The organism is Microbacterium sp. 1.5R, assembly GCF_001889265.1.
In the GTDB taxonomy this organism is placed as follows: Bacteria; Actinomycetota; Actinomycetes; order Actinomycetales; family Microbacteriaceae; genus Microbacterium.
In genome coordinates, this window is record NZ_CP018151.1 from 1,478,867 (window position 1) to 1,535,177 (window position 56,311).

At 67.6% G+C, this 56,311-nt stretch carries 53 protein-coding genes (2 of these 53 cut by a window edge); 35 read left to right on the forward strand and 18 right to left on the reverse strand.

The window, feature by feature from the left end; genetic code table 11:
- A protein-coding gene (locus tag BMW26_RS06885) for a proline--tRNA ligase (RefSeq protein WP_056278438.1) crosses the window boundary here: on the forward strand, positions 1-1,443 show its 3' portion. It extends 315 nt beyond the left edge of the window; only the last 1,443 of its 1,758 coding nucleotides appear in the window; its start codon lies off the left edge, out of view; it ends in the stop codon at positions 1,441-1,443.
- Positions 1,444-1,509: 66 nt separating this feature from the next.
- On the opposite strand, the gene BMW26_RS06890 is transcribed toward BMW26_RS06885, so the two are convergent.
- Positions 1,510-2,013: a pyridoxamine 5'-phosphate oxidase family protein gene (locus tag BMW26_RS06890; RefSeq protein ID WP_053095784.1), complete on the reverse strand. Its 504-nt coding sequence runs from the start codon at positions 2,011-2,013 to the stop codon at positions 1,510-1,512.
- Between the two features lie 117 nt (positions 2,014-2,130).
- On the opposite strand from BMW26_RS06890, the gene BMW26_RS06895 reads away from it, so the two are divergent.
- Positions 2,131-3,171, forward strand: a complete 1,041-nt coding sequence (locus BMW26_RS06895; protein ID WP_053095785.1) for a TIGR00730 family Rossman fold protein — start codon at positions 2,131-2,133, stop codon at positions 3,169-3,171.
- Here the strand turns inward: BMW26_RS06895 and BMW26_RS06900 are convergent.
- Positions 3,140-4,495 carry a flavin monoamine oxidase family protein gene (locus BMW26_RS06900; protein ID WP_072592263.1) on the reverse strand — a complete coding sequence of 452 codons (1,356 nt, stop codon included), beginning with the start codon at positions 4,493-4,495 and terminating at the stop codon, positions 3,140-3,142. The genes BMW26_RS06895 and BMW26_RS06900 overlap by 32 nt on opposite strands.
- Positions 4,496-4,626: 131 nt before the next feature.
- On the opposite strand from BMW26_RS06900, the gene nusA reads away from it, so the two are divergent.
- The 5 genes from nusA (at position 4,627) to BMW26_RS17895 (ending at position 11,566) form a co-directional block, all read left to right on the forward strand.
- Positions 4,627-5,610 carry a transcription termination factor NusA gene (gene nusA / locus BMW26_RS06905; RefSeq protein ID WP_053095786.1) on the forward strand — a complete coding sequence of 328 codons (984 nt, stop codon included), beginning with the start codon at positions 4,627-4,629 and terminating at the stop codon, positions 5,608-5,610.
- Between the two features lie 59 nt (positions 5,611-5,669).
- Positions 5,670-5,924, forward strand: coding sequence for a YlxR family protein (locus BMW26_RS06910; RefSeq protein ID WP_072591126.1), 255 nt, complete (start codon positions 5,670-5,672; stop codon positions 5,922-5,924).
- Positions 5,925-6,019: 95 nt separating this feature from the next.
- Positions 6,020-8,797: a translation initiation factor IF-2 gene (gene infB / locus BMW26_RS06915; RefSeq protein ID WP_072591127.1), complete on the forward strand. Its 2,778-nt coding sequence runs from the start codon at positions 6,020-6,022 to the stop codon at positions 8,795-8,797.
- 71 nt (positions 8,798-8,868) lie between these two features.
- The gene (gene rbfA / locus BMW26_RS06920) at positions 8,869-9,303 is read left to right on the forward strand and encodes a 30S ribosome-binding factor RbfA (protein WP_053095788.1); all 435 of its coding nucleotides are present in this window, start codon (positions 8,869-8,871) and stop codon (positions 9,301-9,303) included.
- 64 nt (positions 9,304-9,367) lie between these two features.
- Positions 9,368-11,566, forward strand: a complete 2,199-nt coding sequence (locus tag BMW26_RS17895; protein WP_072591128.1) for a helix-turn-helix transcriptional regulator — start codon at positions 9,368-9,370, stop codon at positions 11,564-11,566.
- Between the two features lie 9 nt (positions 11,567-11,575).
- On the opposite strand, the gene BMW26_RS06930 is transcribed toward BMW26_RS17895, so the two are convergent.
- Positions 11,576-12,475 carry an A/G-specific adenine glycosylase gene (locus tag BMW26_RS06930; protein WP_072591129.1) on the reverse strand — a complete coding sequence of 300 codons (900 nt, stop codon included), beginning with the start codon at positions 12,473-12,475 and terminating at the stop codon, positions 11,576-11,578.
- 104 nt (positions 12,476-12,579) lie between these two features.
- On the opposite strand from BMW26_RS06930, the gene truB reads away from it, so the two are divergent.
- The 6 genes from truB to BMW26_RS06960 all read left to right on the forward strand — a co-directional run bounded on the left by truB (position 12,580) and on the right by BMW26_RS06960 (position 18,893).
- Positions 12,580-13,473 (forward strand): tRNA pseudouridine(55) synthase TruB, encoded by an 894-nt coding sequence (gene truB, locus BMW26_RS06935; protein WP_053095791.1) that lies wholly within the window; start codon positions 12,580-12,582, stop codon positions 13,471-13,473.
- Positions 13,470-13,838 (forward strand): hypothetical protein, encoded by a 369-nt coding sequence (locus BMW26_RS06940; RefSeq protein ID WP_072591130.1) that lies wholly within the window; start codon positions 13,470-13,472, stop codon positions 13,836-13,838. Before truB ends, BMW26_RS06940 begins: the two co-directional genes overlap by 4 nt.
- Positions 13,839-13,891: 53 nt before the next feature.
- Positions 13,892-14,338, forward strand: a complete 447-nt coding sequence (locus tag BMW26_RS06945) for a hypothetical protein (RefSeq protein ID WP_232224541.1) — start codon at positions 13,892-13,894, stop codon at positions 14,336-14,338.
- Entirely contained in the window at positions 14,335-15,288 is a 954-nt protein-coding gene (locus tag BMW26_RS06950) for a bifunctional riboflavin kinase/FAD synthetase (protein ID WP_072591132.1), read from the forward strand. Before BMW26_RS06945 ends, BMW26_RS06950 begins: the two co-directional genes overlap by 4 nt.
- A gap of 209 nt (positions 15,289-15,497) precedes the next feature.
- Positions 15,498-17,642 (forward strand): DEAD/DEAH box helicase, encoded by a 2,145-nt coding sequence (locus BMW26_RS06955; protein WP_053095795.1) that lies wholly within the window; start codon positions 15,498-15,500, stop codon positions 17,640-17,642.
- A 222-nt stretch (positions 17,643-17,864) separates the two neighbouring features.
- Entirely contained in the window at positions 17,865-18,893 is a 1,029-nt protein-coding gene (locus tag BMW26_RS06960; protein ID WP_053095796.1) for an ATP-dependent 6-phosphofructokinase, read from the forward strand.
- 73 nt (positions 18,894-18,966) lie between these two features.
- Here the strand turns inward: BMW26_RS06960 and BMW26_RS06965 are convergent, their stop codons facing one another.
- Positions 18,967-21,066, reverse strand: a complete 2,100-nt coding sequence (locus tag BMW26_RS06965; RefSeq protein ID WP_072592264.1) for a S9 family peptidase — start codon at positions 21,064-21,066, stop codon at positions 18,967-18,969.
- 159 nt (positions 21,067-21,225) lie between these two features.
- Here BMW26_RS06965 and BMW26_RS06970 point away from each other — a divergent pair, with 159 nt between their 5' ends.
- Both BMW26_RS06970 and BMW26_RS06975 read left to right on the forward strand, forming a co-directional pair.
- On the forward strand, positions 21,226-22,605 hold the full coding sequence (locus BMW26_RS06970; protein WP_053095797.1) for an inorganic phosphate transporter: 1,380 nt from the start codon (positions 21,226-21,228) through the stop codon (positions 22,603-22,605).
- Positions 22,602-22,937, forward strand: coding sequence for a peptidase (locus BMW26_RS06975; RefSeq protein WP_072591133.1), 336 nt, complete (start codon positions 22,602-22,604; stop codon positions 22,935-22,937). Before BMW26_RS06970 ends, BMW26_RS06975 begins: the two co-directional genes overlap by 4 nt.
- 25 nt (positions 22,938-22,962) lie before the next feature.
- On the opposite strand, the gene BMW26_RS06980 is transcribed toward BMW26_RS06975, so the two are convergent.
- Complete coding sequence (locus tag BMW26_RS06980; protein WP_072591134.1) at positions 22,963-23,529, reverse strand: TetR/AcrR family transcriptional regulator; 567 nt, start codon at positions 23,527-23,529, stop codon at positions 22,963-22,965.
- Between the two features lie 80 nt (positions 23,530-23,609).
- Between BMW26_RS06980 and BMW26_RS06985 the strand changes: the two genes are divergently transcribed.
- Positions 23,610-24,524 carry a metallophosphoesterase gene (locus BMW26_RS06985; RefSeq protein WP_072591135.1) on the forward strand — a complete coding sequence of 305 codons (915 nt, stop codon included), beginning with the start codon at positions 23,610-23,612 and terminating at the stop codon, positions 24,522-24,524.
- A 93-nt stretch (positions 24,525-24,617) separates the two neighbouring features.
- Positions 24,618-26,078 (forward strand): aspartate ammonia-lyase, encoded by a 1,461-nt coding sequence (locus tag BMW26_RS06990; RefSeq protein WP_053095801.1) that lies wholly within the window; start codon positions 24,618-24,620, stop codon positions 26,076-26,078.
- Positions 26,079-26,150: 72 nt separating this feature from the next.
- On the opposite strand, the gene BMW26_RS06995 is transcribed toward BMW26_RS06990, so the two are convergent.
- Positions 26,151-27,017, reverse strand: a complete 867-nt coding sequence (locus BMW26_RS06995) for a fumarylacetoacetate hydrolase family protein (protein WP_072591136.1) — start codon at positions 27,015-27,017, stop codon at positions 26,151-26,153.
- An 88-nt stretch (positions 27,018-27,105) separates the two neighbouring features.
- Here BMW26_RS06995 and BMW26_RS07000 point away from each other — a divergent pair, with 88 nt between their 5' ends.
- From BMW26_RS07000 to BMW26_RS07015, 4 genes are all read left to right on the forward strand, one after another.
- Positions 27,106-28,446: a PrsW family intramembrane metalloprotease gene (locus BMW26_RS07000; protein ID WP_083569320.1), complete on the forward strand. Its 1,341-nt coding sequence runs from the start codon at positions 27,106-27,108 to the stop codon at positions 28,444-28,446.
- A 12-nt stretch (positions 28,447-28,458) separates the two neighbouring features.
- Positions 28,459-29,121, forward strand: coding sequence for an alpha/beta hydrolase (locus tag BMW26_RS07005; protein WP_232224542.1), 663 nt, complete (start codon positions 28,459-28,461; stop codon positions 29,119-29,121).
- A 251-nt stretch (positions 29,122-29,372) separates the two neighbouring features.
- Positions 29,373-29,741 carry an FKBP-type peptidyl-prolyl cis-trans isomerase gene (locus BMW26_RS07010; protein ID WP_053095804.1) on the forward strand — a complete coding sequence of 123 codons (369 nt, stop codon included), beginning with the start codon at positions 29,373-29,375 and terminating at the stop codon, positions 29,739-29,741.
- Positions 29,742-29,922: 181 nt separating this feature from the next.
- Positions 29,923-30,477, forward strand: a complete 555-nt coding sequence (locus BMW26_RS07015) for a YceI family protein (RefSeq protein WP_053095805.1) — start codon at positions 29,923-29,925, stop codon at positions 30,475-30,477.
- 27 nt (positions 30,478-30,504) lie between these two features.
- Here the strand turns inward: BMW26_RS07015 and BMW26_RS07020 are convergent, their stop codons facing one another.
- Entirely contained in the window at positions 30,505-31,797 is a 1,293-nt protein-coding gene (locus BMW26_RS07020; protein ID WP_072591137.1) for an MFS transporter, read from the reverse strand.
- Positions 31,798-31,982: 185 nt separating this feature from the next.
- Here BMW26_RS07020 and rpsO point away from each other — a divergent pair, with 185 nt between their 5' ends.
- On the forward strand, positions 31,983-32,252 hold the full coding sequence (gene rpsO, locus BMW26_RS07025) for a 30S ribosomal protein S15 (RefSeq protein WP_017203073.1): 270 nt from the start codon (positions 31,983-31,985) through the stop codon (positions 32,250-32,252).
- A 72-nt stretch (positions 32,253-32,324) separates the two neighbouring features.
- On the opposite strand, the gene BMW26_RS07030 is transcribed toward rpsO, so the two are convergent.
- On the reverse strand, positions 32,325-33,365 hold the full coding sequence (locus BMW26_RS07030; RefSeq protein WP_072591138.1) for an isopenicillin N synthase family dioxygenase: 1,041 nt from the start codon (positions 33,363-33,365) through the stop codon (positions 32,325-32,327).
- Between the two features lie 155 nt (positions 33,366-33,520).
- On the opposite strand from BMW26_RS07030, the gene efeU reads away from it, so the two are divergent.
- From efeU to efeB, 3 genes are read left to right on the forward strand one after another with little or no spacing between them, the layout of a single operon-like run.
- The gene (efeU, locus tag BMW26_RS07035) at positions 33,521-34,471 is read left to right on the forward strand and encodes an iron uptake transporter permease EfeU (RefSeq protein ID WP_082297787.1); all 951 of its coding nucleotides are present in this window, start codon (positions 33,521-33,523) and stop codon (positions 34,469-34,471) included.
- The gene (gene efeO / locus BMW26_RS07040; RefSeq protein ID WP_072591139.1) at positions 34,468-35,700 is read left to right on the forward strand and encodes an iron uptake system protein EfeO; all 1,233 of its coding nucleotides are present in this window, start codon (positions 34,468-34,470) and stop codon (positions 35,698-35,700) included. The genes efeU and efeO overlap by 4 nt, the downstream gene beginning before the upstream one ends.
- Before the next feature lie 22 nt (positions 35,701-35,722).
- Positions 35,723-37,036 carry an iron uptake transporter deferrochelatase/peroxidase subunit gene (gene efeB, locus BMW26_RS07045; protein WP_072591140.1) on the forward strand — a complete coding sequence of 438 codons (1,314 nt, stop codon included), beginning with the start codon at positions 35,723-35,725 and terminating at the stop codon, positions 37,034-37,036.
- A 13-nt stretch (positions 37,037-37,049) separates the two neighbouring features.
- Here the strand turns inward: efeB and BMW26_RS07050 are convergent, their stop codons facing one another.
- Positions 37,050-37,913 (reverse strand): serine hydrolase domain-containing protein, encoded by an 864-nt coding sequence (locus BMW26_RS07050; RefSeq protein WP_072591141.1) that lies wholly within the window; start codon positions 37,911-37,913, stop codon positions 37,050-37,052.
- Positions 37,910-39,067, reverse strand: coding sequence for an acyltransferase family protein (locus BMW26_RS07055; RefSeq protein ID WP_072591142.1), 1,158 nt, complete (start codon positions 39,065-39,067; stop codon positions 37,910-37,912). The genes BMW26_RS07050 and BMW26_RS07055 overlap by 4 nt, the downstream gene beginning before the upstream one ends.
- A 109-nt stretch (positions 39,068-39,176) precedes the next feature.
- Between BMW26_RS07055 and BMW26_RS07060 the strand changes: the two genes are divergently transcribed.
- From BMW26_RS07060 to BMW26_RS07070, 3 genes are all read left to right on the forward strand, one after another.
- Positions 39,177-40,400 carry an LLM class flavin-dependent oxidoreductase gene (locus tag BMW26_RS07060; protein WP_056279032.1) on the forward strand — a complete coding sequence of 408 codons (1,224 nt, stop codon included), beginning with the start codon at positions 39,177-39,179 and terminating at the stop codon, positions 40,398-40,400.
- Between the two features lies 1 nt (position 40,401).
- A complete protein-coding gene (locus tag BMW26_RS07065) occupies positions 40,402-41,046 on the forward strand; it encodes an FMN reductase (RefSeq protein WP_053095813.1) in 645 nt (214 codons plus the stop codon).
- An 80-nt stretch (positions 41,047-41,126) separates the two neighbouring features.
- Positions 41,127-42,479 carry an FAD-binding oxidoreductase gene (locus tag BMW26_RS07070; protein WP_072591143.1) on the forward strand — a complete coding sequence of 451 codons (1,353 nt, stop codon included), beginning with the start codon at positions 41,127-41,129 and terminating at the stop codon, positions 42,477-42,479.
- Between the two features lie 84 nt (positions 42,480-42,563).
- Here BMW26_RS07070 and BMW26_RS07075 read toward each other — a convergent pair whose 3' ends face one another.
- Genes BMW26_RS07075 through BMW26_RS07080 form a run of 3 tightly spaced genes read right to left on the reverse strand, consistent with a single transcriptional unit; the run spans position 42,564 to position 44,531 of the window.
- Positions 42,564-43,262, reverse strand: coding sequence for a response regulator (locus tag BMW26_RS07075; RefSeq protein ID WP_072591144.1), 699 nt, complete (start codon positions 43,260-43,262; stop codon positions 42,564-42,566).
- Complete coding sequence (locus tag BMW26_RS17900) at positions 43,259-43,582, reverse strand: sensor histidine kinase (RefSeq protein WP_232224543.1); 324 nt, start codon at positions 43,580-43,582, stop codon at positions 43,259-43,261. The genes BMW26_RS07075 and BMW26_RS17900 overlap by 4 nt, the downstream gene beginning before the upstream one ends.
- Positions 43,530-44,531 carry an ATPase gene (locus tag BMW26_RS07080; RefSeq protein WP_232224544.1) on the reverse strand — a complete coding sequence of 334 codons (1,002 nt, stop codon included), beginning with the start codon at positions 44,529-44,531 and terminating at the stop codon, positions 43,530-43,532. The genes BMW26_RS17900 and BMW26_RS07080 overlap by 53 nt, the downstream gene beginning before the upstream one ends.
- A 161-nt stretch (positions 44,532-44,692) precedes the next feature.
- On the opposite strand from BMW26_RS07080, the gene BMW26_RS07085 reads away from it, so the two are divergent.
- Positions 44,693-46,132, forward strand: a complete 1,440-nt coding sequence (locus BMW26_RS07085) for a cation:dicarboxylate symporter family transporter (protein WP_072591145.1) — start codon at positions 44,693-44,695, stop codon at positions 46,130-46,132.
- Positions 46,133-46,192: 60 nt separating this feature from the next.
- Here the strand turns inward: BMW26_RS07085 and BMW26_RS17750 are convergent, their stop codons facing one another.
- Together BMW26_RS17750 and BMW26_RS07090 are read right to left on the reverse strand one after the other, a co-directional pair.
- Positions 46,193-46,369: a DUF5302 domain-containing protein gene (locus tag BMW26_RS17750; RefSeq protein ID WP_091232420.1), complete on the reverse strand. Its 177-nt coding sequence runs from the start codon at positions 46,367-46,369 to the stop codon at positions 46,193-46,195.
- 39 nt (positions 46,370-46,408) lie between these two features.
- Positions 46,409-46,981 (reverse strand): DedA family protein, encoded by a 573-nt coding sequence (locus BMW26_RS07090; protein WP_232224545.1) that lies wholly within the window; start codon positions 46,979-46,981, stop codon positions 46,409-46,411.
- 154 nt (positions 46,982-47,135) lie between these two features.
- On the opposite strand from BMW26_RS07090, the gene BMW26_RS07095 reads away from it, so the two are divergent.
- From BMW26_RS07095 to BMW26_RS07120, 6 genes are all read left to right on the forward strand, one after another.
- Positions 47,136-49,061 carry a GDSL-type esterase/lipase family protein gene (locus BMW26_RS07095; RefSeq protein WP_232224546.1) on the forward strand — a complete coding sequence of 642 codons (1,926 nt, stop codon included), beginning with the start codon at positions 47,136-47,138 and terminating at the stop codon, positions 49,059-49,061.
- A 292-nt stretch (positions 49,062-49,353) separates the two neighbouring features.
- A complete protein-coding gene (locus tag BMW26_RS07100) occupies positions 49,354-51,630 on the forward strand; it encodes a polyribonucleotide nucleotidyltransferase (protein WP_053095817.1) in 2,277 nt (758 codons plus the stop codon).
- A 216-nt stretch (positions 51,631-51,846) separates the two neighbouring features.
- On the forward strand, positions 51,847-52,875 hold the full coding sequence (locus BMW26_RS07105; protein WP_053095818.1) for an aldo/keto reductase: 1,029 nt from the start codon (positions 51,847-51,849) through the stop codon (positions 52,873-52,875).
- A gap of 80 nt (positions 52,876-52,955) precedes the next feature.
- A complete protein-coding gene (locus BMW26_RS07110; protein WP_053095819.1) occupies positions 52,956-53,558 on the forward strand; it encodes a histidine phosphatase family protein in 603 nt (200 codons plus the stop codon).
- A 70-nt stretch (positions 53,559-53,628) separates the two neighbouring features.
- Positions 53,629-54,369 (forward strand): 4-hydroxy-tetrahydrodipicolinate reductase, encoded by a 741-nt coding sequence (dapB, locus tag BMW26_RS07115; RefSeq protein WP_053095820.1) that lies wholly within the window; start codon positions 53,629-53,631, stop codon positions 54,367-54,369.
- Positions 54,369-54,803: a hypothetical protein gene (locus BMW26_RS07120; protein WP_083569321.1), complete on the forward strand. Its 435-nt coding sequence runs from the start codon at positions 54,369-54,371 to the stop codon at positions 54,801-54,803. Before dapB ends, BMW26_RS07120 begins: the two co-directional genes overlap by 1 nt.
- Positions 54,804-54,809: 6 nt before the next feature.
- Here the strand turns inward: BMW26_RS07120 and BMW26_RS07125 are convergent, their stop codons facing one another.
- The 3 genes from BMW26_RS07125 to BMW26_RS07135 form a co-directional block, all read right to left on the reverse strand.
- Positions 54,810-55,235, reverse strand: coding sequence for an OsmC family peroxiredoxin (locus tag BMW26_RS07125; protein WP_056278497.1), 426 nt, complete (start codon positions 55,233-55,235; stop codon positions 54,810-54,812).
- Between the two features lie 85 nt (positions 55,236-55,320).
- Positions 55,321-55,887: a DUF4395 domain-containing protein gene (locus BMW26_RS07130; RefSeq protein ID WP_072591148.1), complete on the reverse strand. Its 567-nt coding sequence runs from the start codon at positions 55,885-55,887 to the stop codon at positions 55,321-55,323.
- A 16-nt stretch (positions 55,888-55,903) separates the two neighbouring features.
- Positions 55,904-56,311 carry the 3' portion of a thioredoxin family protein gene (locus tag BMW26_RS07135; protein ID WP_053095824.1) on the reverse strand. The gene runs 6 nt beyond the window's last position, so 408 of the gene's 414 nt are visible here — the last part of the coding sequence; its start codon lies off the right edge, out of view; its stop codon occupies positions 55,904-55,906.

Here is a 56,311-nt window from a genome sequence, read left to right on the forward strand (position 1 = left end):
TACCTGCTCGCCCCGACGCACGAAGAGGCCTTCACGCTGCTCGTGAAGGACCTGTACTCGTCGTACAAGGATCTTCCCCTCACGCTCTACCAGATCCAGGACAAGTACCGCGATGAGGCGCGTCCGCGGGCAGGACTGCTTCGCGGACGCGAGTTCACGATGAAGGACGCCTATTCGTTCGATTCCTCCGATGAGGGTCTCGATCTCAGCTACCAGGCTCAGCGCGATGCCTACGAGCGCATCTTCCAGCGCCTGGGTCTCGAGTACGTCATCGTCCAGGCGGATGCCGGAGCGATGGGCGGTTCGCGGAGCGAGGAATTCCTGCACCCGACTCCCGTCGGCGAGGACACGTTCGTCCGCAGCGCCGGCGGATACGCCGCCAATGTGGAGGCATTCACGACCGCCGTTCCCGACGCCATCGCGTTCGACGCGGATGCGGCACCGGTGATCTTCGACTCGCCGAACACGCCCACGATCGAGACGCTCGTCGCGCACTCGAACGTGCACCTCGACGGCGACTACACGGCTGCGGACACGCTCAAGAACGTCGTGCTCGCGCTCACGCACCTCGACGGCACCCGTGAACTCGTCGTCGTCGGCATCCCCGGCGACCGCGAGGTCGACGAGAAGCGGGCCGAGGTCGCGTTCGCGCCCGCCGAGGTCGAGACCGCCACGGCAGACGACTTCGAGAAGAATCCGCTGCTCGTCAAGGGCTACATCGGCCCCTGGTCGCCCACGGGAGCTGTGCTCGGCGAGGAATCGGCTACCGGCATCCGCTACCTGGTCGACCCCCGTGTGAGCGAGGGCACGAGCTGGATCACCGGTGCGAACCTCGACGAGAAGCACGCGCATTCGGTTGTCGCCGGACGTGACTTCTTCGCCGACGGCATCGTCGAGATCGCCGACGTCCGCGCGGGCGATCCGGCTCCTGACGGCTCCGGTCCGGTCGAGCTCGCGCGCGGAATGGAGATCGGTCACGTGTTCCAGCTGGGTCGCAAGTACGCGGACGCGCTCGGACTCAAGGTGCTCAACGAGAACGGCAAGCTCGTCACGGTCACGATGGGGTCGTACGGCATCGGCGTGACGCGCATCCTGGCGATCATCGCCGAGTTGAACAACGACGAGAAGGGTCTGATCTGGCCGGCATCGGTCGCGCCCTTCGACGTGCAGGTCGTGGCTGCCGGTCGTGACCAGGTGGCCTTCGACGTGGCAGCTGAGCTCTCCGCTCAGCTCGAGTCCGCCGGACTCGACGTGCTCTACGACGACCGCCCGAAGGTCTCGCCCGGAGTCAAGTTCGGAGACGCCGAGCTCGTCGGCGTTCCGCAGATCGTCATCGTCGGCCGAGGGGCCGCGGACGGTCAGGTCGAGCTGTGGGACCGGCGCACGGGGGATCGCAGCGCGGTGTCCGTCGCCGACGCCGTCGATCAGCTGACCCAGCGCTGACCTCGACGACAGAGAAATGCCGCGCACCTCACCGGGTGCGCGGCATTCTGTCGTTCGGAGCGGACGTCAGCAGACGATCCGGCCGTGGTTCATGATGTCGTCATCGGGCGTGTCCTTGGTCACGAGGGCCTTGAGCGCGCCGGCCGCCATCGCGATCTTGCCCTTGGAGGGCTCCCAGAACTCGGTCACCGTCGGCGTCACCTTGAGAAGTGCGATGCCGGGAGTGTCCAGACCGTCCTCGAACCAGATGTCGAGCGAGGGCGAATAGAGCTCTTCCATCTTCGCGCGGTCGTGCACCACGGACGCGTTGCCGGCCACCGACACGTATCGCATGCCCTTCGCGTCGCAGTACGAGAGGCCGACCTGTCGATGGGCGCGCGCCTCCTCGACCTTCTCGGTGTCTTCGGCGGTGAAGAACCAGATGTCGCCGGCGTCGTCCATCTGCCGGGTCGACATCGGCCTGCTCACGAGGTTGCCGTCGTCGTCGGTGGTCGTCAGCATCGTGAAGTCGATGTCCTCGACGAGTTCGGTGACGCGTGCCAGTGCTTCCGGTCCAGTGATCTCTGTCATGCAGCCACTGTCCCGCAGGAGACCTGACTTGGCACGGGCGTTGACACGGGGACGTGAGCGTGGTGAGGGCGGCGTTGCGGCGGCCCGCCCGACGCGCTCTCATGACAGGCTGAGGGCATGACCGACGAACCGCTGACGGCGTCGCTGAGCGCCGAGATCAACAACGTCCTCGACGAAGCAGGGGTCAAGACCGATCGCAGGCTCGTGATGCGCATGATGCGCACAGCGGTCCTGCTGGGGGAGGACGGCACGAACCGCCTCGATCTCAAGATCGCCTCCGCCGCCCTCGCCGAGATGCGGGACGCCTTCCGCTTGTTCGCACCGTTCGAAGGGGTGCCGAAGGTCACGGTGTTCGGCTCGGCGCGTACCCTCCACGACGATCCGCTCTACGTCCAGGCGCGTGATGTCGCGGCTGCTCTCGCAGCGGACGGATGGATGGTGGTGACCGGAGCAGGACCGGGAATCATGCAGGCTGCCGCTGAAGGTGCCGGCCCCGCGCTCTCGCTCGGCGTGTCGATCAGGCTGCCGTTCGAGGAGAAGGCCAACAGCCTGATCGCGGCGAGCGAGCATGTGGTGGCGATGAAGTACTTCTTCACCCGCAAACTCATGCTCATCAAGGAGTCCAGCGGCTTCATCTGTCTCCCTGGCGGATTCGGCACCCTCGACGAGATGTTCGAGCTGCTGACCCTCCAACAGACCGGAAAGGCCGAGCCGACGCCGATCGTGCTGCTCGACGAGCCGGGAGGCACGTTCTGGAACGGCCTCAAGCGATTCATCGACGAGGACCTGGCGCCGACAGGGGTGATCTCCGAGGGCGACTTCGATCGCGTGGTCATCACCGACTCCGTCGAGTCGGCAGCCGCCGTGATCGCCGGGTTCTGGCGCAACTACGACTCGCTGCGCTGGGTGGGGGACTCGCTCGTGCTGAGACTGCGTGGAGAGCCGACGGACGAAGAGCTCGAGGATCTCAACGACCGGTTCGCCGGGATGCTGGCGAGCGGACGGATCGAACGGACAGCTCCGCGGTCGCCGGAGGTCGCAGACGACGATCTGCTGCACCTTCCTCGTCTCTCCCTGCATCTCGACCAGCGACAGGTCGGCAACCTGTTCCGTCTGATCGGCGCGATCAACTCGCTGGAGTCCGCTCCCGCGCTGTGATGCCTGCCGCGAATTCCGCCAGGTCGATCGACCGACCGAGAATGCGCTCAGCGGCGCGGTGCCCCGAGTAGTACGCGGCCCCCACGGTCGCCGGCTCGTCGCCCCATGTCGCCTCACCGGCGAAGTGCAGCACTGCGTCGACCGGCCCCGCGAGCTCGTCGTGGTCGTGGTGTGACGAGCCGACCGCGAGATGCGAGTACGACCCGTTCGAGAACTCGTCCTGTCCCCATCGCGTGATCCAGTGCGCGGTGGGGTCGCCGACGGCATCCGGGTAGAGGAACCGCAGGGCGCTCACGACGTCCGCGACGACCTCCTCATCCGACAGATCCTGCATCCGGCGGCCGAACGGGCCGGCGGCGAAGGTCAGCAACGTCGGGATCCCGCTGACCGCCGAGACGTCGTACCAGGAGTGCCAGTGCTCACCGGCCTCGCCGAGCGCCCGGAGAACGTAGCTGTCCTCGCGCCAGAAGCGTTCCGGGAACTGGATGAACACCTTGTTGAACACTCCCATGCCCAGTCGCGCGATCGGTCCGCCGACAGCGTCGGGCAGCGGAGGGGCGAACTCGATCGACTCCGCCTTGAGCACGCCGAGCGGCACGGTCACCAGCGCGTTGCGGGCCGAGAACTCTCCGTTCCGGGTCGACACGGTGACGCCCCGGTCGGTCCGCTCGATGCGGGTGACGACGTGACCGAGTCGGATGTCGAGACCGGCGGCGATCCGACGCGGGAGCTCATCGTAGCCGCGCGGGAAGATGACCTCGTCGCCGTCGATCGCATCCTCGTCGAGCCCGTGCGCGTCGAGGTCCCCGACCCATGCACCGCACTGCTCCTCGACGCGGTGACGGAAGAACTCGCGGACCTCATCGATGCGCTCCGGCTCGAAGCCCGAGCGGTCGAGCGCGCGCTCCGTGACATCCAGATAGGTGTCGCCGGGGGAGGACCGGGTGATCTCCTCAGCCAACAGTCGATCTGCTTGCTCGACATCGGCGACCCACTGAGAAGTGCTCGCAGGATCCATCGCCCTGCCCTCCCCGTCGAAGTTCTCGATCGGCCTGCCTCCGGCCTGGAAGCTGCCGACGGTGTACTCGAGGGTGGGGATGCCGAGCGCCTGCACGAGATCCCACAGCGGGGAGTCGTCGATGCCGTGGACCCATGACGCACCGCGATCGACGGGAAAACCCGCAGCGCGGTCGGTGTGCATCCTGCCCCCGACGCGATCCCTCGCCTCGAGGACGATGACGTCGGCTCCGGCGTCGTCGAGCATGCGGGCCGCCGTCACACCCGACATCCCTGCCCCGATCACGATGGTGTCGTACGTCGTCACTGAGTCCTCCTGCGCGCTCGGCACCGCGTCGGTGCGGCCGCCTCCGTGGCATCGGGCGGTGGGCACAGGGTATCGTGGTACGGATGTCGCGCGTGAACACCCGCGCGACGAGAGCTGAATAGGGAGTCGTCATGGATATCGAACTGAGTCTGCTGCGTGGGATCGAGAAGGAGAAGGCGATCCCCTTCGATGAGCTGGTCTCGATCATCGAACAGGCCATCCTGACCGCCTACTCCAAGCACGTCTCGGACGACGGCGCCACCCCCGAGGGGGTCCGCGTCGAACTCGATCGTCGCACCGGGCACGTCGCCGTGCTGCAGGTCGTCAAGGACGAAGAGGGCGCGATCATCGGCGAAGAGGACGCGACGCCGAATGACTTCGGACGTATCGCGGCCTTCGCCGCCAAGCAGGTCATCAGCCAGCGCCTGCGGGACATCGCGGATGATGTCGTGCTGGGAGACTTCAAGGACAAGGAAGGCGACATCGTCGCCGGCGTGATCCAGCAGGGACCGAATCCCCGCATGATCCACGTCGATCTCGGAGCCGTCGAGGCGATTCTTCCTCCGGAGGAGCAGGTGCCGGGCGAGGAGTACACCCACGGGTCGCGCCTCCGCGTCTACGTGACCAGCGTCGCGAAGGGTCTCAAGGGACCGCAGATCACCGTCTCGCGCACGCACCCCGGTCTCGTCCGCAAGCTGTTCGCGCTCGAGGTGCCCGAGATCGCCGCAGGTCTCGTGGAGATCGTCTCGCTGGCTCGTGAGGCCGGCCACCGCACCAAGATCGCCGTCCGTGCGAACGACCCGGCGATCAACGCGAAGGGCGCCTGCATCGGCGAGATGGGCCGACGCGTTCGTGCCGTCACCGAGGAGCTGGCCGGCGAGAAGATCGACATCGTCGATCACGACCCGGAGCTCGCCGCGTTCGTCGCGAACGCCCTCTCTCCCGCCAAGGTCACGAGCTCGTTCATCCTCGACGCGAACACCAGGGCCGTGCGTGCACTCGTGCCCGACTATCAGCTCTCGCTCGCGATCGGCAAGGAGGGGCAGAACGCCCGTCTGGCTGCCAAGCTCACCGGAGCGAAGATCGACATCCAGCCGGACAGCGTCCTGGACTGACCGCTCGCCACGTCCGACTCGCGCCAGCCGCGCGAGTCGGACGGGAACACAGGTGTAAGATGGAACCCGTACGAACGTGCGTCGGCTGTCGCACGCGTGCTCCCCGCGCCGCTCTTCTCAGAGTGGTGTCCCAGAACGACATCCTCATCCTCGATGAGCGCGCCGTTCTGCCAGGGCGAGGCGCGTGGGTCCATCCGACACCGGAATGCGTGGATGCCGCTCTGCGGCGCCGGGCTTTCGGGAGAGCACTGCGCGTCTCCAGCGATCTGGACACGCGGATCATCGAACAGCACCCACCAAGAAACAAAGGCTGAACGGCTATGGAAACAAAGTGAACGGCTCGAAATGAGACCCGTCCGCGACTAGTGGTCTGCCCTGTCTGGGTGGACCGACCCCAGACAGGAGAATTGTGGCTGGTAAACCACGCGTACACGAGATCGCCGCCGAACTCGGCGTCGACAGCAAGATCGCACTTGCAAAGCTCAAGGAACTCGGAGAGTTCGTCAAGAGCCCCTCTTCGACCATCGAACCGCCGGTGGCGCGCAAGCTTCGCGCTGCCATCGAGTCGGACGCCTCGCTGAAGGGCTCCGCGGATGCGGCTCCCGCCGCAGCGAAGCCTGCCGCAGCGAAGCCCGGTGCTGCCAAGCCCGGTGCAGCCAAGCCCGGTGCCGGTGCACCGACACCCGGACCGAAGCCCGGGCCCAAGCCCGCGCCCGCGCCCGAGGCGTCTGCTGCCGCTCCGGCACCCGAAGCTCCGGCCGAGGCCGCCGCTCCGGCTGCCGCCACGCCGGCAGCTCCCCAGTCCGCAGACAGCGCAGCTTCCAAGCCCGCTGACGGCGGCGCACCCAAGCCCGGCGCCCCGCGCCCGGGCAACAACCCGTTCTCGTCCGCTCAGGGCATGGGTCAGCGGCCCAACGGACCGCGACCCGGCAACAACCCCTTCGCCTCCGCGCAGGGGATGGGCCAGCGCCCGACGCCGGGCAACATCCCGCGTCCGCAGGCTCCGCGTCCCGGCGCGCCGCGTCCGGGTGCACCTCGTCCCGGTTCCCCCCGTCCCGGCGCCCCGCGCGGCGGTCAGGGCGGTCGTCCCGGTGGCGCACCGTTCCAGCAGCGTCCGGGTGGACCCGGTCGTCCCGGCGGTGCCGGTGGACCCGGTGCAGGTCCCGGCGCTCGTCCCGGTGGAGGCTTCGCAGGTCGTCCCGGTGGCGGTGGAGGTCGCGGTCGTGGTCCCGGTGGAGGTACCGCAGGTGCCTTCGGCAAGGGCGGCGGCAAGAGCAAGCAGCGCAAGTCGCGGCGGGCGAAGCGGCAGGAATTCGAGATGCGGAGCGCCCCGGTCGTCGGTGGCGTCAACGTCACCCGCGGTAACGGGGAGATCATCCGTATGCGCCGCGGCGCGTCGATCTCGGACTTCGCCGACAAGATCGAGACGCTGACCGGCTACACGGTCCAGCCCGGAACCCTCGTGACGATCCTCTTCAACCTCGGCGAGATGGCCACGGCCACCGAGTCGCTGGATGAGGCGACGTTCGAGGTCCTGGGTGCGGAGCTCGGATACAAGATCCAGATGGTCTCGCCCGAGGACGAGGACAAGGAGCTCCTCGAGGGCTTCGGTCTCAACCTCGAGCAGGAGCTCGAGGAGGAGAGCGAGGACGACCTCGAGATCCGTCCTCCGGTGGTCACCGTCATGGGTCACGTCGACCACGGTAAGACGCGCCTTCTCGACGCCATCCGTCAGACCAACGTCATCGAGGGTGAAGCCGGCGGCATCACCCAGCACATCGGTGCGTACCAGGTGTGGACGGAGCACGAGGGCATCGAGCGTGCCATCACCTTCATCGACACCCCGGGTCACGAGGCCTTCACGGCCATGCGTGCTCGTGGAGCGCAGGTCACCGACCTCGCGATCCTCGTGGTCGCGGCCGACGACGGCATCATGCCGCAGACGGTCGAGGCGCTCAACCACGCCCAGGCGGCGAACGTGCCGATCGTGGTCGCGGTGAACAAGGTCGACAAGCCCGACGCCAACCCGGCCAAGGTGCGCCAGCAGCTCACCGAGTACGGCCTGGTCGCAGAGGAGTATGGCGGAGACGTCATGTTCGTCGATGTCTCGGCACGTGCGAACACCGGAATCCAGGAGCTCCTGGACGCGGTGCTGCTCACTGCCGATGCAGGCCTCGACCTGACCGCCAACCCGAACAAGGCCGCTCGCGGTGTCGCCATCGAGGCGAAGCTCGACAAGGGTCGCGGTTCGGTCGCCACGGTGCTCATCCAGTCCGGAACGCTGCGCGTCGGTGACGCGATCGTCGCCGGAACGGCGTACGGCCGTGTGCGTGCGATGGCGGATGAGAACGGCGAGCAGGTCCTCGAGGCCTACCCGTCGCGTCCCGTGCAGGTGCAGGGTCTGAACTCCGTGCCGCGTGCCGGCGACGTCTTCATCGTCACTGAGGAAGACCGCATGGCCCGTCAGATCGCCGAGAAGCGTGAAGCTGTCGAGCGCAACGCGCAGCTGGCGAAGGCCCGCAAGCGCATCTCGCTCGAGGACTTCACCCGTGCTCTCGAAGAGGGCAAGGTCGAGTCGCTCAACCTCATCATCAAGGGTGACGTCTCCGGTGCCGTCGAGGCGCTCGAGGAGTCGCTTCTCAAGATCGAGGTCGACGACTCGGTGCAGCTCCGCATCATCCACCGCGGTGTCGGTGCGATCACGGAGTCCGACGTCAACCTCGCGACGATCGACAACGCGATCATCGTGGGCTTCAACGTCCGTCCCGACACGAAGGCGCGCGAGCGTGCACAGCGTGAAGGTGTGGACATCCGGTTCTACTCGGTGATCTACAACGCGATCGACGAGATCGAGAGCTCGCTCAAGGGCATGCTCAAGCCGGAGTACGAAGAGGTCCAGTCGGGTGTCGCCGAGATCCGCGAGGTGTTCCGCTCCTCGAAGTTCGGCAACATCGCCGGTGTCATCGTGCGCTCGGGAACGATCACGCGAAACGCCAAGGCTCGCGTCATCCGCGACGGTGTGGTGATCGCCGATGGCCTCGCCATCGAGTCGCTGCGTCGGTTCAAGGACGACGTCACCGAGGTTCGCACGGACTACGAGGCCGGTATCGGCCTCGGCAAGTTCAACGACATCCAGATCGGCGACGAGATCGAGACCACTGAGCTGGTCGAGAAGCCTCGCAGCTGATCGAGTTCGATATCTTCGGGCGAGGGTGCATCATGCACCCTCGCCCGAAGGGTACGTAGAGGGAGACAACAATGGCTGGTGAACGACAGGCACGTCTGGCCGATCGCATTCGTGTGATCCTCGCAGAGCGACTGGAGAAGGGTCTGCGCGACCCGCGACTCGGATTCGTGACCATCACCGACGTCCGCGTGAGCGGAGACCTGCAGCACGCCTCCGTGTTCTACACGGTGCTGGGCACCGAGGAGGAGCGCCTCTCCAGCGGTGCGGCGCTGACCTCCGCGACCGGCATGCTCCGCAGCGAGGTCGGGAAGCAGCTGAGCACCCGCCTGGTTCCGACGCTCGAGTTCATCCCCGACGCGCTGCCCGAGAACGCCGATCACATCTCGGCGCTTCTTCGCGAGGCGCAGCAGCGCGATGCCGACGTGGCGAAGCTCGCCTCCTCCGCCTCGCACGCCGGTGACGCAGACCCGTACCTGCGCCAGGAAGACGACGACACGCAGGCCTGAATATCGCGCCCTCGTCTGAGGGTGTGAGCAGTCTTGGTAACCTCGGCCTAACGGGCGGTCGCCCGTGGGGACTGGGGAGTTCAGCATCGACGTTTCGCGTGCGCAGGGGACAGCTTCGGTCGCACCGGCAGCTGTCGAGACGATTCTCGAGGAACTCCTCGAGCACGACCTGAGCTGCGCGCCGCATGTCGCGGCGCGACTCGCGGCCGAGCTGTCGGAGGACCCTCCCACGATCCTGGCCGTCGCAGCTCGTCTTGATGCGGCTCAACGGCAGGGGCTCAGGGCGCTCCCCTCACCGTTGCCGATGGTGTCATCGGTCGAGACGCTGTTCGCCCAGCTGGAGCTGGACGACAGCGACCGTGAGGTGCTCATCGCGGTGTCGATGCGCCTCGACGACAGGCTGGATCCGCTGGTCGGTTTCGCCGGTCGTTCTGCCGCGGAGCTCACCACAGGCCCTCTCGGAGCGCTCCTCGACATCCACGCAGGTCGCGTCCGTCTGTCCGACCCCCGCTTGGCGATCTGGTTGCGAGCGACGACGCCCTCCTCCGCGGCTGCTGCAGTGCACCTGCGACTCCACCGACTCTTCGACGAACGCGGCGAGCAGGTGGACGCCGACTGGCACAGCGCTCGAGCTGCGATGCACGGCGAACCGGTGACTGCCGGGGAGCTCACACGGATAGCCAGGGAGCATTCGGAGGCGGGACTCAGCGAGCGCGCCTTCCACCTCGCTGCAGAAGCCGCCGCCCACTCGAGCGGGGTCGAGCAGGACGAGGCGAACCTCGTCGCCGGTGTCGCCGCCATCGCGGCCGGGCACGCGGTCGAGGCGGCGCGACGGCTCGGAAGTCTTTTCCCCGGTGGCGACGAGCTCTATCGGCTCCAGGGGCTCGGCGGGCTGCTCGTCGCCGAGACGCATCTGCGCGGGTCAGTTCCCGAGGTCGACATGAGCGTGATCCGACCGGATCGCGATGACGCGGAGCACTGGTACTCCTGGGCGCGAGCTGCTGCCTTCGCGGCGATGTTGTGCGCCGAACGCGGTGACCGTCGCACGATGCGCTCGTGGCTCGACGCTCTCCGTCACGCGAGCGCGCGCGTCGAAGCCGATCGCGAACTCCGAGATCCGGTCGTCGCACTGGCCTGGCTCGTCATCGGCGACCGCGAGAAGGACGACGTTCGCGGGGCCGGGCCCCTCACCGGCGGCCTGTTGAGGGCTCTGCAAGCGGCGGTCGACGGGGACGTCGACCGGGGGCTGAGCCTGCTCGCCGCAGGTGACTCGCCGGTCGGCGTCGAGGTCGACCCGTTCGTGGCCGGCTTCGAGCTCAGTCCACTCGTCGCGGCGTACCGCGCGGTCGCCGAGGTGCTGCTCCTGATGTGGCGTGGAGACATCGGCGCCGCGCGCGACCGGATGCTTCGTGCGGCCGTCGAGCTGCCTGTGGCGCTGCCTTTCGCCGGGCTCGGCGTCGTGATCGCACGACGCCTCGATCTCGCGGTTCTCGGACATCTGGGGCCGTTCGCCAAGGCTCTCACCGCCGCCCTCCCGGCCCCTCTGCGCATCGATCAGCTGGTGGACAGGGGGATCGAATCATTCCTGTCGGGACACTCGGCCGAAGCCGCGGCGTGCATGCGGCTCTGGAGGGATCGCGGCGCTCCTCAGCCGACCCTGTCGGTGCCGGGGCTGGAGGAGGCGATCGTGGTCACGCATGGCGGATCATGGAGCCCGCAGCGGATCGAACCGCCCGAGATCGCTCTGGCGCAACGGCTGCGCGTGCAGATCACCAGCTGCTCGGACGACGAGTGGCGCCTTGCGCGGCCGGTCGTGGTCGCCGCCGCACGGACCTTGACCTCGCCTTTCTCGCGCGGACGGGTCGAGGCGATGATCGGCACGAGGTCCCTGATCAAGGGAGACGTGGGTCTCGGCCGAGAGCACCTCTCGATGGCACGGAACCTGCTCGAGGTCTCCGGTGCGACGGCATGGGCGAGAGCGGTCTCGGTGCGTCTGGAGCAGGTGGAGGCCTCCGGCGGAGCTGCCGCCAGCGGTGACCCGCTCTCCTCGTGCCGGCGAGTGTGGGAGTCGATGCTCACCGCTCGAGAGTTCGAGGTGGCGATGCTGGCGGTCGGCGGAGCTTCTAACCGCGACATCGCGGACGCGCTCCACGTTTCGGTGCGCACCGTGGAGGTGCACCTCGGCCGGGTCTTCGTGAAGCTCGAGGTGAGGACCCGAGTCGAGCTCACGGTGCTCGCTCACCGCATCGGGCAGTTCGTCTGACGGGCGGACTCAGCGGGGAAGCGACAGCAGTTCGCCATCGGCCTCGGCGAGGCCGTCGGCGATGAGCGAGTCGATCGCACGGTCGCGCTGAAGCGGATCGGGCCAGTCGGCCAGCACGGAGTCGATCAGGACCGGGGTGGGCGCGGCGGTTCGCAGCACCCGCAGCACGGCTCCTCGCGCCTGACGGTCAGAACCCTCGAAGGCGGCTTGGCGTCTGCGGGTGTCACCGGTCTCGGGTCGCCCTGCGGCCAGCCACGCGCATGTGTCGCTCAGCGGGCAGACGTCGCAGCGCGGCGAGCGTGCCGTGCACACCGTCGCGCCCAGCTCCATCGCGGCCGCGTTGAACACGGCGGACTCTGTGACATCGGCGGGCAGCAGCGAGTCCATCAGCGCCAGGTCGCGACGCGAGGGCGGTCCCGGCTGTGCTCGGCCGAGGATGGCGCGCGCCATCACACGTCGAGTGTTCGTGTCGACGACGGGGTGCCGGTCGCCGTAGGCGAAGACAGCGACAGCCCTGGCCGTGTAGTCGCCGATGCCCGAGAGCTTGAGGAGGGCATCGATGTCGTTGGGGACGACGCCGCCGTGTCGCTCAGAGATCTCGATGGCCGCGCGATGCAGCCAGAGTGCGCGGCGCGGGTAGCCGAGGTTGGCCCACTGCTGCACGACCTCGGCGGGTGAAGCGGCGGCCATGGCCGCGGGCGTCGGCCACCGGGCGAGCCACGCCTCGAGGTGCGGTATCACCCTGTTCACGGGCGTCTGCTGCAGCATGAACTCGCTGACCAGCGTTCCCCACGCGCCGAAATCCTTGCGGAATTCCGTGCGCCGCCACGGCAGGTCGCGTGCCGCACCCCGGTACCAGTCCGCGAGAGGCTCGGACACCTCGGCGGGTGGATGCGAAGTCGAAGGCACCTCGTCAGCCTAGGCGAACCCCGATCCCACCGAAGAGCGGCGGACGGTGTCGACATGGGTCGCGACGGGCAGAGGGGAGTTCGAGCGCACCGTAGGCTTGAGAGATGGTCTCGCCCGGCATCCTCCTCGTCGACAAACCAGCTGGACTGACCAGCCATGACGTCGTCGCACGCACTCGACGTGCGCTCGGCACGCGCAAGGTCGGGCATGCCGGAACCCTCGACCCCATGGCCACGGGTCTGCTCGTGATCGGCGTCGAGGGCGCGACGCGACTGCTCACTTACATCGTCGGAGCGGACAAGACCTACGAGGCGACGATCCGACTGGGACAGACGACGGGCACGGACGATGCGGACGGCGAGATCCTGACCCGAGCCACGGCGGGGTCCTGGGACTCGGTCACCCCTGATCGGGTCGCGGCGGGGATCGACGCGCTCACCGGCGCGATCTCTCAGGTCCCGAGCTCGGTGTCCGCGATCAAGGTCGACGGACGTCGTGCGTACGACCGAGTGCGGGCCGGCGAAGAGGTCGTGTTGGCCGCTCGTGACGTCACAGTGTCGCGGTTCGAGGTTCTGGCGGAGCGTTCCGGTGACGGGTTCCTGGATCTCGACGTCGTCGTCGACTGCTCCTCCGGCACGTACATCCGTTCCCTCGCTCGTGATCTCGGGGCAGCGCTCGGAGTCGGCGGGCATCTCACGGCTCTTCGGCGCTCGCGAGTCGGCGACTTCGACGTCGCGGATGCCGTGACGGTCGACGGCGTCGTCGAGACAGCGCTGCTGACTCCGGCCGCCGCGGCCGCGCGGGTCCTGGATGTGATGCCGGTGTCGGCAGAGGAAGCGAGAGATCTGCGTCACGGCAAGCGGCTGGTCGGCCAGGCGGATCGGCTGACCGGCTCCCTAGCGGCTGCGATCGACGAGGACGGCGTCCTGGTCGGCGTCGTCGAGAGGCGCGGTGCCGATCTCAAGAGCGCCATGAACATGCCGGAGGCGGCTCGATGATCCTCTGGCTGACGATCGCCCAGGTGGCGGTCGCGACCCTGGCCGGACTGTTCTGCGTGTCACTCGGCCTGGCCGGACGACGTCCGAGCGACTACTCCGTCGGTGCGCTCGCGCTCGTCGAGCTGCTCCTCGTCGTGCAGGTGATCGTCGCCATCGTGGCACCGCTGGTGGGGAACCCGCCGACGGGCGACCTGCTCGAGTACTGGGTCTATCTCGTCTCCGCGGTGCTGCTCCCCATCGGCGCCGTGCTCTGGGCGCTGATGGAGAGGAGCCGTTGGAGCACGGTGATCCTCGGGGTGGCGGCGCTGGCCGTCGCGATCATGATCTGGCGCATGCACGTGATCTGGACCATCCAGATGGCCTGACCGGTCGGCGAGGCATCCGGGGCTTCCCGCCCGGATCTAGAATGGAGGACGCTATGAGCACCACCGTTCCCACCTCCCGCATGACCGGCATCGGTCGTGTCCTCGTGATCGTCTACGCCGTGATGGCGCTGGCGGCGACCGGGCGAAGCTTCGTGCAGATCTTCCGCCAGTTCGGCGAAGCGCCTCTCGCGTATTCGCTCTCGGCACTCGCTGCCGGCGTGTACATCCTGGCGACGTTGGCGCTCGTTCTCGCGAATCGACGCGGCTGGTACGTGGTGGCCTGGGTGGCGATCGTCTTCGAGCTCGCCGGCGTCCTCGTGGTCGGCTCGCTCAGCATCTTCTTCCCCGAGCTTTTTCCGCACGACACGGTCTGGTCGATGTTCGGGCGCGGGTATCTGTTCATCCCGCTCGTGCTGCCGATCTTCGGCATCTGGTGGCTGCGCACGCATAGGCCGGCCCGTGCGGTCGCGTCCGCTCTCCGTGTCGAGGCGAGCGCATGATCGTCTTCCGAGACCCGAGCGAGGTTCCCCCCGGTTTCGGTCCCTCCGCCGTGGCGATCGGCAAGTTCGACGGCGTCCACGCGGGGCACAGAGCGGTGATCGGGCGCCTCAAGGAGATCGCTGCCGAGTCGGGGATCCGCGCCGTGGCCGTCACGTTCGACCGCAATCCGCTCGCCGTGCTGCGGCCCGACCGCTGCCCGGAGAACGTGGTCACGGTCGAGCGGAAGATCGAGCTGCTGAGCGAGCTCGAGCTCGACGCCACGCTGCTTCTGACGTTCGACGAGGAGCTCGCAGCGCGCAGCGCGGAGGACTTCGTCGCCGGCATCCTGACCAGTGCCCTGCACGTGTCCACCGTTCTCGTGGGTGAAGACTTCCGGTTCGGCCGCGGCGGAGCGGGCAACCCCGATCTCCTCCGACAGCTCGGACCGAAATACGGCTTCACCGTAGAGGTCGTCGACGACGTCTTCCTCGACGGCTCCGACCGTCGGGTCTCGTCCACCTGGATCAGGGAACTGCTGATAGCCGGAGATGTCACCGCCGCCGCGCGTGTGCTCGACCGCAACGTCGACGTTCGCGGGGAGGTGGTGCACGGACTCAAGCGCGGACGCGAGCTCGGCTTCCCCACGGCGAACCTCTCGGCGTCCGTCGACTCGTTCGTGCCGGCCGACGGAGTCTACGCAGGCTGGCTCGTCGACCACGAGACCGGCCTCCGCCACCGGGCTGCCATCTCGGTCGGCACCAACCCCACCTTCGACGACGTGCTCGAACGTCAGGTCGAGGCGCACGTGATCGGAGAGACCGATCTCGATCTGTACGGTCACGACGTCACCGTCGAGTTCGTCGAGCGCCTGCGCGGAATGGTCGCGTTCGAGGGGATCGAGAAGCTGAAATCCCAGATGGCCGCTGACGTGACGGATGCCGAGACCGTCCTGTCGCGCGACGACCGCTGAACTCGCCCTGAACTCTGCGTGTCCTGATCTGCGTGGCTCAGGCGGCATGGCATAGAATGGGCCTCGGTGGTCCCTGATCCTCGCGCGTCCTTCGCTCGTCGACGACCGCCGGAAATACTGTTCGTACGGTCCTGGCTCACGCCACACGCGGACACCGAGAACGGTCGATGCATCCTCAGGGTGTTCCGGCCTTCACGCTCAGGAGGAGCATGCCGACCACGGCAACCGCCGCAACACGGCGCAAGAAGACGTCCCGTCGCGACGATGAGGCACCCCTCATCCCGATCCTCGCCCGCAAGGTGCGTGAGATCGAGGCGAAGTCGCAGCGAGGAAAGCTCGGACCCACCAACCGGGTCAAGTTCCAGGTCATCGCCTTCCTGGTGCGTGAAGAGCGCGCCAGGGTCAAGGCGGATGCCGACATCGCCGATGCCGCCCGCGCAGAGCTTCTCAAGCGACTCGACGGCGTCGCCACGATCCTGGCGAAGACGGCGGCGCGCGACACGTCGCTGATCCAGCTTCTCGAAGCCGATCAGGCGACCTCGCCGGTGGCGAAGCGCATGCGACGCGACTGGCTGCTCGAGTCGGGGGCCGAACTGGCTCCGGAAGAGCTGATCATCGCCGACATCGCGCCCGTTCAGGCGCCCGTGGTGTCTGCGGCGATCGCCGAGCGGCAGGTGACCCCGCCCTCTGTCGAGGCGCGTCAGCTGGCGAACCCGTTCCTCGCGCCCGATCTCACCCCGCGCGCCACCACGACTCCGCGTCGACGTCTCGACGGCTGGGAGCTCATGGGCCCGCTCTACAAGGCTTTCGAGACCGGAGCCGGGGGAGGAGCAGCCAGTATGGACCTGCCTCCGGCGCCCGAGTACGACCACCTCTCGCCCAAGGGCCTCGAGGTCATGGTGCATCAGTCCCGCTTCCTCGAAGCGGTGCGAGAGGGGCACAGGAGCTTCCTCCTCGCCGACGAGCCCGGTCTGGGCAAGACGGCGCAGTCGGTGCTCGCGGCGTCCGTGGCCGGGGCCTACCCGCTGCTCGTGGTCGTGCCCAACGTGGTCAAGATGAACTGGGCGCGAGAGGTCGAGCGCTGGACCCCTCAGCGCAGGGCCACGGTGATCCAGGGCGATGGCGATGACATCGACGCCTTCGCGGATGTGTTCATCGTGAACTACGAGATCCTCGATCGCCACATGTCGTGGCTCGCATCCATCGGCCTCCGGGGCATGGTCGTCGACGAGGCCCACTTCATCAAGAATCTCAGCTCCCAGCGGTCGCAGAACGTGCTGTCGCTCGCGAATCGCGTTCGTGAGCGCACCCCCGGCGGCAACCCGCTGATGCTCGCGCTCACGGGAACCCCACTGATCAACGACGTCGAGGACTTCGACGCGATCTGGCGCTTCCTCGGGTGGACGACGGGTGAGAAGCCCGGGCCGGAGTTGATGGAGAAGCTCGACGCGACCGGCTTCACCCCCGCAGACAAGGCGTTCTACCCCGAGGCTCGCGAAGCCGTGATCTCGATGGGTATCGTGCGGCGCAAGAAGAAGGACGTCGCCGCCGACCTTCCCGACAAGCTCATCGCCGACCTTCCCGTGCAGCTGGACGACGAGTTCGGCCGCGGCATCCGTCAGGCCGAGCGAGAGTTGGGCGAGCGGCTCGCCGCCCGCTACCGGCGGATCATCGAGGCGCGAGGGGATCGCGGACTGGCACCCGGCGAGATCGACGACGACATCGTGCGTCTGGTCGCCCAGAACGAGCTCGAGGAGTCGAAGGCCGCTGGCACCGGGGGAGACAACGTCTTCACGATGGTGCGGCGCATCGGACAGGCGAAGGCGCACCTCGCAGCCGACTACGCGGCCCAGCTGCAGCGATCGGTGGGCAAGGTCGTGTTCTTCGCGAAGCACATCGACGTGATGGACCAGGCGGAGGCGCACTTCGCGTCGGCCGGCATCCGTTCGGTCTCGATCCGCGGCGACCAGACCTCGACCGTGCGGCAGCAGTCGATCGACGACTTCAACAGCGACCCCGAGGTCGGCATCGCGGTGTGTTCGCTGACCGCTGCCGGTGTCGGCCTGAACCTGCAGGCCGCATCCAACGTGGTCCTGGCGGAACTGTCCTGGACGGCCGCGGAGCAGACTCAGGCGATCGACCGCGTGCACCGTATCGGTCAGGACGAGCCGGTGACGGCGTGGCGGATCATCGCCGCACACACGATCGACGCCAAGATCGCGGAGCTCATCGATCAGAAGCAGGGCCTCGCGGCCCGTGCCCTGGACGGCGAGGCCCTCGACGAGGCGGCGGCCGAGCCTGTGCAGCTGGGTGCTCTCATGCATCTTCTGCGGGAGACGCTCGGCGTCGTCTGAGCCTTCTCGAGTCGACAGAGATCGGCGTTAAGAACTCTGTTTCTTGGCGCCGATTTCTCATGTCGGCCGGACGTATCGCGCATTTCTGGCGAATCGTCGCGCAACGGCGGCAAGATCCTCGGTTTTCATCGTCTCGAATGGCGCCCGGTCCGCCCGGAGCGCTAGTGTCGATCGCAGGCAACGTCGCCTGTTCCCCCTTCCCTGAACCCGTCTGAGGCAAGCATGAAGATCGGCATTCTGACGAGCGGCGGCGACTGCCCCGGACTCAACGCGGTCATCCGCGGCATCGTGCTCAAGGGCACCACCACCTACGACCTCGAGTTCGTCGGCATCCGCGACGGCTGGCGCGGCGTGGTCGACGGGGACTTCTTCCCGCTCACCAGACACGAGGTGAAGGGCCTGTCGAAGGTCGGCGGCACGATCCTGGGCACCAGTCGCACGAACCCCTACGAGGGTGAGCGCGGCGGCGCCGAGAACATCGCCAAGACGCTGTACGGACACAAGATCGACGGCATCATCGCGATCGGCGGCGAGGGGACCCTCGCAGCAGCCGACCGCCTCGCCAAGGACGGCATCAACGTCATCGGCGTGCCGAAGACGATCGACAACGACCTGCGCGCCACGGACTACTCGTTCGGGTTCGACACGGCGGTCAACATCGCCACGGACGCGATGGATCGTCTGCGCACCACGGGCGACTCCCACCAGCGCTGCATGGTCGCCGAGGTCATGGGGCGCCACGTCGGTTGGATCGCCCTTCACGCGGGCATGGCAGCGGGCGCTCACGCCATCTGCATCCCCGAAGTGCCCATGTCGATCGACGACATCACCGAGCTCGTCTCGAGCGCGCACGATCGCGGTCGCGCACCGCTCGTCGTCGTCTCCGAGGGGTTCAAGCTGCTCGGTATGGATGAGGCCTACAGCGACAAGGGCCTGGACGCATTCAACCGTCCTCGACTCGGCGGCATCGGCGACCAGCTCGCTCCGGCGATCGAGCGCATCACGGGCATCGAGACCCGCGCGACGATCCTCGGCCACATCCAGCGCGGCGGATCGCCGTCAGCCTTCGACCGCGTGCTCGCGACGCGCCTCGGACTCCACGCGGCCGACGCGATCATCGACAAGGCATGGGGTCAGATGGTCGCGATGCAGGGCACGGACATCGTGCGCGTGCCGTTCGCCGAGGCTCTGGGCGAGCTGAACACCGTTCCGCGCAGCCGCTACGACGAGGCAGCAGCGCTCTTCGGCTGAGTCTCGATCGCGTGCACCACAGAGAACGGGCCGATCCCTGCGGATCGGCCCGTTCTCTGTGTTCTTCGAGAGCTCAGCGCGATGCGAGGCCGACCGTGTCGAGGATCCAGGCGAGCTCGAACGCCCGCTCCTTCCACGAGTTGTAGCGTCCGCTGACACCGCCGTGACCGGCGACCATCTCGCACTTGAGCAGGGCGTCGGTCGCACCGGCGACGCGCAGGGCAGCGATCCACTTCGCAGGCTCGACGTAGAGGACGCGTGTGTCATTGAGCGAGGTCACGGCCAGGATGCGCGGGTAGCGCACGCCGTCGCGGACGTTCTCGTACGGCGAGTACGACTTCATGTACTCGTACACCTCGGCTCCGTGCAGCGGGTCGCCCCATTCATCCCACTCGATCACCGTCAGGGGGAGGGAGGGGTCGAGGATCGTGGTGAGCGCGTCGACGAACGGCACTGCCGCGAGCACGCCGGCGAACAGCTCGGGAGCGAGGTTCGTCACCGCGCCCATGAGGAGTCCTCCCGCGCTTCCTCCCTCGGCGACCAGGCGCTCGGGCGACGTGACTCCCTGCTCCACGAGGTGCTCGGCGCACGCGACGAAGTCGGTGAAGGTGTTGCGCTTGTTCAGCAGCTTGCCGTCCTCGTACCACTGCCGACCCATCTCGCCACCGCCGCGGACATGAGCGACGGCGAAGACGATGCCGCGGTCGAGTTCCGAGAGCCGCGCGACCGAGAAGCCGGGGTCGATCGAGTGCTCGTACGAGCCATAGCCGTAGAGATGCACGGGGCGCGGGTCGACGCCAGGCTCTCCGAACGATCGCTTCCACACGAGGGAGATCGGCACGCGGGTACCGTCCGACGCCGTGGCCCAGTCGCGCTTCTGGCCGTACTCCCGGGGGTCATACCCGCCGAGGACGGCGACCTGCTTGCGCAGATGCAGCTCGCGGGTGGCGAGATCCATCTCGTAAACGGTTCCCGGAGTCACGAACGACGTGTAGCCGAGCCGGAGGAACGGCGAGTGCCATTCCGGATTGCCGCTGACGCCTGCCGAGTACAGGGGCTCGTCGAAGGCGATGTCGTCGACCGAGTCCGTCGTGTAGTCCAAGATGCCGACTCGTTCCAGGCCTTCACGGCGGTACTCCACCGTCGCGAAGTCGCGGAACGCGTCCATCCCGAGCAGTCGACGACCCGGCTCGTGCGCGAGGACGATGCGGCGCTCACCCTGTGGGTCGGAGGCGGGCACGGAGACGAGCTCGAAGTCCAGGGCCTCATCGTTGTGCAGGATGTAGAGGCGGTCTTCGCCGTCCACCACGGCGTGCTCGAGCGAGTACTCGACGCCTTCGCGGCGCGGCCAGACGATCCGAGGAGCTGCGGTGAGGTCTCCGGCGAGATCGACGAGGTACTCCTCGCTGGTGATGCTCGATCCGACGGCGATCACCAGGTACTTGCGGCTGCGGGTGATGCCGGCGCCGAGCCAGTACTTCTCATCGGGCTCGTGGAAGAGCTTCACGTCGTCCGAGACGGGAGTGCCGAGACGATGCAGCCAGAGAGTGTCGGGCCGCCATGCCTCGTCGCGTGTCGTGTAGAGGATCCCGGTGCCATCCGGTGTGAAGAACGCGCCACCCGTGTCGGGGATCTCGTCGGGGAGCGTCTCGCCGGTCACGAGGTCGCGCACGTGCACCGTGTAGAGCTCGTCGCCCTCGAAGTCCGTCGCCCAGAGCAGCTTCGTCGCGTCGTCCGAGGTGTCGAACGCTCCGAGGGAGAAGAACTCGTGCCCCTCGGCCTCGACGTTGCCGTCGAGCAGCACGATCTCGCCCGGCACCGCCACGCCCGGCTCCAGCACCGGGGGAGTCCAGTCGTCCTCGGCCGCGGCAGTACGGCAGTGGATGCCGTACTGCGCGCCCTCTTCGGTGCGGCTGTAGTACCACCAGGCCCCGCGCCGCGTGGGCACGGACAGATCCGTCTCCTGCACACGGCCCTTGATCTCCTGGAACAGAGTCTCGCGGAGGTCGGTCAGATGGGAGAGCTCGGCTTCAGTGTGGGCGTTCTCGGCTTCGAGGTGTGCGATGACCTCGCCGGATTCCTTCTCCCGAAGCCATTCGTATGGATCATCGAAGGTGTCACCGTGGTGCGTGCGAAGGGTCGAGCGGCGGTCTGCGATCGGGGCATCAGTCACGCCTCCCACGCTATCCCAGGTCAAGTTGACCGGCACCCGGGAGGGTGGGAGGATCTACCGGGGCCGGTTAACGGAAGTAAAACCCACGGTGAACTCTTCGTTCGTCACGTCGATCCCGTCGACACCTCTCCTTTCTTCCTCAACGACCGAAAGCGAACGGTGGAAACCGCAGCCCTCATCGTCGTGCTGGTTATCCTGCTGGCACTCTTCTTCGACTTCACCAACGGGTTTCACGACACCGCCAACGCGATGGCCACGCCCATCGCGACAGGCGCGCTGAAGCCCAAGACCGCTGTCCTTCTCGCAGCAGTCCTCAACCTCGTCGGAGCATTCCTGTCGACGGAGGTCTCCAAGACCGTGTCGCACGGGATCATCCGCGAGGACACGATCCAAGGCGACGTGTTCCTGCCGATGATCTTCGCCGGTCTCATCGGCGCGATCACCTGGAACATGCTGACCTGGCTGCTGGGTCTGCCCTCGAGCTCGTCCCACGCGCTGTTCGGCGGCCTCATCGGAGCCACCCTGGTCGGCGTCGGAGTCAACGGCATCGACTTCGGGATGGTGCTCTCGAAGATCATCCTCCCGGCGCTCATCGCCCCGCTGACGGCCGGCATCATCGCCTTCGCGGCGACCAAGCTCGCGTACTCGATCACGCGACGCTACGACGGCAAGCCCGACGGGCGCGACGGCTTCCGCTGGGGACAGATCTTCACGTCGTCACTGGTCGCACTCGCGCACGGCACGAACGACGCTCAGAAGACGATGGGCGTGATCACCCTCGCGCTGATCACTGTCGGGTGGCAGAGCAGCGAGCAGGCCGATCCGTACCTCTGGGTCATCATCGCCTGTGCGGTGACGATCGCCCTCGGCACCTATCTCGGCGGGTGGCGCATCATCCGCACGCTGGGCAAGGGGCTGACCGAGGTCAAGCCCGCGCAGGGCTTCTCGGCCGAGAGTTCGACGGCAGCGACGATCCTCGCCTCCAGCGCTTTCGGCTTCGCGCTCTCGACGACGCAGGTCGCTTCGGGCTCGGTCATCGGCTCCGGCCTCGGCCGCCGCGGCTCGACGGTCCGCTGGCGGACCGCCGGTCGAATCGCCATCGGCTGGCTCCTCACACTTCCGGCTGCAGGTGCAGTCGGTGCCCTCGCGGCCCTGCTCATCACCTGGCTCGGCCTCTGGGGCATCGCGATCGACGCGGTCCTTGCGCTGGCCGTGATCATCGGCCTGTTCCTTCGCTCCCGCAAGGATGCAGTGACCTCCGCGAACGCCATGAGCGATGTGGCCGAGTCGGGGCTCGCGATCGAGCACCCCGACACGCCCCCGCCCACGCGTCGACAGCAGCGGATCATCGAGGCCAAGGCCGAGGCCAAGGCTCGTGCGGAGGCGCGCGAGAAGGTCAAGGCTCAGGCCAAGGCGGACGCCAAGGCGAAGGCAGCGGCCAAGGCCGCGAAGAAGGCCCCGAAGACGGGAGCCTCGACGCGGGTCGACGGCCCCGGGGTCGACAGTCCCGAGACGGCGAAGAGCGAGGAGTCGAAGTGAGTGTCGGCATCGACTGGGGCGCATTCGTCCAGGTGTTCCTTGCGGCTCTGATCGGAGCCTGCGCGGTCGTGACGTTCTATGCGTTCGGTCTTCGGCTCCTTGTTCGCAGCGGACACGCGCCGGTCGTGAGCCCGGCGGAGTTCACCGACGCCATCACCGTGATCTCCGAGAAGGAGCTCAAGCGGGCTGCCAAGCAGGCGGCCAAGGCGGCGAAGAAGAGTCCGCTCACCGAGGGGCAGCGACGGATCGCGCTGTTCGGCGCGTACGGATGCTTCGCGCTCTGCGCGGCTGCCGTCATGGCAGGCATCCTGATCATCGTCGTCGGGCACTGACCGAGGAGTCCTGCCCAGGAGGGCGTCAGCGGAGGAGACCCGCGACGAGGTCGTCGATGATCTCGTCGGTGGTGGTGTCCGGATCGATCGGGGTCGTGAGCCGATCGAGCAGCAGGCCGTCGATCGCATAGTGGAAGAGCGCGATCTCTCGGCGACCGCCCGGAAGACCCGCTCCCGCGTTGAAAGCGACGTCCGCGTCGAACCCCGCTCGCTGCCACGCGCCGAGAAGGGCGCCGACATCGGGGCGGCGGCTGCTCTCGAGCCGCAGCTCGAACAGTGCGAGTGTGACGTCGCGGTCATCGGTGAGGCGACGCACGATGTCGCGGATGTACTCGGCGAAGAGCTCCCTGCTCGGCTCCTCCGATGACCGCCGTGCGAGGTCGTCGTCGCTGGGGGCGAGACGCTCGCCGATCCGATCGACGAGGCCCGCGATGAGCGCCTCTCGGCTGCGGAAGTAGTTCGAGGTGGTGCCCACCGGCACGCCCGCGACGATGTCCACGGCTCGGTGGGTGAGACCGCGAGAGCCATCGGTCGCCAGAACGGTCAGCCCTGCATCCGCGATGATCCGTCGCCGTGTCTCGTTCTTCGCCATCCGAGCACTGTATCGCGACTACTACAGCTGCCGTGGAGTCGTCGCCCGTCCGGTGTCGCGCCGCGGCCTAGGCTGAGACCATGTCAGCGCCTTCCGACAGCGGCTTCGTCTTCGGTCGCCATGATCCAGCCTCGCACGTCGTCATCCATGTGAGCGACCCGCACTTCCTCGCGGGTGGAGCGCGGCTCGGCGGACGATACGACGTCGAGTCGAACTTCGCTCGCACCCTTGAGGCGATCAGGGCCGTGCACCCGCACCCGTCGGCGATCGTCATCACCGGCGACCTGGCCGACCTGGGGGAGCCGGATGCGTATCGCCGTCTCCGCCGCGCCGTCGAGCCGGTGGCGCAGGAGCTGGGGACGACCGTCGTCTGGGTTGCCGGCAACCACGACGAGCGGCCGGCGCTGCGCGAGGGGCTGCTCGACCTGCCCGCGACGGAGGAGCCCGTGACGGGCGCATGGGACCTCGACGGTCTGCGCCTGATCGCGCTCGACACGAGTGTGCCCGGATGGCATCACGGCGACCTGGACCCCGGCCAGCTCTCCTGGCTGGCGGAGATCCTGAAGCAACCGGCGCCGCACGGCACGCTGCTCGCGATGCACCACCCGCCGCTCCCGAGCCACCTTCCGCTCTTCGACATACTCGAGCTGCGGCACCAGGACGAACTCGCGGAGGTCATTCGTGACACGGACGTGCGCGGTATCCTCGCCGGCCACCTGCATTACTCGTCGCACGGCACCTTCGCGGGCGTGCCTGTCAGCGTGTCCTCGGCGACCTGCTACACGATGAATGTCGCTCGTCCGGCCGCCGATGTGAACGGCATGGATGCGGCGCAGGCGTTCCAGATCGTGCATGTACGACCCGAGACGATCACCCACACCGTGGTGCCCGTGACCGACGCGCCGACCGGCGATCACTTCTCGATGGCGTGGCTGGAGAGAATGGCCCGTCTCAGCCCGGCAGAGCGTCTCGAGGCTTTCTCTCGCAAACGCTGACCCGCCGTCGTATCCCTGGCCGTGCATGCACGCAGGCGTAGACTGGATGCATCCCCCGCACCACACACTCGCCACTACCCACAAGGATGTGACATGGCTTCTGCCGCGCCTGCCCCCACCCGCACCGAGACCGATTCGCTCGGGAGCATGGAGATTCCCGCCGACGCGTACTGGGGGATCCACACCGCCCGCGCCGACGCGAACTTCCCGATCACCAAGCGTCCGATCTCGGTCTATCCGGACCTCGTCGTCGCACTCGCGATGGTCAAGCAGGCCAGCGCCAGAGCGAACCGCGAGATCGGCGTCCTCGACCCCGAGCGTGCGGACCTGATCGATCGGGCCGCCCAGCGTGTCATCGACGGAGAGTTCCACGATCAGTTCACCGTCGGTGTGATCCAGGGCGGTGCCGGCACGTCGACGAACATGAACGCCAACGAGGTCATCACCAACATCGCCCTCGAGCTCGCCGGACGCGAGAAGGGCGACTACGCGTTCCTCTCGCCGATCGATCACACGAACCGCAGTCAGTCGACCAACGACGTCTACCCGACGGCGGTCAAGATCGGTCTCTCTCTGACACTCCGCTCGCTGCTCGAAGAGCTCGATCTGCTGCGCATCTCGTTCCTGCACAAGTCGCACGAGTTCCACGATGTGCTCAAGGTCGGACGCACGCAGCTGCAGGACGCCGTGCCCATGACTCTGGGTCAGGAGTTCCACGGCTTCGCTTCGACCCTCGGCTACGATCACACGCGCCTCACCGAGAACGCCTCGCTGATGTTCGAGATCAATATGGGTGCGACCGCCATCGGCACCGGCATCACCACGCACGTCGACTACGCACCCGCTGTGCTGAAGCATCTGCGCGAGATCACCGGACTCGACCTGGTGACGGCCGGCGACCTCGTCGAGGCGACCAGCGACACCGGCTCGTTCATGTCGTTCTCGTCGACCCTGAAGCGCAATGCCATGAAGCTGTCGAAGATCTGCAACGACCTGCGACTGCTGTCGTCGGGTCCGCAGGCGGGCTTCGGCGAGATCAACCTGCCGGCGATGCAGGCCGGTTCCAGCATCATGCCGGGCAAGGTGAACCCGGTGATCCCGGAGGTCGTCAACCAGGTGGCGTTCGCGGTCGCCGGCGCGGACATGACGGTGACGATGGCGGCCGAGGCCGGGCAGCTCCAGCTCAACGCATTCGAGCCCGTGATCGCCCACTCGATCTTCCAGTCCATCACCTGGATGCGTCAGGCGATGTGGACGCTGCGCGTCAACTGCGTCGACGGCATCACGGCGAACCGAGACCGCCTCGGCGCCATGGTCGGCGCTTCGGTCGGCGTCATCACAGCACTCACGCCGTTCATCGGATACGCCGCCGCGGCCGCGCTGGCCAAGACCGCGCTGCTGACGAACAGGAACGTCGCCGACCTGGTCGTCGAAGCCGGACTGATGTCTCGCGAAGAGGTCATCAAGCAGTTGTCGCCCGCGCGCCTGTCGGGACTCGAGGCCATCACGGCCGCGATCCCGGTGATCGGGTCCGAGGACCTCATCGAGATCTGACTCCGAGCACACGGAAGGGCCCCGGCGACATCCCGCCGGGGCCCTTCCGTGTGTCACAGAGCGAGCGGGGGATCAGTCCAGCACGCGACAGTGGGTGGTGAGCTCGCCGATGCCGTCGATGCCGACCGTCACCGTCGAACGATCCCGGAGGAAGATCTGGGGGTCTCGAGAGTATCCGGCACCGCCGGGGCTCCCGGTGGAGATCAGAGTGCCGGGAAGCAGCGTCAGGGACTGCGAGAGATGCGCGATGAGCTTCGCGACCGACCGCACCATCTGATCCGTGCTCGCGTCCTGGACGGTCTGGCCGTCCACGATCGCCCAGATGTGCAGGTCCTGCGGGTCGGCGACCTCGTCGGCCGTGACGGTGAAGGGACCGGTCGGGGTGAAGCCGTCGAACGACTTGCACCGTGACCACTGCGCTTCAGAGAACTGGACGTTCCGCGCCGTGATGTCGTTCACGACGGTGTAGCCCCAGACGTGCGAGAGCGCGTCGGCCTCTGCGACATCCTTCGCCGGGGTGCCGATCAGCACACCGAGCTCCGCCTCGTAGTCCACAGCCTCGCTCAGCGAACGCGGCCACGATGTCGTCTGCTCGTGGCCTGTCAGCGAGTTCGGCCACAGGGTGAACACGGTCGGAGCGGCGTCGGTCTTCAGACCGAGCTCGCTCGAGTGAGCCGCGTAGTTGAGGCCGACCGCGAGGACCGCCGGGGGAGCGATGACCGCTGAGGCGAAGCTCCACCCGTCGAGCGGGTGCCGCGGGGCATCGCCGTCGAGGGCCGAGCGAAGAGCGGTGAGCGTCTGCTCGCCCCCTTCGATCAGCTGCTGAAGCGTCGCAGGGGGGTCGGGAAGGAGATCGGAGACGAGGATGGCATCGGCACCCTCCACCACTGCGAGATGCGCAGCGGGAGAGTCGGCACGACGCAGATGAGCGAACCGCATGCTCCTACGCTATCCGCTGCTCGGCTCGATTGCCTGGAGGAAGTCGCCAGACCCGGGCGAAGTTGGTTGTTCGCCATATGCTTTGGCTATGAGTTCCGGAGGACCGTCCCAGCCATCGCCGTACACGCCGCCGCCCGCGCAGCAACAGCCGCCGACGTATCCCCAGCAGCCGCCGACGTATCCCCAGCAGTATGCTGCGCAGCCCCCGCAGTATTCGGCGCAGCAGTACGCGCAGTCGAACTACGCCCCGCCGCAGTTCTCCCAGCGTCCTCAGTACGCCTCGGTCCTCGCTCAGCCGACCCCGTATTCGCCTCCCGCTCCGGCCGCACCCTCGCCTGCCCCCGGTCTTCCTGCCCTGCCGGCGGCACGCCGAGGCGGACGCGTCGCGCTGTTCGCGCTGTTCGGCTTCCTCGGTCTGCTGATGCTCGGGCTCATCGCCTACTTCGGTCTGTTCCTGGGTCCGCTCGCATCGATCATCGGCCTCGTCCTCGCGCTCGTCCCGCTCGCCATCGTCTTCTTCGTCGTCCGTATGATCGACCGGTGGGAACCCGAGCCCAAGTCGCTGGTGTTCTTCGCGATCGCCTGGGGTGCGATCGCCGCCGTGGGACTCACGCTCCTCGTCGACCTCGGGCTGACCGCGCTCCTGGGGTTCCGGGGAGAAGTGGCGGGCGCCGTCATCCAGGCGCCGATCGTCGAGGAGTTCTGGAAGGGTTTCGGAGTCTTCCTGATCTTCCTCATCGCGCGTCGCTCGTTCGACGGACCGGTCGACGGGGTCGTCTACGGGGCGCTGGTCGGTGCCGGCTTCGCGTTCACCGAGAACATCCAGTACTTCGCGATCAGCCTCATCGAGGGCGGCGGCGAGCAGCTGACGGTGACCTTCATCCTCCGGGCGATCATGTCGCCCTTCGCCCACGCGATGTTCACATCGCTGACGGGTCTCGCCATCGGCCTGGCCGCTCGACGGCATGCGTCGACAGGGGCCGCACTCGGGTTCGGTCTGCTCGGGATGCTGGGGGCGATGGTGCTCCACGGCCTGTGGAACGGATCGTCCTTCGCGAACTTCTTCCTCCTCTACTTCGTCCTCCAGGTGCCGCTGTTCGTAGGGTTCATCGTGGGGATCATCGCGTTGAGGCGCGAGGAGTCTCGCCTCACGAAGGCCCGTCTGGGCGATTACGCGGCCGCCGGGTGGTTCACCCCCGAGGAGGTCACGATGCTCGCGACTCCCGCCGGGCGCAAGACCGGCCTGGCATGGGCGTCGCAGCTTCGGGGCGATCGGCGTCCGCTGATGCGCGAGTTCATCAAGGACGCCACCATGCTGGCATCCGTCCGTCAGCGCGCGATAACGGGGCGCGACCCTATGGCACCGGCGGACGAGCAGGCGCTGCTCGCCCGAACCCGCGCCACTCGGGCTGCTCTGCTGGCCTACTGAGACCCGCTGATCATGGCCCTCTTCATCCTCGTGCACGGAGCAGGAGACACGGGGTGGTCATGGCATCGGCTCGCCGCCGTCCTGCGGGAGCGCGGACATGAGGTGATCGCACCCGACCTGCCGGGCGATGACGAGTCACTCACTCTCACCGATTACGCGGATGCCGTCGTGGCCGCGGCAGACGCGAGACGGGGCGGTGTCGTGGTCGGCCATTCGTTCGGGGGATTCACCGCAGCGATCGTCGCTGAGAGATTGGCGGCGGACGTGCTCGTGATGCTGGCGGCGATGATTCCCGACCCCGGGGAGCGTCCGGACGAGTGGTGGTCCAACACCGGATTCGAGGATGCCGTGGCGGCGCAGGCAGCCCGCGACGGAGGCCTCACCGGCAACGATGATCCGCACATCGGCTTCTATCACGACGTGCCGCGAGCGCTCGCCGACGAGGCGATCGGTCGGGAGAGAGCACATCCGTCGGTCGCATCAATGGCCGTCCCGTGGCCGCTCACGGCCTGGCCCTCTGTTCCCACTCGGTTCGTCGTCTGCACGGAGGACAGATTCTTCCCGCCCGCATTCCTTCGCGACCTCGCCCGGAAGCGCCTGGCATCGTCGCCGACGAGATCGAGGGGAGTCACTGTGTCGCCCTCAGCCGGCCCGAAGAGCTCGCATCGATGCTGATCGCCTACGCGCAGGAGCAGCAAGCGTCATGATGCTCGAGCCGTCAAGCAGGTTCCATACCAAGACTCAGCGCCCGGTGCTGCGGCGATGCCTGCATGTCTACCGGGCGCTGAGTTGATCTGTAAACAGGGTGCACCCGGTGTGCGCGGGTGTCAAGGGCTTAGGGGCAGTCGACGGGCGGCATCGCCGTTTCGCCCTCAGCGGAGCGATCGCGTTGACCCGCGCCGGGCGACTCGGGTTTGATGGAGGACATGACTGATCGCACAAAGCCTGAGTTCGACGCCCCCACCGGACCCGCCCCCGCGGAGCTCGTGATCCGCGACATCATCGAGGGAGACGGAGCCGAGGCCAAGCCCGGCGACACGGTCACCGTGCACTACGCCGGTGTCGAGTTCGAATCGGGCGAGGAGTTCGACTCGTCGTGGGGTCGCGGCGAGACCATCCAGTTCCCGCTTCGCGGCCTGATCCAGGGGTGGCAGGACGGCATCCCGGGCATGAAGGAAGGCGGACGGCGCGAGCTCGTCATCCCGCCGCACCTCGCATACGGCCCGGTCGGAGGAGGCCACTTCCTCTCGGGCAAGACCCTCATCTTCATCATCGATCTCGTCGCCGTCGGCTGACCCGATCGACGCCGGAAGGCGCCGGGCCCACTGCGGGCTCGGCGCCTTTTCGTCGCCCGAGGAAATATCCGCATTCAGGGGAATACATGCATGTGCATGTAAGTTGTTACGCGTGACGCCGTGAACACGGCCCCTCATCCGTTGCCGCACACATGCGGCTGATGTCTCCAGAGGAGAAACCATGACCAGCATCGACATTCCCGGCTACCGTCCCGGCACCTGGGTGCTCGACCCGTCGCACAGCGAGGTCACGTTCAGCGTGCGCCACATGATGATCTCGAAGGTGCGCGGCACGTTCGGCGTCAAGAGCGCGACGCTGATCGCTCCCGAGAACCCGCTCGAGGCCCGCGTCGAGGCGAGCGTCGACGTCACCTCGATCGACACCAAGGACGAGGGGCGCGACACGCACCTGCGCTCCGGCGACTTCTTCGACACCGAGAACTTCCCCACGATGGAGTTCGTGTCGACGGGTGCGCGCGCCGAGGACGGCGAGCTCTTCGTCGACGGCGACCTGACGATCCGCGGCATCACCAAGCCCGTCAGCTTCGAGCTCGACTTCGGTGGCTTCGGCTCCGACCCGTGGGGCAACTACAAGGCCGGCGCATCGGCCAAGACGGTCATCAACCGCGAGGACTTCGGCCTGACGTGGAACGCCGCGCTCGAGACCGGCGGCGTGCTCGTCGGCAAGGACGTCACGATCAGCCTCGACCTGCAGGGCGCTCTGCAGCAGGACTGATCACCTGATCTCGAGAACCCCGGGCCCTCAGGGCTCGGGGTTCTCTGCGTCGTAGCCGCGGAATCCCGGGCTGCGCCGTGCGAGCAGGGCGACCAGGGTGATCACCAGCAATCCGCCCAGCAGCGGCGGGAACCACAGGGTCGTGAGGGTCGCGAGCGTGCCCGCGTAGAGGGCGCCGATCCGGGGGCCGCCGGCGACCACGATGATGAAGACCCCCTGCAGTCGACCGCGCATGGTGTCGGGCACGGCCGCCTGCATCATCGTGTTGCGATAGATCGAGCTGATGTTGTCGGATGCGCCGGAGAGCGCGAGCGCGATGCACGAGGCGATGATCAGCCCGACGTTCGGCGTCGCCTCGGTCGCCCCGGCAGAGACGGCTCCGATGACCAGGACCACGCCGAAGAGCAGGATGGACGCGCCATAGGCCTCGACCGCGCGCTCGATGCCGCGTCCGTGCCAGCGGTACTGCACGACCCGACCGGAGAAGAGGCTCGATGCGAATGTGCCCGCGGCGACGGCTGCGGTGAGGATGCCGGTGGTCACCGCTCCGCCGCCCAGCAGAAGGGTGCCGAGTGCAGGGAAGAGCACGAGGGGCTGCCCGAATGTCATGGCGATGATGTCGACCACGTACTGCATCCGGATGTTGTTCGCGCGGCGCAGGAACCTCCACCCGTCCACGAGCGATGCGAACCCCGGCCGCACGATGTCCCCTTCCGGCCGCAGCGGAGGGAGACTCCACAGGCCGAGGAACATCGACAGCATCAGGATGACGTCGAGTGTGTAAGTCCACCCGTAGCCTGTCAGCGCGACGAGTATGCCGGCTACCGCGGGGCCGGCCATCACGGTGAGGCCGAACGCCACTCCGTTGAGCGCGGACGCGGCGGCCAGCTTGTCGCGGGGGATGAGCCGTGGCACGATCGCGGTCCGGGTGGCCATGCCGACCGAGTTCGCGGCGGAGTTGACGATGCTCAGCACGTAGAGCCACCAGATCGTCTCCGCACCGGTCCAGGTGAGCGCGGCGAGCAACGCGGTCGAGGCGAAGGTCACCGTGGCCGCGACCAACGCCACGCGGCGGCGGTCGAACGCGTCCGCGAGCATCCCGCCGTAGAGGCCGGCGAGGATCATGGGGACGAGTCCGGCGACCGCGATCATCGATACCGCGAAGGTGCTTCCGGTGAGCGCGAAGACGTGCAGCATCACCGTGACGATCGTCAGCTGCCCGCCGATCCCCGCGAGCACCGAGCCGATCCACATGCGTGCGAATGCAGGGCTGGCCCGCAGGGGGCTGAGATCGATCAGATGGCTGCGTGCAGCGCTCACGCCGCGTATCCGTCATGCATGATTCGAGAGTATCCGAGGTGCCGTCGGGCGGGCGTGGGCACGGTCACCCAGCGGCATCGAGTCCTGGTAGACTCTTCAGGTTGCCGTTTGATCGGCCGCGGATAAAGAGAGCTCACGCATCAGGCGTCGGGCACCGCGCAACAAGCAGAGAGGGGATCGAATCTATGGCACTGGAAGCAGACGTCAAGAAGGCGATCATCGAAGAGTACGCGACGCACCCCGGTGACACCGGATCCCCCGAGGTGCAGGCCGCGATGCTGACGCAGCGCATCAAGGACCTCACGGAGCACCTGAAGGAGCACAAGCACGACCACCACTCGCGTCGTGGCCTGTTCCTGCTCGTGGGTCAGCGCCGTCGTCTGCTCGGCTACCTCCAGAGCGTCGACATCGAGCGTTACCGCTCGCTGATCGCACGCCTGGGTCTCCGCCGATAACGCGGAGCGAGCCAGCGTACAATCGCGCAGAACATTCTTGAGAAGGCCGCCCCAGGTGTGGGGCGGCCTTCGTCATGTTCGGGGGGAGGCGTGCGGCGCCTCCCCGGGGCAGGCGTTCGTGCCGACCAGGTCGGGGTGGTGGATCGCAGCCACGTCGGGGTGCGCACGCAGTCGCGACTTCATGGCGTTCTCGCCATAGGTGGCATGGATGGGGTTGCTCGGGTCCTCGGTGATGCCGGTCGCCGCCGCGGCGAGATCTGCGGGAAGCTCGAGAAGCGGCAGCTGCTGATCGAGCGCGGGGTTGAAGAAGAACGGGATGGAGATGCGCTCTTCGGGTGCCCGAGGGGAGATGACGCGGTGGTTGGTCGCCTTGAGGTAGCCGCCGGTCGCGTACTCCAGCAGCTCGCCGATGTTGACGACGAACGCGCCCGGGACGGACGGGGCTGACACCCACTCGCCGTCTCGTTCGACCTGCAGGCCGCCCTTGCCGGGCTCGACCCAGAGCAGGGTCAGCACTCCGGAGTCCTTATGCGCTCCGACGCCCTGCTGCGGCTCGGGTTCGTGGGTGCCGGGGTAGCGGACGATCTTGATCAGCGTCGACGGATCACGGAAGGGCTCGTCGAAGTACGACTCGTCCGCCCCGAGCGTGACGGCCCAGGCGCGCAGGAGCTTGCGGGCGACCTCGGTCAGCGTGTCGTGCCACTCGGTGATCACCGCTTTGAGCTCGGGCTGTGCGGAGGGCCACAGATTCGGGCCGACGAGTCGATTGAAGGCCGGACCGCCCTCGACAGGCTCGCGCTCGGGGCCGATGTCGATCTGCTCGCGCCAATCGACCTTGCCCTGCGTCCGCTCGCCGCCGACCCGCGTGTACCCGCGGAAATGAGGACTCTTGACGTTCTCGATCGCGAGCTTCTCGTCGTCGGGCAGCGCGAAGAAATCGAGCGCGGCGCGGTGCAGCCTCGCCTCCAGTTCGGGCGAGATGCCTGTGCCGGTGAGATAGAAGAAGCCCACGTCGTGCGTGGCCGCGCGAAGGTCGTCGCGGAACCGAGCAGCGGCTTCGGGACCGGCATCGAGCTGGGACAGGTCGAGGATGGGAAGCGAGAGATCAGCCATTCACCGAGCGTAGATCGGGTCTGGGCGAGTGCGGTTCAGTGTTGCGCCGAATTACCGAGAGGCGATCGCGTGCGTGCGAGGCCCGAGCGGAAGGGGTGCTAATGTCTCTGAAGTAAGGGATGCCTTACCTCAGTCTTTCCCAGAGAGTTCCCTCCGTGCTCGCCACTTTTCTCATCGGTCTTCGTGAAGGCCTCGAAGCCGCGATCGTCGTCGGCATCCTCGTCGCCTACCTGCGCAGGCTCGGTCGCGGTGACGCGTTGCCCAGGCTCTGGGCGGGGGTCGGCCTGGCGATCGCCCTCGCACTCGGCATCGGGGCCGTCCTGACCTTCGGTGCGTACTCGCTGACCTTCGAGGCTCAGGAGCTGATCGGCGGACTGCTGTCGCTGCTCGCGGTGGGCATGGTGACCTGGATGATCTTCTGGATGCAGAAGGCCGGGCGCACGATGAAGGCGACCCTCGAGGGCGGACTCGACCGCGCGCTCACACAGGGCGGCGTCTGGGCGCTGATCGCGATCGGCTTCGTCTCGGTGGCACGCGAGGGGATCGAGACGACTCTTCTGCTGTGGTCGATGGTGCAGTCCTTCGGCGATGCTCCGTCGGCGCTGCTCGGCGCGGTGCTCGGGCTTCTCGCCGCCGTGGTGATCGGCTGGGCGCTCGCCCGCGGCGCCGTCCGGCTCGACCTTCGCCGGTTCTTCACCTGGACCAGTGGGTTCCTCGTCATCGTCGCAGCCGGGGTGCTCGCCTACGCGATCATGGACCTCCAGGAGGCCGGCGCGTTGCCGGGACCGTTCACCGCGGCGGCACCGATCGACGCGGCCACCGGGGCGGTCGCTCTCGGCTGGGTGGCATTCCCCTTCGGCTGGGCCTTCGATGTCACGAACGTGATCGCGCCCGACAGTGCCTGGGCGACCATCCTGCAGGCGACCGTCGGCTTCATGCCACGGATGACGTGGCTCCAGGTCACGGCTTGGACCGTGTACATCGTCGTCGTCGGGCTCTTCTTCATCCGGGGGCTCCGGTCACGCCGGTCCGCCTCCCCACATGTGCAGACGTCCCCTGGCCGCGACACGTCGGCATCCACTCTCACCCAGCAAGGAGCAGCATGACCACCTCTCGCCGAATCCTCGGTGCCGTCGCCGCAGCAGGCGCGGCAGCACTCGTCCTCAGCGGGTGCGTCGCCAAGAGCGATGTCGCCGCGGGTGCATCCTTCGACGTCTCGTCGACCGACTCGGCGTGCGCCGTCTCGGCTGCGACCGCCCAGAGCGGCACACTCACGTTCGATGTGAAGAACGACAGCGCGCAGACCTCGGAGTTCTATCTGCTCGCAGAAGACGGCCTCCGCATCGTCGGCGAGGTCGAGAACATCGCGCCCTCAGCGTCGCGGACCCTCACGGTGGTGGCTCAGCCGGGGGAGTACTTCACGCTGTGCAAGCCGGGCATGATCGGCGAGGGGGTCGGCAAGTCCGCGTTCACCGTGACCGGCGACCGGGTCGCGGTCGACGGCGAGGATGCCGATCAGAAGCAGCAGGCCGTCGACCTCTACGCCGCCTTCGTCAAGGACCAGGTCGGTCAGCTGGTTCCGTCGGTCGACGAGTTCGTCACCGCCTATGAGTCCGGCGATGATGAGGCCGCGCGAGCGCTGTTCCCCCAGACGCGCGCGTTCTACGAGCGCATCGAGCCCGTCGCCGAAGCGCTCGGGACGCTCGACCCCCGCATCGACTACCGCGAGGTCGACGCTGTGGCGGAGGGCCTCGACTGGACGGGCTTCCACCGCATCGAGAAGGACCTCTGGGTGCCGGCGCAGGACGCCCTCAACGCCGACGGCGAGACGCCCGCATGGCAGGACTGGGCACCGTCGACGACGGAGGAGCGCGCCGAGTACGGCGACCAGCTGATCGCCGACGTGCAGGAGCTCTACGACTACGTGCACTCGGACGACTTCACCGCGGCTCTCGACGACCAGGGGATCGGAGGCATCTCGAACGGCGCGATCGCGCTGCTCGACGAAGTGGCGACGGGCAAGATCTCCGGCGAGGAGGACTGGTGGTCCGGCACCGACCTGTACGACTTCGCCGCGAACGTCGAGGGGTCGAAGATGGCATTCTCGCTCGTTCAGGATTTCGCCACGGCACAGGGGGATGAAGGCGGGGATCTCGTGACCGAGATCGAAGGCGGATACTCCGCTCTCGAGGAATCCCTCGCGGCGCACGGCTCGCTCTCCGACGGCTTCGTCGGCTACGCCGAGCTCACCGATGCGGACAAGCGCGAGTTCACCGATCTCATCAACGCCCTCGCAGAGCCGCTCTCGCAGCTCACCGGCACCGTCCTCGACTGATCCGACGGACACGGTCTCGCACATGAACGACAGCGCGAAGGACGCTGCAGCTGCCGACTCCCTCTCGGAGTCGGCGGCCGCGGCATCCTCGGCCACGGGTCTCAGCCGGCGCGGACTCCTCGGACTGGCACTCGGCGGCGGCGTCGCGTCCCTCGCCGTCGGAGTCGGCGCCGGACTGTCGGGGGGAGTCGCGCTCGGACGCGCGAGAGCAGAAGCGGACGCCCAGCGTGCGTACGACTTCTTCGGCGCCCATCAGGCGGGAATCACGACGCCCGTGCAGGAGCATCTGCATTTCGCCTCCTTCGACATGATGCCTCGCACCGACCGCGAAGACCTGGTCTCGCTGCTGCAGGATTGGACGTATGCCGCCTCGCGGATGACGCAGGGGCTCGAGGTGAGTGCCACCGGCGCTGTCGGGGGCGATGCGGAGGTGCCGCCGGATGACACGGGCGAGGCTCTCGGGCTGACGGCAGCCGGCCTCACGATCACGTTCGGCTTCGGCCCGACCCTGTTCGAGAACGACGAGGGCGACCGGTACGGCATCGCCTCCCTGCGTCCCGAGCGGCTCGAGAGGCTTCCCGCCTTCCTCGGCGACGATCTCGACCCGCAGACCTCGCACGGCGATCTCTGCATCCAGGCGTGCGCCGACGACCCCCAGGTCGCCGTGCACGCGATCCGCAACCTGAGCCGCATCGCCTTCGGTCGTGCCAAGCTGCGCTGGTCCCAGCTCGGGTTCGGCAAGACGTCCCGCACGACGTCGGCGCAGGCGACGCCCCGCAACCTGTTCGGCTTCAAGGACGGGACCGCGAACATCCTCGCCGATGACTCCGTCGCCCTCGACGAGAACGTGTGGCTCGGCCCCGATGACAGGCCCGAGTGGATGGTCGGCGGGTCGTACCTCGTGGCGCGCAAGATCGCGATGCGGATCGAGACCTGGGACCGCGTGCGGCTCTCCGAGCAGAACACCATCATCGGGCGCGACAAGGGCGAGGGCGCTCCGCTCTCCGGCGGCGACGAGTTCGCGGCGCCGGATTTCGGTACGTCGGCCATCGATCAGAACGCGCACGTCCGTCTCGCGCATCCGGACCAGAACGACGGCATCCGGATCCTGCGGCGAGGATTCAACTACGTCAACGGCAACAACGATCTCGGACGGCTGGACGCGGGGCTCTTCTTCCTGTCGTACCAGCGGGATCCCGCACAGTTCGTCTCGCTGCAGCGCCGGCTGTCGACGGATCGGATGAACGAGTACGTCACGCATGTCGGGTCAGGGATCTGGGCGGTCCCCGGAGGCTCGAAGCCGGGCTCGTTCGTCGGCGCCGACCTCTTCGCCTGATGCCGGTCGAGGGTCAGGAGCGCAGCGTCTCCGCGACAAAGGTCGCGTAGGCATCCGCACCGAAATGGTCGTCGGCTGTGATCGTGACGACTGCATCCTCACCGAATATCAGCAGCTGTCCGTACGCCCCGTGCAGGCGCCACACCTGGCCCGGGCCGTCCCACCCCGCGAGCGCATAGCGCTCGTAACCGGCATTCTCACCGGCGACCACCCAGTCGGAGTGCATCGCGTCGATGATCTCGGTCGGCACGAGTCGTCGGCCCTGCCATTCGCCACGGTCGCGGATCAGTCGACCGAGGCGTGCCACCTCTTCCGTGCGCAGTGCGATGCCGCCTCCCGCGACGATGCGTCCCTGCGGGCACCGCTCCCACTCGAGGTCGTCGAAGCCCAGAGGTGCGAGCAGCCGGGGGCGCAGATACTCGACGACGTCACCGGTCCGCGTGGCCAGGATCATCATCGCCGCGTACGTGCTGGCGTTGGAGTACTGGAAGACGTGACCGCGAGACGGGCGCGAGAGGAACTCTCGTGCGAGATCGGGCCAGTCCGTCATCATGGTCTCCGACCAGGCGAGATCGACTCCGCTCGACATCGAGAGCAGTCGTCGCAGCGTGAGGTGCTCGACGCCGTCTCCGAAGGCGAGGTCCGGCACGTACTCTGCGATCGGGGCATCGAGCGAGATGAGACCGTCGGCGGCAGCGATTCCGGCCGCGAGGACGCACACGCCCTTCGCAACCGAGTGGATCTCCTCGCGGACGTCGGCAGTCCACCGGTGCTCGGCGACGTCGTCACCCACGAGCACGTGGAGCCCGTGAGCCCCGAACCCCGACGAGTCCGCATGGTCCACGAGGCGGTCGCGGATCATCTTGGCTCTCGTCACTCCTTCAGGCTAGCCGCTGCGCCCTGACGGGGCCGACGAGAGCCGGTCGGGTCGCTGCGGTGGCCCTCGCGTCGAGCCAGCTCGGGGTCTCGGAAGAGCCAGGACGGGCGGGGCTCCACCAGCGGGCGGAAGAGCCAGCGCACGGGCTTGGTGGCGAGCGCGAGAGCCAGCACCACCGACAGCAGCGTCACGAGCGGCAGCCACAGCCACGTCGGGTCGAGGTCGCGCAGCACCCCGGTCTCGCGGAAGGGGTACAGCACGAACGAGTGGAGCAGGAACACGTACATCGTGTACTGGCCGAACTTCGTCCACCAGTAGGTTCCGCGGGGGATCAGGGCGAAGAAGGCGGCGCTCAGGATCACTGCCATCAGCATGAGTGCGACGCGCACACCGCCGGCCCACCACTGCTCTCCGCCGAGGTCCGCGTACGCGTCCTCGTAGAACAACCAGTGGCGCAGATCGAGCTCCTTCCAGACATCGATCCACCGCCAGGCCGAGAATCCTGCCGCGGCGAGGAGTACGACGCTGACGACGCGGATCCACCACGGGCGGATCTCGAGGAGGCGGAAGCGAGTGACGACGTCGCGTTCGCGCAGCCACCAGCCGAGTGCGAAGAAGGGCAGAAGGCCCAGGGTCCGCGAGAGCGAGAACGTGCTGTCGACGTTGGGCAGATAGCCCACGCCGATCGAGATGATGACGGTCCACAGCAGCGGCCACCGCAGCAGCGCGAGGTAGGGGAGGACGAGGCGGAAGATGCCGAGCGCCAGGAGGAACCAGAGGGTCCAGGACGGTTTGGTGAAGTTCGGGTCGGCCTGACCCTCGACCAGCCATTTCGTGAGGGTCCACAGGAACTCGAAGATCACGTAGGGCAGCAGGATGTCGGTGATCACCCTGGCCATCTGCACACGCGTCGGGGAACCGGACTTCGAGAAGTAGCCCGAGATGATCGCGAACGCCGGCATGTGGAAGGCGTAGAGGGCGAGATAGGCCGCGAGCGCTATGTCGGAGTCGTAGGTGAGGCGCTGGATCGCGTGGCCGAGCACCACGAGGACGATGCACGCATATCGCGCGTTGTCCCAGAACGGCACGCGCTTGCGGGGCTTCTGGACGGATCCGGTGGCGGGGTTCGTCAGGGCGGATCCGTCGCTGTGCATGCTCTGAGGCTACTCGGGGAATAATGTTGCTCGCATCGCGTTGACTCAGATACATTCAAATGAATAGAACCGGATGCAGGGCACCCGATTCGGAGAAGACGGAGCAATCATGAGTGAGCAGGCAGGCGTCCCGGTGCAGTTCGGCATCATGTCGGTCAGCGACATCACCCGCGACCCGACCACCGGCGAGACGCCGAGTGAACAGGAGCGGATCAAGGCGACCCTCGCGATCGCCAAGCACAGCGAGGAGGTCGGCCTCGACGTCTTCGCGATCGGCGAGCACCACAACCCTCCGTTCTGGTCCTCGAGCCCCACGACGTTCCTCGCCGCCCTCGCGGCTCAGACCGAGCGTCTGATCGTCTCGACGTCGACCACCCTGATCACGACCAACGACCCGGTGCGCATCGCCGAGGAATACGCGATGCTGCAGCACGTCTCGGACGGGCGCATGGACCTCATGCTCGGCCGCGGCAACACGGGTCCGGTGTACCCCTGGTTCGGTCAGGACATCCGTCAGGGGCTCCCGCTGGCGATCGAGAACTACGCCCTGCTGCACAAGCTGTGGCGTGAGGACGTCGTGAACTGGGAGGGCAAGTTCCGCACCCCGCTGCAGGGCTTCACCTCGACGCCTCGTCCCCTCGACGGAGTCGCGCCGTTCGTGTGGCACGGATCGATCCGCACCCCGGAGATCGCCGAGCAGGCCGCGTACTACGGCGACGGCTTCTTCGCGAACAACATCTTCTGGCCCAAGGAGCACTACCAGCGCCTGATCGAGCTGTACCGCCAGCGCTACGCGCACTACGGACACGGCACACCCGAACAGGCGATCGTCGGCCTCGGCGGCCAGGTGTTCATGGCGGCGAAGTCGCAGGATGCCGTGAATCAGTTCCGCCCCTACTTCGACAATGCCCCTGTGTACGGTCACGGACCGAGCATGGAGGACTTCACCGAGATGACCCCGCTGACGGTGGGCTCGCCTCAGCAGGTCATCGACCGCTACGCCGCCATGCGCGAGCACTACGGCGACTACCAGCGTCAGCTGTTCCTGATCGACCACGCGGGCCTTCCGCTGAAGACCGTCCTCGAGCAGCTGGACATCCTCGGTTCCGAGGTCGTGCCCGTCCTGCGCAAGGAGCTGGCGAAGGATCGTCCGGCCGGCGTGCCGGATGCTCCGACACATGCCGCACGGGTGAGGGCCGAGTTCGGCGACGGACCGACGCGTCAGGCTCGTCCGGGTGCGAACCGCGGTGACAACCTGACGGGGGATTCGCCCTATCAGGACTCTCCCGCTCCGGCGGGAGCCGCGTTCGGACTCAGCCGGAAGGGGGCCTGAGATGACCACTCGTCGTATCGCCGTCGTGTCTGCCGGGCTCTCGAACCCGTCGTCCACGCGCATGCTCGCGGATCGCCTCGCGGCCGAGACAGTGAAGGCCCTCGCGGGGCACGACATCGAGGCGAGCGTCGACGTGATCGAGCTGCGCGACTACGCCCACGACATCACGAACAACCTGCTCACCGGATTCGCACCGCCCGCGCTCGAGACCGCGATCAACACCGTGGTGTCGGCGGACGCGCTCATCGCCGTCACGCCGATCTTCTCGACGAGCTACAACGGGCTCTTCAAGTCGTTCATCGACGTGCTCGATCCCGACGCGCTCACGGGCAAGCCGGTGCTGATCGGAGCGAACGCCGGCACGGCTCGGCACTCGCTCGCCATCGACTACGCCATCCGTCCGCTCTTCGCCTACCTGCATGCCGACGCCGTCTCGACCGGTGTGTTCGCGGCGTCGAGCGACTGGGGCGGGGGCGGCGACGACGTCGCGCCTCTGGCCAAGCGCGTCGAGAAGGGCGCTCGCGAGCTGGCTGAGGCGATCGCGAAGCGCGAGGTGGCTGCGGCCGCCGACCCGTACGACCCGGCGACGTATCTCGGAGAGGGCCGTTCGTTCGGCCACATGCTCGGCGGTCTCGCCGGCGAATGATCGATCCCCGGCACGACCGGGAATGAGCGCAGGGCCATGAGGCCGTAGACGATGTCCGAAGGGAGTCGTACGGTGACCTCATGGCCCTTCGCTCTGTCCTCGAATCCGCGCGGCATGCCCTGCGCGGCGCTCTCGTCCTCCCCGGCGACGAATCCTTCGACGCGGCGCGTCGTCCGTGGAACCTGGCGATCGAACAGCATCCGGCGGGCGTGGCCGCACCGGCCGATCTGCGCGATCTGCGCGCTCTTCTCGACGCCGCGGGCGACGCGGGCGTGACGCTCGCGGTCCAGCCCACCGGGCACGGCGCCGGCGGAGACCTGGCCGACGCCGTCATCGTCCGAATGGCGGCCTTCGACGAGCTGTCGATCGACCTCGGTTCGGGGGTGGTCCGCATCGGCAGCGGAGTCCGCTGGGGCGCCGTCGTCGAGGCGCTCGAAGGAACGGGCTGGGTGGCTCCTGCCGGCACGAGCCCGGTCGTCGCCGTCGCGGGGTACACCCTGGGCGGCGGCCATTCCTGGTTCAGTCGCACAGCAGGACTCGGGTCGGACAACCTCAGGGCCGCGTGGGTGCTGCGGAGCGACGGGACCCATGATCGGGTCGACGACGAGAGCGACCCGGAGATGATGTGGGCGCTTCGCGGAGCGGGCGGCGTCGTCGGAATCGTGACGGCCCTCGAGATCGACCTGGTTCCCGCGCCGTCGCTGTGGGGAACCGAACTCACTTTCGACGCCGCAGACGCCGGGTCGGTGCTGCGGGCCGTCCGCGATCTGTCCGCAGAGGCCCCGGCGTCGCTCAACGTGTTCGTGAATTCGATGCGTATGCCCGACGCTCCGCAGCTTCCCGAGGAGATCCGCGGACGCAGCTTCCTCAGCGTGCGGGCGCTGTCCACGGTCGGATCCGCCGATGAGCTGTTCGAGCGGGTGCGGCGAGCAGGCACGGTTCGTCGTGAGATGTCGGGGGCCACATCGCCGAAGACCGTCGCGGCGTCGAGCGGCGAACCCACCGAACCGACGCCGGGCAAAGGCGTGTCTGCTGCGCTCTCGTCGCTCGACGACGCGACGATCGACGATCTCTTGCGGTTCCGCGAACTGCCGGATCAGTGGCCGATCATGGGCATCGACATCCGGATGCTCGGTGGCGCGCTGGACGATCCTCGACGCGCCGGATTCGCGACACTTCAGGGCGTCGGCTGGCTGCTCCACGCCCTGGTGCCCGTCTTCCCCGGGGTGCCGAGCGAACCGGGGGAGGCGAGCATGGCGGGCTTCCGTGAGGTGCTGGCGCACGCGATCGCCCCGTGCACGGTCCCGACGTTCCTGGGTCCGGGTGAGACCCTCGAGCGCTGCGGTGACCCGACGGCGATCGATCGCCTTCGCGCCATCAGGGCCGCCGCCGACCCCGACTCGCTGATCCACGAGGGGCGGCTCCCGCGCTGACACCGGGCTGAGACCGGGCCGCATCCAGCGGAAAGGATCCGCGTCGTTCGAACGATCGGGACGGGCGGGGGTGCCGCGCCGGCATCATTGGTCTCCGTCGACGCGTCTCGTCCAGCGGTACTCCGTCTCCGGGCGTCCACGTGCGCCGTAGCGAGCGCTGCGTGTGATGATGCCCGAATCGGTGAGATGCTCCAGGTACCTCCGTACGGACACGCGTGACATCCCGAGTCGCGCGGCGGCCTCGCTCGCCGAGACCGCGGCGCTGGAGGAGCGCAGCTCTGTCGTCACCTTCTGCAGCGTCGCGGTCGACAGCCCTTTGGGAATCGGGATCGTCCCCGTCGTGCGCCCGAGAAGCGCATCGATCTCCGCCTGGGTCGCCTCTCCGGCCGTCGACCGTGCCTGCTCCCGATGGATGCGATACGCGGTGAGACGCTCGTGGAACACCGCAAAGGGGAACGGCTTGACGAGGTACTGGTAGACGCCGAGAGCTGCCATCTGCCGGACGGTGTCCGCATCGCGCACGCCGGTGATCGCGATCACATCGACGGCAGCGTGTCGGGCACGCAGCCCTCGGAGCACATCGATGCCGGAGCCGTCGGGCATCGTGATGTCGAGAAGGACCAGGTCGAACGGCTCGTCGTGCGGCTGATCGAGCACGGCGGTCAATGCGGCCCTGGCGCCGGTGCACTCGCCGCCCACGATGAAGCCGTCGATCCTCTCGAGGTACGAGCGGTGGAGCTCGAGTGTCAGAGCGTCGTCATCGACGATCAGCGTGCGGATCATGGGCTCCTGCGTCCTCTCGCCGGCGGGAGGGTGACGGTGAACGTGGTCGGATGAGCGGAGAGCTCCACAGTGCCGCCCACCCCGGCCACCACCGCGCGGACGAGCGCGAGCCCGACTCCGCGCCCGTGGTTGCTTGCAGGCTTGGTCGAGAAGCCCTGGGTGAAGACGCGCTCGCGCAGGTCGGAGGGTATGCCGTCCCCGCCGTCGGAGACCTCGAGGACGATTCCGCCGTTCTTCGAGGGGCGCAGCGAGACCCCCACCCAGCGCTCAGCACCGGTGGCGGCGGCATCCATGGCGTTGTCGATCAGGTTGCCGAGCACGGCGACGCTGTCGACGGGGGGAGAGGGGGGAGGCGGGAGTGTCCGGGTCGATGCTCACCCGCCAGTCGATCCCGCGCTCCCTGGCCTGCGACGCCTTGCCGAGAAGCAGAGCGCCGACGGCGGGGTCGCCGGCCTGTCGTGCGGTGACCTGATCGACGAGCGACTGACTCTGGCGCGAGGTCTCGGTCAGGATGTCGATCGCCTCCTCGCTACGGCCGAGCTCGAGAAGCGCGACCGCCGTGTGCATGCGATTGCCGTGCTCGTGCGTCTGAGCGCGCAGCGCGTCGCCCAGAGTGCGCAGGGATTCGTATGACGACACGGCGTCCCTCACCTGACCCGGCGGCAGGTCTCCTGCGATACCGCGCGTGAACCGGCGAGCGATCCACGCGCCGAGCGCACCGAGAGCGATGAGGCCGACGGTGATGCCGAGTGACAGGGGGAGACGACGGATCAGGGTGTCGGAGATGGTCTCGGTCGTCACGCCGGCCGAGACCCAGCCCACCGGTTCGCCATCGGAGGCGAGTACCGGAACGATGGTTCGCACCGAGGGCCCGAGAGTGCCGGTGAACACCTCGGTGAAGGTTCGAGGCGTGTCGGGGATGGTGCCGAGGTATCTCGCCCCGATCTGCTCGATGTCAGGGTGGGTCACGCGGGTGCCGTCAGGCGTCATGATCGTCACGAAGTCGAGATCCGCGTCCGAGATCACATCGAGCGCATAGGGCTCGAGGGTCTGCGTGGCCGTTGCGGCATCGCCGGCCTCGAGGGTGTCGATCACGAGCGGTGACACGGCGAGAGTCACTGCTGTCGCCGCCGTGACGCGCTCGGCCTCGGCATGCGTGGCGCGTTGCGCATCGATCACGAGGAAGACGGCGACCAGAGCCCCCACGACGAGCGCGGCGACGAGGAGCACGGCGAACACCCGTGAAGCGATGCTGCGGGCAGGTCTCATCGCGTCCTTCCGATCGACGGTGATCGCGGAGTCCGGCATATCGGTAATGACCAATACGACCACAAATGGCTTTGCCGAGTGATGTCCGCGACGGTGAGCTTACCGAAGGCGAGGGCGCCCGAGGGCATGAGACGAAGACGTTCATGATCAAGGAGGAAAACATGGCCATCACGACAGGGTTCTCGCTTCCCGGATTCCATTGGCGGCGCGGCAAGCAGGCATGGGACAGGCACACGTGGCTGTACGTGTCGGTGATCATCGCCGTCGTGCTCGGAGCCGCGGTCGGCCTCATCTGGCCCGAGGTCGGACAGAGCCTCGAACCGATCGGCAAGGGCTTCGTCTCTCTCATCAAGATGATGATCGCGCCGATCATCTTCTGCACGATCGTGGTGGGCGTCGGCTCGATCGCCAAGGCAGCGACCGTCGGCAAGATCGGCGGACTCGCGCTGCTCTACTTCATGGTCATGTCGACGTTCGCGCTGGCGATCGGCCTGGTGGTCGGCAACATCATCCACCCCGGTGCGGGCCTCGATATGGCGAACTCCAGCTATGACGCGACAGCGACCGAGGCGAAGACCACCACGGAGTTCATCCTGGGCATCATCCCGACGACGTTCTTCTCCGCCTTCACGGGCGAGAGCGTGCTGCAGGTTCTGTTCATCGCGCTGCTCGTCGGGTTCGCGCTCCAGGGACTCGGCGAAAAGGGCGCCCCGATCATGGATGCGGTCAAGAACCTCCAGAAGCTGGTCTTCCGCATCCTGGGCATGATCTTGTGGCTTGCACCGCTCGGCGCGTTCGGAGCCATCGCCGCGGTCGTCGGCAAGACGGGCATCGCCGCGATCTGGAGCCTCGGCGTGCTGATGGTCGCGTTCTACATCACCTGCATCCTGTTCATCGTGGTTGTGCTCGGAACCCTGCTCTTCGCCGTCACCCGGGTCAACATCTTCAGCCTGGTGAAGTACCTCGCCCGCGAGTACCTGCTGATCGTCGGCACCTCGTCATCTGAGTCCGCCCTTCCGCGTCTGATCGCGAAGATGGAGCACATCGGGGTATCCAAGCCCGTCGTCGGCATCACGGTCCCCACCGGGTACTCGTTCAACCTCGACGGCACGGCGATCTACCTCACGATGGCGTCGCTCTTCATCGCGACCGGCATGGGGCAGCCGATGACGATCGGTGAGCAGATCGGCTTGCTCGTCTTCATGATCATCGCCAGCAAGGGTGCCGCAGGTGTCACCGGAGCCGGACTCGCCACTCTCGCCGGCGGGCTGCAGGCTTACCGTCCCGACCTGGTCGACGGCGTCGGCGTGATCGTGGGCATCGACCGGTTCATGTCGGAGGGACGGGCCCTGACGAACTTCACCGGCAACGCGGTGGCGACGCTGCTCATCGGCACCTGGACGCGCCAGATCGATCGCGAACGCGTGCAGCAGGTGCTGAGCGGCGCGCTGCCGTTCGAGGAGTCCTCGCTCGACGGCGTGGACGATCACGGCATGGCGGACGAGCGCACGGCCGTGGACATCCAGGGCCTCAAGGAATCCGCGCTCGACGAGATGGCGGCGAAGGAGGAGCGGGCACGGGCGCGCGCGGCGCGAAGCTGAGCTGCCTGCTGAGAAGAGGGATGCGGGAGTCGACGGCAGTCGGCTCCCGCATCCGTGTGGTCAACCGCTCTTGCGTCGGAACTCGCGCCGCGTCTGCGGGGCGGGCGCGCCATGGACGGCGGAGTCGCCATCCAGGTGGGCCTCGCCCTGCCGGTGGTGCGCGTTCTTCTTCTCGAGCGCTTCCTTGAACTTGCGCTTCATCTCCTCGCTGGAGGAGGCGCCTTCTTCGGTGCTCATGCTCGCCAGCCTAGGGCACGCATCTGAGGCATGGGTGGATCAGTTCCGTGCTCGGCGCGACACGACATCGATCGCGGCGCCGAGCCCGACGGCGACGATGACGGACACGAGGACAGCGACCAGAGGGCCTCCCGGAAGCAGCACGGCGACGATGGCGCCCACGGATGCCTGGTAGGCGGACCACCCGAACGCCGCGATCGTCACGAGCGGCAGATACCGAGCCGGCGGGATCCGCGAGGCCCCTGCCATGAGGTTGATCGCCAGTCGAGCGAAAGGGACGAAGCGCGCGGTGAAGAGCACGGTGGCGGTTCCGCCTTCCAGACGCAGCCGCGCCCAGGTGAGCGCTCGGCGCACTCGGGGCGTGCGCATCCAGCGCCACCTGTCGATGCCCACGCTGCGACCCACGAGATAGCAGGTGACGTCTCCGGCGACCGCGGCGATGCCCGCCCACAGGATCACACACCACAGGGGAGGATCGCCGGTCGTCGATGCGACGGCGCCGAGCGCGGTCACCGCGATCTCTCCCGGAACCACCACGAAGAACGAGTCGCCCAGCACGAGCAGGCTCATGACCACCAGAGCCCAGGGGCCGTCGAGCAGTTCAGTGGACACGTTCCCACCGTGGTCGTCGGAGGTGAACGGGAACCAACGCCGGGATAGCCGGTGAAGAGCCGTCCAGCATCCGGTGAACTTCTGGTGCTCCGACCCGATTCGCGCCTCGGGTGGGAGTCGAGGGCTGCATCCTGAGGACGTGAGAGTCGCGATCGTGACAGAGTCCTTCCTTCCGCACATGAACGGTGTCACCGGATCCGTCCTGCAGATCCTCAGTCACCTCGAACGTGCTGGCCATGATGCGCATGTGATCGCGCCCGATGGGACCGGCATCCCCGGGGAGGTGCACGGAGCCGCTGTGGAAGCGGTCCCCAGCCTCGCGCTGCCGGGGTACCGCAGTGTGCGCGTGGGGACCCCGCCTGCACGTCAGGTCGCGGCATCGCTGCGACGCTTCCGCCCCGATGTCGTCCACCTGGCTTCGCCCTTCGCCCTCGGATGGCGAGGCGCGCTCGCCGCAGAGCACATCGGCGTCGCCGCCGTCGCCGCGTACCAGACCGATGTCGCGGCATACACGCAGAGGTATCGCATCCCTGTGGCGACCGGTGTCGCCGAATCGCACATCGCGCGGCTCCATCGGCGCGCGACCATCACGCTCGCGCCGTCGCCCGACTCGGCGCAGCAGCTCGCGCAGCTCGGTGTGGATCGCATCCGTCTGTGGGGGAGAGGCGTGGATGCCGAGCGGTTCCAGCCGGCCCGCCGGAGCGCGACACTGCGCGCGGAGTGGACGAGCGAGGTCGTGATCGGCTACGTGGGCAGGCTCGCACCCGAGAAGCAGGTGGAAGACCTGGCAGTGCTGCAGACAATCCCCGGTGCGCGCCTCGTGATCGTGGGCGACGGACCGAGCAGGCCTCGACTCGAGTCCCTGATGCCCGGTGCGTGCTTCCTCGGGCACCTCGAAGGCGACGCGCTCGCAGCAGCCATGGCATCCTTCGACGTGTTCGTGCACCCGGGAGAGAGCGAGACCTTCGGACAGACCCTCCAGGAGGCCCACGCCAGCGGGGTGCCCGTCGTCGCCACCGGTCGCGGCGGCCCCCTCGGCCTCGTCCGGATGGGAATCGACGGATGGCTCTACCGTCCCGGCGATCTCGGCGACCTGCGGATGCGCGTGGTCGACCTCACCGGCGACGGCCGCAAACGCCGGGCGTTCGGCGCAGCGGGACGCGAGGCCGTGCAGGGTCGCAGCTGGGCGAACGTCTGTTCTCAGCTGATGGGGCATTACGAGGAGGCCCGAGAGCTCAGGATGATCGATGAGGGAGCGCGCGCTCGCCGCCTGACACGGCCGGAGCCCACCGCCCCGGTGCAAGCGCGCACCTGGCGGCGTTACGTGGCGCTGGGGGACTCGCTCACGGAAGGCCTGTGCGATCCGGCACCGGATGGTGCGCTCCGTGGATGGGCCGACCGGCTCGCCCTGCTGCTCGCCGCACGCGGAGGTCTCCGGTATGCGAACCTCGCCGTCCGGTCGAAGCGTGTGCGTGATGTGTGCGGCACCCAGCTCGATCGAGCGCTCGAACTGCAGCCGGACCTCGTGTCCATCCTGATCGGCGCCAACGATCTGGTTAAGTCGACGGTCGACGTGCCCGCGCTCGCCGCGGAGCTCGAGGGCGCGGTCACCCGGCTCCGCGACATCGGGGCCGACGTGCTGCTCGTCACGCCGTTCCTGCCCCGACGGAGAGCGGCCGGGATCTACACCAGGAGGTTCGCGGCATTCGCCACGGCACTGTCCGGCATCGCGGCGCGGACGAGCGCGATCCTGATCGACACCGACCTGTACCCGTCGCTTCCGGATCGCCCGAACTGGGGGGAGGACCTCGTCCACCTCAGCAGTCGTGGTCACAGATTCCTCGCGTATCGCGCGGGCGAGGTCCTCTCGGTGCCGCACGCCGACGCACTGGGGGTGCTCGATGCCGCGCTGCATGAGAACGAGCAGATCGGCGCGGGACTGTGGTGGCGCCGCCATGCGCTGCCCTGGGTGTGGCGACGACTGCACGGTCGGGCGGCCGGCGATGGCCGGGTCGCGAAGCACGACGACTACGTCTATCTCGGACGATCGAGCGCTCCGCAGGACGTCAAGGTCCACTGAACGAACCCGCCGCGGACGGAAACGGAGGACATCCAAGGGCGCGCTGATAGGCTGGAGGAGGTCGACGTGTGTCGACCGCACAATTTCATATCGACTCATGGAGCGATCGGCGGAGAGCTGGTCCCCTGTGGTGGGTTCCTCGGCGCGACGTCGGGTGGCTTTCTACTGGTGGCCAGCGCAGGTGAGATTCGCGGGGATGCCCGCGCGCCCGTATCCGGCTGAATCCGCTCCTTCATGAATGCGCTCGCGCGTCACACGGACTCGCGAGTCTAAACAAAGAAGGAGAGACCTCTTGGAAGGTCCTGAAATCACCGCCACCGAGGCCGTTCTCGACAACGGCCGCTTCGGCACCCGCACCATCCGCTTCGAGACCGGCCGCCTCGCGCAGCAGGCTCAGGGCGCAGTCGCCGCGTACCTCGACGGCGAGACCATGCTCCTCTCGGCCACCAGCGCAGGCAAGCACCCGCGCGAGGGCTTCGACTTCTTCCCGCTGACGGTCGACGTCGAAGAGCGTTCGTACGCAGCAGGCAAGATCCCCGGCTCGTTCTTCCGTCGTGAGGGACGTCCCTCGACCGAGGCGATCCTCGTCTGCCGTCTGATCGACCGTCCGCTGCGTCCGTCGTTCGTCGACGGCCTGCGCAACGAGGTCCAGATCGTCATCACCGTCCTGTCGATCGCCCCGGGCGAGTTCTACGACGCCCTCGCGATCAACGCGGCTTCCGCGTCGACGCAGATCTCGGGTCTCCCGTTCTCGGGTCCCGTCGCCGGTGTGCGCCTCGCGTTCATCCCCGGCCACGGCGAGCACGCGGACCAGTGGGTCGCGTTCCCGACGGCTGAGCAGGTCAGCGAGGCCGTGTTCGACCTGATCGTCGCCGGTCGCGTCGTCACCAAGTCCGACGGCACCGAAGATGTCGCGATCATGATGGTCGAGGCTGAGGCCACCGAGGGCAGCTGGAACCTCATCAAGGCCGGCGCCACCAAGCCCGACGAGGCTGTCGTCGCGCAGGGCCTCGAGGCATCGAAGCCCTTCATCGCTCAGCTCGTCAAGGCTCAGGCCGAGCTCGCCGCCAGCGCGTCGAAGGAGCCGGGTGTGTACCCGGTCTTCCCGCCGTACTCCAGCGAGGTCTACGACTTCGTGGCCGAGCGCTCCTACGACGACCTGGTGAACGTCTACCAGATCGCCGACAAGCAGGAGCGTCAGGGCAAGGACGACGAGGTCAAGGACCGCGTCAGGGCGCAGCTCATCGAAGCGGTCGAAGCAGGCAACCTGCCCGCTGGAGCCCCGATCGAGTTCTCCGCAGCGTACAAGTCCGTCACGAAGAAGATCGTCCGCGGCCGCATCCTCACCGAGAGCGTGCGCATGGACGGCCGCGGCCTGGCCGACATCCGTCCGCTCGACGCCGAGGTCCAGGTCATCCCGCGCGTTCACGGCTCCGCGATCTTCCAGCGCGGCGAGACCCAGATCATGGGAATCACCACGCTGAACATGCTCAAGATGGAGCAGCAGATCGACTCGCTGTCGCCGACCACGAGCAAGCGCTACATGCACCACTACAACTTCCCGCCCTACTCGACCGGTGAGACCGGCCGGGTCGGTTCGCCGAAGCGTCGCGAGATCGGGCACGGCTTCCTCGCCGAGCGCGCGCTCGTGCCGGTGCTGCCCAGCCGCGAGGAGTTCCCCTACGCGATCCGTCAGGTCTCCGAGGCGCTGAGCTCCAACGGCTCGACGTCGATGGGTTCCGTCTGCGCGTCGACCCTGTCGCTGCTGAACGCGGGTGTGCCTCTGCGCGCAGCCGTCGCCGGCATCGCGATGGGACTCGTCTCCGATGAGGTCGACGGAGAGACGCGCTACGCGGCCCTCACCGACATCCTCGGCGCAGAGGACGCACTGGGCGACATGGACTTCAAGGTCGCCGGTACCAGCGAGTTCGTCACGGCCATCCAGCTCGACACGAAGCTCGACGGCATCCCGTCGTCGGTGCTCGCCGGCGCGCTGACCCAGGCTCGCGACGCCCGTCTGACCATCCTCAACGTGCTGAACGCCGCGATCGACGCTCCCGACGAGATGGCGCCGACCGCGCCGCGCGTCATCAGCGTGCAGATCCCGGTCGACAAGATCGGTGAGCTGATCGGCCCGAAGGGCAAGACGATCAACGCGATCCAGGACGAGACCGGCGCGCAGATCTCCATCGAGGAGGACGGCACCGTCTACATCGGCGCGACCGACGGCCCCTCGGCCGAGGCTGCCCGTGCTCAGGTCAACGCGATCGCGAACCCGACCAACCCGGAGGTGGGAGAGCAGTTCCTCGGAACCGTCGTGAAGATCGCGACGTTCGGTGCGTTCGTCTCGCTGCTGCCCGGCAAGGACGGCCTGCTGCACGTCACCGAGGTGCGCAAGCTCGCCGGTGGCAAGCGCGTCGAGAACGTCGACGACGTCCTGTCCGTCGGGCAGAAGATCCTCGTGAAGATCACGAAGATCGACGACCGCGGCAAGCTGTCGCTCGAGCCCGTGCTCGACGACGCCCCCGCAGCGGACGCAGCTCCTGCTGACGAGGCTGCTGCCGAGTAATCGCCAGCGCTTCGACACGAGGCCCGGGCTGTCCTCACGGACGGTCCGGGCTTCGTCGTATCCGATGTGATCAAACCGTTATGGGAAGTTCTTGCGCCGTTCCCCGTATTGGTCGGGGAGTTCGCAGATCTCGCCTACTCTCGAAGTACGCACCGGGGGGTGCATTTCAGGCAGTGACGCAGGTCGGTACGCACCGATTGACGCGGGGGTGAGGATATGCGGTTGTTCAGTGTAGGCGCAGGAGCGCCGGCCGATCGCGCGCAGCAGGGCGCCGCAGAGCACCCGTCCGCTCCCATCCCGATCGTCGGACCCGGAATAGGGGAGACCATCCGCGTACCTCTCGGAGAGACCGGACTCGAGACCTTTCCGCTAATGCTCGGTGCGGCGGAGTTCGGCTGGAACGTCGACCTCGAGACGAGCCATGGAATCCTCGATCGCTACGTGGAATTCGGTGGCAACGCCATCCACACCGCCGACGGATTCTCCGGCGGTCGCAGCGAGCACATCATCGGCCAATGGCTGCAGTCCAGAGGGCGACGCGACCGCGCCCTGCTGAGTGTGCGGATCGGTGCTCACGCAGACAATCCGGGTCTCGGTTCGGTGAACCTCGTCCGCGCTGTCGAGGGGTCGCTCACGCGGCTCGGCGTCGAGCGCATCGACGTGCTGTACCTCGACGCGACGCTCGACCGCACGACGAATCTCGAGGACACCCTCGCGACGGTCGAGTGGATGGTCGACGCGGGCAAGATCGGCGCACTCGGCGCATTCGGCTTCGCACCCGAGCGGCTCGTGGAGGCGCGCATCCTCGCCTCGGCCGGGTACCCACGCATCGAGGTCATCGATTCGCCGTACAACCTCGTCCGCCGTCAGCCGTTCGAAGGGGACCTGCGTCTGGTGGCGGGTGCGCAGAGCCTCGCGGTCACGCCGTCGCACGCTCTCGAGCACGGTTTCCTCTCCGGTCGCCACCGCAGCAAGGCGCTGACCTCGCGGGGCGTACGCGGGGAGCAGCTGCGGGGGCATCTCAACAGGCGTGGCACGAAGATCCTGCGGGCTCTCGACCAGGTCGCGACCGAACTCGAGGTTCCCGTGGCCGCCGTGTCCATCGCGTGGCTGCTCGCGCAGCGGACCATCGCGGCGCCCATCGTCAACACCTTCGCGACCGAGCACGTCGACGAGCTGATGCAGGGCGCCGGCGTCACGCTGTCGCGCGCACAGGTCACCGAGCTCACTCGCGCCGGCAACTGAGCGTCGTAACGCCTCTGTCACAGACCTGGCATAGGGTGGAGTGAATCCCGGCGGACGCTGTCGATGAAGCGAGCGAGTTTGTGACGCATTACATATATCTGGTCAGACATGGTGAACATCAGGACGCCGAGCACGGTCTCGCCGACGGACCCCTGTCGCCGCGTGGCCAGCGTCAGGCCGAACTCATCGCAGATCGGCTCTCGGGACTCCCGCTCGACGCCGTCTGGCACTCTCCGCTCCTGCGCGCCAACGAGACGGCCCGTGCGATCGCCGAGCGGCTCCCGTCGGTCGATCCAGAGCCGACCGCACTGCTGTTCGACTGCGTGCCCACGGGGATGACCGACGAGACCCCGGCCGCCTACGAACCGTTCTTCGGCTCGGTGACCGAGGCGGAGCTCGATGCCGGGCGTGCTCAGATGTTCGACGCGGTCAACGAGTTCCTGGTGCGCAAACCGGGTGACGTGCACGAGGTTCTCATCACGCACAACTTCGTGATCTCGTGGTTCGTGCGTGAGGTCCTCGGTGCCCCCGAGTGGCGATGGATGACCTTGAACCAGGCGCACTGCGGCCTCACGGTGATCGCCCAGAAACAGGGCCGGCCCTGGACGCTCCTCACTCACAACGACACCGGGCACCTCCCGGTCGAGCTGCGCACGGGCATCCCCGATGCGATGCCCGTCTGATTCCCCGTTGATTCCCCGAGTTCCGGCCCGCCGCGCCGGGCGGATCGAGGTCGCGAAATAGACTGAACGCATGACCACCCAGGTAGCACTCGTCGGCGGAACCGGGAAGCTCGGATCGATCATCGGTGCGGTGATCGACGAGCTCGAGGGCTTCGAGGTGACGCGCGTGCTGACGTCTCGTAGCGACCTCGCCGAGCTCGACGGTGCGGACCTGGTGATCGACGCGACCACGCCTCAGGTCAGTGTCGACGTCGTGCGCGCTGCGGTCGAGCGCGAGATCAACATTCTCGTCGCCACGTCGGGATGGTCCACCGAGCGGATCGCACTCGTGCGTCCTCTGGTGGAGAACGCCGGAACCGGGGCTGTCTTCATCCCGAACTTCTCGCTGGGATCGGTGCTCGGTTCGGCTCTGGCCGCAGCAGCCGCGCCGTTCTTCGGATCGGCGGAGATCGTCGAGGCGCACCATGAGGCGAAGGTGGATTCGCCGAGCGGCACTGCGGTGCGCACGGCCGAGCTCATCGCCGCCGCACGCGCCGAACAGGGTCCCGTCAGCGCACCGCACGCCGACCAGCGAGCGCGCGGACAGCAGGTCGGCAGCGTGCCGATCCACTCGCTCCGGCGTCCCGGCGTCATCGCCAAACAGGAGGTCGTCCTGTCCGGCCCCGGTGAGTCCCTCACGTTCACGCATGACACGGTCGACCCCGCACTCGCCTACGCCCCGGGCATACGTCTCGCGGTGCCGTTCGCGGCCCAGGCGATCGGCGTCTTCGTCGGGCTCGAGAGCATGATCGACATCGGCATCCGCTCGTGATGTCGCGGATCGGCGTCGGCCTGATGGCCGCCGCGCTGCTGGTCTACCTCGCCGTCGCCATCTGGTTGGCCGTGATGTTCTTCGCTGTCGGCACACCGGTGTCCATCGGCATGGGCATCGCGCTGATCGTTCTCGCCCCGATCGGGGCATGGGCGCTCGTCCGAGAGATGCAGTTCGGGTTCGCTGCCGACCGGCTCGGGCGTGAGCTCGATGCCGAGGGCGGTATGCCCGCGGCGGAGTCCGAGCTGACGCCGAGTGGCCGAATCGCTCGTGCCGACGCCGACCCGCTCATCGCGAGATACGCGGGGGAGGCGGATGCGGAGCCGACGGACTGGCGCGCGCGCTACCGACTCGGCGTCGTCCAGGATGCCGCTGGCCGCCGCAAGGACGCTCGCGCCAGCATCCGCGAGGCGATTCGCATCGCTCGCGGATGACCGACGTCAGGCGAGCGTGGCCTCGAGCGTGATCTCGATGCCGGCGAGCGCCTGCGATACGGGGCAGCCGACCTTCGCCTCGGCAGCGATCGACTGGAACTCCTCAGGGCTGAGCCCGGGGACGACCGCGTTCACGTTGAGGTGGCTTCCGCTGATTCCGACACCGGGCTTGAAGGTGACGGACGCGCTGGTGTTGACGCGCTCCGGCGGAGTGCCGTTCTCGGACAGCGCGTGAGACAGCGCCATGCTGAAACACGACGCGTGGGCTGCGGCGATCAGCTCTTCAGGCGTGGTGGTGGTGTCGCTGCCCTCGCTGCGGGCCTTCCAGTTGATCGGGAAGGTCCCGAGCTTCGACGAGGAGAACGCGACTGTGCCCGAGCCCTCGGTGAGGGATCCGGTCCAGGTGGTGGTGGCTTCGCTGGTGACGGGCATGATTCCTCCGTTGTATCGCGCGCTGCTCGATGCGGGTCGCGTGTGCGGCCAGCCTATCGAGCGTGGGCGTGCGGCGGAACAGCGCTCAGGCGGTCGACGCCGCGCGACCGAGGATGCCTGCTCGCTGCAGCAGCAGATAGATCTGGCATCCGAGGCAGAAGGAGAACGCCGCATTGAGGAAGGCGGCGATGAAAGCGGCGGCGGTCGCGATGGGCAGCGCCCACGGGACCCCGGCGAGGTGCAGCACGAGACCGATCGTGACGACGACGAGACCGACACCCTGGGCGAACCGCGGTGGACGCGGATCCTCGAGCTCGGTCGGAGCGGCCAGTCTCGGACGGATGACCCTGCGGAACACGACGCCCCATGGTGTGGTCGCGGGTGACAGGACGCCCCACAGGAACAGCAGGGCGATCACGATCGTGAGGAGGAACCCCGGGTCCAGCGCGCGCTGTGCAAGGGTCGCCGACGTCACGGCCCACGTGGCCGAGCCGATGTCGGCCGAGTCGAGCGGCTGATAGGCGAACCAGCCGAAGGTCCGTGCGGTCGAGATGCCGACCAGCGCCAGATATGTCGCGACGAGCAGCAGCACTGTCGTGACCGTCGCTGCGAATCGCGGGCCGCGGGGATCGATGCCGGCCGGTGTCGTCATGTGCTTTCCGTCCTCGTCATACGGTTGCCAGCGCGTCGTTCAGCGCGTGTCGATGGGGCACGCCATGGAAGCGTGCGCGGACGGCTCCTGATCCGTCGACGATGAAGGTCGTCGGTGTCTGCATGACCTTGTATCGAGCCGACAGATCCGGTCGATGCGTCAGGTCGACCTCCACGTGGTCCAGGCCCTCCGATTCTGCGACGTAGCTGCTGAGCATGCGTCGTACCTGGGGGCAGCGGGTGCACATCTCGGTGCTGAACTGCACGACTGTCGCTCTCGCGCCCAGGCGCGACACGCCCGCGTCGTTCGGATCGAAGCGCAGATGGCCGCCTCCGCGACGCCGTCCGTCGAGAAGTCTCAGCACGACACCGATCGTGCCGGCGAGCACGAGCAGCGCTGCGGCGAGGAGAAGGGCGACGGCGGG

Coding starts and splice junctions, on each gene's coding strand:
- BMW26_RS06890 (WP_053095784.1), bottom strand. CDS start 2,013: ATGACAGAGATCACTGGACCGGAAGCACTGGCACGCGTCACCGAACTC.
- BMW26_RS06895 (WP_053095785.1), top strand. CDS start 2,131: ATGACCGACGAACCGCTGACGGCGTCGCTGAGCGCCGAGATCAACAAC.
- nusA (WP_053095786.1), top strand. CDS start 4,627: ATGGATATCGAACTGAGTCTGCTGCGTGGGATCGAGAAGGAGAAGGCG.
- BMW26_RS06910 (WP_072591126.1), top strand. CDS start 5,670: ATGGAACCCGTACGAACGTGCGTCGGCTGTCGCACGCGTGCTCCCCGC.
- rbfA (WP_053095788.1), top strand. CDS start 8,869: ATGGCTGGTGAACGACAGGCACGTCTGGCCGATCGCATTCGTGTGATC.
- truB (WP_053095791.1), top strand. CDS start 12,580: ATGGTCTCGCCCGGCATCCTCCTCGTCGACAAACCAGCTGGACTGACC.
- BMW26_RS06940 (WP_072591130.1), top strand. CDS start 13,470: ATGATCCTCTGGCTGACGATCGCCCAGGTGGCGGTCGCGACCCTGGCC.
- BMW26_RS06945 (WP_232224541.1), top strand. CDS start 13,892: ATGAGCACCACCGTTCCCACCTCCCGCATGACCGGCATCGGTCGTGTC.
- BMW26_RS06950 (WP_072591132.1), top strand. CDS start 14,335: ATGATCGTCTTCCGAGACCCGAGCGAGGTTCCCCCCGGTTTCGGTCCC.
- BMW26_RS06955 (WP_053095795.1), top strand. CDS start 15,498: ATGCCGACCACGGCAACCGCCGCAACACGGCGCAAGAAGACGTCCCGT.
- BMW26_RS06960 (WP_053095796.1), top strand. CDS start 17,865: ATGAAGATCGGCATTCTGACGAGCGGCGGCGACTGCCCCGGACTCAAC.
- BMW26_RS06980 (WP_072591134.1), bottom strand. CDS start 23,529: ATGGCGAAGAACGAGACACGGCGACGGATCATCGCGGATGCAGGGCTG.
- BMW26_RS06985 (WP_072591135.1), top strand. CDS start 23,610: ATGTCAGCGCCTTCCGACAGCGGCTTCGTCTTCGGTCGCCATGATCCA.
- BMW26_RS06990 (WP_053095801.1), top strand. CDS start 24,618: ATGGCTTCTGCCGCGCCTGCCCCCACCCGCACCGAGACCGATTCGCTC.
- BMW26_RS06995 (WP_072591136.1), bottom strand. CDS start 27,017: ATGCGGTTCGCTCATCTGCGTCGTGCCGACTCTCCCGCTGCGCATCTC.
- BMW26_RS07000 (WP_083569320.1), top strand. CDS start 27,106: ATGAGTTCCGGAGGACCGTCCCAGCCATCGCCGTACACGCCGCCGCCC.
- BMW26_RS07005 (WP_232224542.1), top strand. CDS start 28,459: ATGGCCCTCTTCATCCTCGTGCACGGAGCAGGAGACACGGGGTGGTCA.
- BMW26_RS07010 (WP_053095804.1), top strand. CDS start 29,373: ATGACTGATCGCACAAAGCCTGAGTTCGACGCCCCCACCGGACCCGCC.
- BMW26_RS07015 (WP_053095805.1), top strand. CDS start 29,923: ATGACCAGCATCGACATTCCCGGCTACCGTCCCGGCACCTGGGTGCTC.
- rpsO (WP_017203073.1), top strand. CDS start 31,983: ATGGCACTGGAAGCAGACGTCAAGAAGGCGATCATCGAAGAGTACGCG.
- BMW26_RS07030 (WP_072591138.1), bottom strand. CDS start 33,365: ATGGCTGATCTCTCGCTTCCCATCCTCGACCTGTCCCAGCTCGATGCC.
- efeO (WP_072591139.1), top strand. CDS start 34,468: ATGACCACCTCTCGCCGAATCCTCGGTGCCGTCGCCGCAGCAGGCGCG.
- efeB (WP_072591140.1), top strand. CDS start 35,723: ATGAACGACAGCGCGAAGGACGCTGCAGCTGCCGACTCCCTCTCGGAG.
- BMW26_RS07055 (WP_072591142.1), bottom strand. CDS start 39,067: ATGCACAGCGACGGATCCGCCCTGACGAACCCCGCCACCGGATCCGTC.
- BMW26_RS07060 (WP_056279032.1), top strand. CDS start 39,177: ATGAGTGAGCAGGCAGGCGTCCCGGTGCAGTTCGGCATCATGTCGGTC.
- BMW26_RS07065 (WP_053095813.1), top strand. CDS start 40,402: ATGACCACTCGTCGTATCGCCGTCGTGTCTGCCGGGCTCTCGAACCCG.
- BMW26_RS07070 (WP_072591143.1), top strand. CDS start 41,127: ATGGCCCTTCGCTCTGTCCTCGAATCCGCGCGGCATGCCCTGCGCGGC.
- BMW26_RS07075 (WP_072591144.1), bottom strand. CDS start 43,262: ATGATCCGCACGCTGATCGTCGATGACGACGCTCTGACACTCGAGCTC.
- BMW26_RS07080 (WP_232224544.1), bottom strand. CDS start 44,531: ATGAGACCTGCCCGCAGCATCGCTTCACGGGTGTTCGCCGTGCTCCTC.
- BMW26_RS07085 (WP_072591145.1), top strand. CDS start 44,693: ATGGCCATCACGACAGGGTTCTCGCTTCCCGGATTCCATTGGCGGCGC.
- BMW26_RS17750 (WP_091232420.1), bottom strand. CDS start 46,369: ATGAGCACCGAAGAAGGCGCCTCCTCCAGCGAGGAGATGAAGCGCAAG.
- BMW26_RS07105 (WP_053095818.1), top strand. CDS start 51,847: ATGCGGTTGTTCAGTGTAGGCGCAGGAGCGCCGGCCGATCGCGCGCAG.
- dapB (WP_053095820.1), top strand. CDS start 53,629: ATGACCACCCAGGTAGCACTCGTCGGCGGAACCGGGAAGCTCGGATCG.
- BMW26_RS07120 (WP_083569321.1), top strand. CDS start 54,369: ATGTCGCGGATCGGCGTCGGCCTGATGGCCGCCGCGCTGCTGGTCTAC.
- BMW26_RS07125 (WP_056278497.1), bottom strand. CDS start 55,235: ATGCCCGTCACCAGCGAAGCCACCACCACCTGGACCGGATCCCTCACC.
- BMW26_RS07130 (WP_072591148.1), bottom strand. CDS start 55,887: ATGACGACACCGGCCGGCATCGATCCCCGCGGCCCGCGATTCGCAGCG.